Source organism: Lachnospira sp. CLA-JM-H23 (assembly GCF_040096425.1).
GTDB classification, from domain to species: domain Bacteria; phylum Bacillota; class Clostridia; order Lachnospirales; family Lachnospiraceae; genus Lachnospira; species Lachnospira rogosae.
The window spans coordinates 115344-165464 of the sequence record NZ_JBBMET010000009.1; the positions used below are offsets into that span (position 1 = coordinate 115344).

Below are 50121 nucleotides of genomic sequence, written 5' to 3' on the forward strand. Positions count from 1 at the left end.
CTGTTGGTCTGAAAGTAAACTGTATTATCCTGAAATTCTCATCCTGTAAAGCCTTCAGTGTTGTTTCCTTTAAACTGCCAGTTTCTATAATAAGGCAATGGTCTAAGTAATCTACGATTTCCTTTAAATCTTTCTTTAAATCTCCAAAGTCAACATACATTCCTCTGTTCTGTCCTGTTGTTTCAAGTTCATCACTTGATACCTCTGCTACAACTCTCCAGCGGTGTCCGTGTATGTTACTGCATTTGCCCTCATAGCCGTATAAGAAATGTGCGGCATCGAAGCTGTGTTCTGTTTTTAATGTGTACATATCTGCTCCTTAGATTTTCTATCAAAATTTCCTATTAAATAAAATGGCGTGCCAGTTACCTCACAACTGACACGCCATTTTAATGGTTCTATCTGATCACAACGCATATTATCATACATTGCATATTATACAGATTTTAAGTTTTGAAGCCCTGGTTTTATTTTAAGACAGGATGGTACAAACGAACTGTCTTTTATTATTCATACGAAAGAATAACAGAATTATTATCTGTTGTCAACATTTTATAAATCTCTTAACATATCTGTCTTCTTCATAACTGGTCTTAAGGCAATATAAAGTATTGAAGCTACAATTACTGCTATAATAGCATTAACTGTTGTTGTTATCGCACCAATCTTTGCAAGTGCCTTAGCTAAATCCTGAGGTACTCCAAGAAGATATGTCTTGTAGAAGTAACCAACTACAGGGTCTGCCACAATATTGAAAGCCATACCGCATATGCTTGAAACTATTGTTGCTACAGTAATATACTTAGCAGAATGCTCCTTTGATATCTTGAATAACTTATGTGCTACAAATCCTACAATAAGACCAATGCATAATTTTAATATAAATGTCTTAGGTGCACTTGTAACATAGGCTGTTGTAAGATCACTTATTGTCATACCCACAGCTCCTGCAAGACCGCCCCATGTACCGCCTATAAGTAATGCTGCAAGAACGCAGAATACATTACCAAAATGAAACATAGTTCTCTCTGTTCCTACCGGAATATCAATCTTAATAAATGTTGCACCAACATAACATAATGCTGCACAAAGTGCTGCCTGTGCTATAACTTTGGCATCAACCGGCTTTTTCTCTGACTTGCAGAATGTATTATATAAGCCCGAGATTAATACTACTGCACCAATTATTGTGACGAGTAATGAAAATGCATATGCTTTATTACCCTTTACAACATATGTATTAACACAAAGCACAATACCGATAATCATAATAACTGCACCGATAACAGCCTGAATAATACTTTTTGATTTTTCTTTCATAAAGTCCTCCAATCTGGTATGCAATATATATTAATCTGCATACGAGTCATTAGTAATAATTAACAGCTAAAACATACATATCTTGTATGTATTAATTGTTATTATGAAAGAATAATCTTTTATAGGCATTATTAAAAGTGTCAATCTAATATTAATTTATAAGGTCAGTTACTGATACTCCCTTACTAAGAACATTGGCTTTATAGCCATTATCTCATCATATTCTTCCTGTTCAACTGCAACACTTGAATTAAGTGCCTTTAAATCGCTCTTTAATACTTCGAGTGCTTCATCCGCTTTTACTGCTCTGCCTTCCTCAATAATATCAATCATTCTCTTAAGAACAACTGGATGAGCATACCACGCTGGAATTGGGAAGTCTGGATAATTGTGTATATATTCTTCCATATCCTCAACCGCACTCATAAGGTGGCTCTCTATGTATTTCTTATTATTCTTCGCTGTTGGAAGTACATTGGCACTTGAAAAAAGGAATATTGCCGCAAGTCCAAATAATAAGAAATATACAGCAAAACCGGCGTGTGTTATAAGAGCAAATATTCCATATATAAGAGCTGCTGCCCCAAGAAGTGTTATACTGAGTGCAACCCATTTGTAAGCAGGATTGCTTCTGTCATATACTCTCTTTCTCTTAGCTCCTGCACTTAACTGTATGCTTAACTCCTCATTACGGTTAAGATATTCCATACAGTTATTAAGCACTGCTACATTTGCCTTAGCTTCTTTACTGATTGCTACTGCTTTCTTCTGTTCTTTAAGTCTTTCTTTTTGTTTAAGACGTTTCTCAGCTTCTTCACTGTGAAGTCTTATATACGGGTGTGTCTGTTTAATATATGCAAGAAGAGAATCTACATTTTCTTCAAACTTGAAATTACACTGCTTCTCTTCTCCGTTATCATACTCAACAACAAGATAAGGAATTGTTGCAAATAATCCTTTGCCAGTAAATCCTCCTTTACTCATAGCAACTCTCTTAAATATTCTTTTAACATTGGACAGTGGAATATAATATCTCCTGTCAAAATAAAAGCTATTAAGATATATAGCCTTTTCGCCAACACCACAGGGACCAAACTTTCTACAATTCTTTCTGTCTTTTACAAGCTCTTCCTTGCTAAGTGTTGTTCTGGATAAACAATGCGGCTTAAAAAGCATAGCAATCAACTCCTTTTCAACAATATCATTATAATTATGATACAAATACATTATAATACAATTCATATTTAATAATAATTCACTTCATCTTCTGCACTCATATCATAATATATAAAAGGAGGGAATATATCCTGAGGACTTCCCTCCTTTTATTCTAATAAGCTAACCTGCTTCATATGGCTGCTTATCATTATATTCTATTACTACTGTTATGTATTAAGCAGCTTCCTTTGTATGCTTTCTTGTTGCATACATAAATATTCCAAAGAATACTGCGGCAATTATAATACCGGCTGGGTAAGCGACCTTTGTACCAAGGTTAAGACACTCTTTTGCATAGAAGAAATATGTCATTGAAACAGCACTCATAAATGTTGCAGGAACTGCTGTAATCCAGTAATTCTTCTTTTCCTTGAATAAGAACATACTAGCTGTCCAGAGAACTATCATAGCAAGTGTCTGGTTAGTCCAACTGAAGTATCTCCATATAATTGTGTAATCAAGGTGTCCAACAAATGCACCAACTGCAAGTAATGGAACACAAAGCATAAGTCTCTTAGAGTACTTACCCTGATCAATCTTGAACCAGTCTGCAAGTACAAGTCTTGCACTTCTGAAAGCTGTATCACCAGATGTGATAGGGCATACAATAACACCTATCATAGCAAGTGCAACACCAACACCACCCATTGTCTTTGAGCATACATCATATATAGCTGCTGACTGTCCATTGGCAAGTATTGCACTTAAGCCTGTGCTTAAACCATCTGTTACTTCATAGATTGAACAGCCTGCTGCTGCCCATATTAAAGCGATAATACCTTCGGCAACCATTGCACCATAGAATACGAAATGTCCCTGCTTCTCTGACTTCATACAACGAGCCATAAGAGGTGACTGTGTTGCGTGGAAACCTGATATAGCACCACAGGCAACTGTTATGAACATTACACTCCATATTGGAGTTGCCTTAGGATGCATATTAGTGAAGTGTGACCATATCTCTGGTATCTGGTACTGTGAGTGAGTAAATATACCAAGTGCAACACCAAGTGCCATAATGATAAGACATATACCAAATAATGGATAAATACGTCCGATAATCTTATCAATTGAAATAAATGTTGCAATGAAATAGTATGCAAGAATTATCCATAACCAGAATTCTGTACTGGTAACAATTCCTGATACGTTACCATTCTTGAAAAGAGTTACAATAAGTCCAGCAGGACCTACTGCGAATACTGTACCAACCATAACAAGAAGTACAACACTGAATACTCTCATTACATTCTTCATAAATCCGCCAAGGTATATACCACATACCTCTGAGATTGATGCACCATCATTACGTTCTGATAACATACCTGAGAAATAATCGTGTACACCACCAGCGAAGATAGTACCAAATGTAATCCATAAGAATACAACCGGGCCCCATAAAGCACCCTGCATAGCTCCGAATATTGGTCCTAAACCTGCAATATTCAAAAGCTGTACTAAAAACAGTTTCCATTGTGGCATTACTACATAGTCAACGCCATCATTAATCTTAACTGCTGGAGTTTCTCTGTCGTCTGGTGCAAATGTATTCTCTACAACTTTACCATACACAAAGTAACCGCCAATTAAAAGAAACAAGCAAATGAAAAAACTAATCATAACCTTGTCCTCCTTTACTTTAGAATAAAATATTTAACTTATCACAGTACTGTTCCGTTAGCTTTATTATAGTATAATTAATAAAAATTTCAACTTTGAAAATAAAAAAAATGTGCCAAAAAAGCCTGGCACATTTTAGTATTTATTAACAAATTTTATTTATTTTTTATATTTCTTTTTGAATAACATTGACAAATCATCGTTTGTGTATCTCAACATCAGCTATTCATAATCATCATCTGCATTCTGTTTTCAACGTTAGCATAGCTTGTATCAGGGTCAAGATCAAGAGGCAGAATTGTAACATTTGGGTAGTCTTCTTTTATTCTCTTTATTACCCCTCTTCCGCATATATGATTAGGCAGACAGCCAAAAGGCTGTAATATAATAAATGACTTTACGCCTTCCTTAGCATAATGTACAATCTCTGCTGCCATAAGCCAGCCCTCACCACAGCTTAGGGTTTCAGGAATTATATTTTTAACTCCCTGATACATATCCCTTGGTCTTAATGCCTTTTTGTACAAAGGATGAAGAACAGCCGTCTTCTCCAACGACTTCTGGACGTGGTCAAACAGCCAGTCAACAGCAAATGGATATGGGAATATATTTGCATTATAATCCTTTATCTCAGCCATAGATGCAAGAAAATCTTTTCTTAGCTGGTCTGTTATTCTTGGGAATATAGTTTCCATTCCATTTTCTTCCATATATCTTTCAATATTAAAGTTAGAGCCTGAATGATATGTAACAAGCAGTTCTCCTGTTATGAATACTTTAGGCTTTAAATGGCTTCTGTCATAAGGTATCGCCGCCATATCCTTCATTCCCTGTTCAAATGCTTTTCTTGCACTTCCAATTCCAGATTTAATAGCCTGTGAAAGATTATCAACACACTGCTGGTATACCCTGTCTGTTTCGCCTTTATTAATCTCATAAGGACGTGTCTTTCTGCATACATCAGTAAGCATATCAAGCATCATAAATGACCATACAGCCTCTAATACCGCACTAACTCCAAGTAAGAATACACCTGGGTGATTTCTTTTAGTATCATTAACATCAGTTGTAAGAATTGGCACATTACTAAAGCCTGCAGAATCAAGTCCTTTTCTAAGAAGTCCTGCGTAATGTGACATACGACAGTCACACTGGAATTTAACCATTCCAACGGCAACCTCGTCCTGATTATAACCGCCGCGTTTTAATTCACCTATAAGCTCTCCTATAACCATCTGGGCTGGGAAACATATATCATTATGTACATATTTCTTTCCAAGCTTAATCTGCTCTGTTGAACCTATTGGTATTCTCTTAACTTTGAAATTCTCTTTTTCCAATATACCCTCAAGAATTTTAGAAACCTCAACTGATATATTAGGCACAAGAATAGTTCTTATCTTCTTATCTTTCCTATAGAACTTGGCAGGACTTGGCTCTTTAAGCTCCTCATACATATGCTTCTTTATGAATTCTTCATCTTTAATCCCACGTCTTATCTGTACAGACTTTATAAACGACTGTATTCTTATTCCAAGTGCTCCTGTCGCATCACTTTCATCAACTTTTAGAATAAGGGGCGGCTTATGTCCGCTCTCATTCATTATTCTTATAATCTCATCTGAAAGTATTGCATCATGTCCACAGCCAAAACTTACAATCTGCACATATTCAAGCTCTGGTGTCTTAGCTGCTATCATCGCCGCTGACAACATTCTTGTATGGAAATTATTGGTTATCTCTGCCCTTGTATTAGAAAGCACCTGCTCATTAAGCTTGTCAAGACCATCAACAGGAATAACAGCAATTCCTTTCTTTGCAAGCATTTTCGATATATTCTTGCTTACAAATGGGTCTGTATGATATGGTCTTCCTGCAAGCACAACAGCAAATGTATTATTCTTCTTAGCATTATCAATAGCCATATTGCTAAGTCTTATAAGTTCACCCTTAAATCCATTTCTTGCATCTGCTGCCTGTCTATAAGCTTCCTCTGCCTCACTCTTTGATACTGAAAGTTCATTGACAGCATATTCTATTATCTGGTGTCTTCTGTCTTTCTTTGAGAACCAGTGGAATATAGGTGTATCAAACTTAACCCCGTACTGTTTCTCTGGGTTCTGTGAGTTTCTTACAACCATAGGATATCCCATAACAACAGAACACACATAAGGACTCAGCTTATCAGTTCCTTCTGGTGGCATATGCATAACATATGGCATAAATATTCTATCAACATTCTGGCTGGCAAGATCCTCTATATGTCCGTGGACAAGCTTTGCCGGAAAACATATTGTATCTGAAGCTACATATTTAAGCCCTTTCTCATACATTTTCCTGTTGCTTTTATGAGAAAGCTTGACATTATAACCCAATGCCTTAAAAAATGTTGTCCAGAACGGCATACTGTCAAAGAATTCAAGCACTCTTGGTATTCCGATTGTTATATCCTTGTGCTTTGAAACTTCTTTGTAATCATACGCCTTAAATAGCATTTTCTCACGCATTGCAAACACATCGAGCACGGCGTTCTCTTTGCTGTTTTCTTTAGTATCCTCAAGTACCGCCGCTGTTTCATCAAGTATAAGTCCATTTTCACACCTATTGCCTGTAACCCATCTGCCGCCGTCAGGGAATGTAAGAACATTTCTTAAGCAGTGATTGCCGCAATGCTCACAACGTACTCCCGATTGTGTTGTGTATTCAAATTTCTTCACAGCCTCAAAGCCTATAAATGATGAGCTTTCACCATTCGCATAGCCTTCTTCTTTTATATGTTTCTTGGCTGCAAGTGCCGCACCAAGTGCTCCCATCTCACCTGGGAATGGTGCGAGAGTAACATTCATATCAAGATATTCTTCTATGGCACGAAGAACAGCCCTGTTTCTAAAAGTTCCCCCCTGAACTACTACTTTTTCACCAAGCTCTTTTGTATTGGCAACTCGCACAACCTTAGTGAACACATTTTCAATAATCGAACGGCACAGACCTGCCATAATATCATCAGGGTTCTTGCCATCTCTCTGTTCATTAATTATTGTACTGTTCATAAATACTGTGCATCTGCTTCCTAAATGTGCTGGACTAACTGAGCTGAATGCCCTTTTAGCAATATCCTTAACATCTATGTTTAGATTGGATGCAAAGTTCTCAAGGAATGACCCACAGCCTGATGAACAGGCCTCATTGAGCATAATATTAGTTATTACGCCGTCATTAAGCCATATTGCTTTCATATCCTGACCGCCAATATCCAGCACAAATGTTGTATCAGGATAGAACTTCTGACAACCTGTCGTGTGTGCGACAGTTTCTACTGTATGGTAATCAGCCCTGAATGCCTTGGCAAGAAGATGTTCTCCATAACCTGTTGTTCCCATTCCCCTGCACACAAGCTTAATTCCTTTATCAGCATATTTATCATATATCTTTGTTATACCCTCTTTAACCACTTTTATAGGGTCACCGTGGTTATTAGCGTAAAATGTATCTATAACTTTTTCTTCTTCATCTATAAGCACGAATTTAGATGTTGTACTGCCTGAGTCAATTCCAAGATATACATTCAGTACACCATTCTTAATATGTGGCTCACTCAGCTTATAAAGCTCTTTATCGTGTCTTTGGGTAAACTCTTTATAATCTGCCTCATCTGCAAAGAATGGCTTGCTGACTGCTTTATGCTCTTTTATTAAAGACCTGTCAAAAGTATCAATTCTATTAATAAGCTCGTCAATAGTGACATATGTATCATCATCAAATAAATTATCTATCGCAACTGCTGTTCCATATGCAACTATTGTTTCTGCATGTTGTGGAACTATATAATCCTTATCTGATAGTCCAAGCCTTTCTGCAAATACCCTTATAAGTGTAGAATTAAATGTAAGAGGTCCTCCCTCGAATATTATAGGTGCTTTTAACTCAAGTCCCTGTGACAATCCACCTATTGTCTGCTTGGCTATGGCGTGAAATGTTGACAAAGCAATATCAGCCCTGTCAGCTCCCTGTATTAATAATGGCTGTATATCTGTCTTTGCAAATACACCACATCTTCCTGATATGTCATATACAGTTGTACCTTTTGCCGCAAGGCTCTCAAATTCTTCTGTCTTAACGCCAAGCAGTGTTGCTATCTCGTCTATAAATGCACCCGTTCCGCCTGCACAGCTTCCATTCATACGCATATCAGATGTCATAAGCCTGCCTGTATTATCATCAAAATAAAAGAAGATTACCTTAGCATCCTGTCCACCAAGTTCAATCGCTGTTCGTATATCCGGATACAGTCTTTGTACTGCCGCCGCATTAGCAACAACTTCCTGAATATAATGTATTCCCAATGCCCTGCTCACCGGCTTTCCACCTGAACCGCATACTGCTGCCTTAAAGTTTTTCCCACTAAGGAGCTCCTTTACCTCACTAAGAAGAGTTCTTGCTGTGTCAATCTGCCTTGCGTTATGTCTTACATATTTGGAATACACAACATCATTGGTATTAATATCTGTTATTACAAGCTTAACTGTTGTTGAACCTACATCTATTCCTACCCTTATATCACTATTATCTGATAATCTGTTCTTTACAAGTTCTTCCATCTTCATTGCCTTACCTTTATATATACTTATATATTTATATATATCATTTACATTTCATCAAGTGTAGTAATAATATCCTGCACATTCTCAACTATGTAATCTGCTCCTGCATTCTCAAGCTCATTTTCTTCAGCAAATCCATATCTGACACCGATAGACTCTATTCCGCAGTTCTTAGCTCCAAGAATATCATCTTTTCTGTCACCAATCATAATTGAATCAGCCTTGATATCATTTAAAATATCTGCTGTATCTGATACATTTGTTGTATCCGAAGCATTAGTAATATCCGCGTTATCAGCTTTATTTAGCTTTATAATCTGGTTAAATACCTCATTAATCACATCATCCTTATGTCTTCTTGCACCGCCCTCTAATTCACTTCCTACAGCTATATCAAAATATTGCTCTATATCAAAATACTTAAGTATCGTAGGAACATATATTTCAGGCTTACATGTTGCAAGTGCTGTTATGTAACCTTCTTTCTTTAAACTGCTTAACAGTTCTTTTATTCCATCAAATAATCTGTTCTCATATATTCCTGTATCTTTATATCTTTCCCTGTAATAATTAACCGCCTTTAACGCATCCTCTCTACTTAAGCCGTGAAATTTAGCAAAGCTTTCATCAAGCGGAGGTCCTATATATCTTTTAAGCACTGCCTCGTCATTCTCTGTTATCCCAAGCTTATCAAGTGCATACTGCACACTCTTTGTTATTCCCTCACTTGAATCTGTAAGTGTTCCGTCCAAATCAAATAAAATATATTTCTTTCTCATAGATTATCCTTTCAATTCTTTATATGTTATACAAATACAAAAGAGGTGCACCTTTTACGTCCACCTCTTTTGATAATCAATTATACTATTTTAAATTAATTTGACAACTCTGATTTGTCATTGTTTATAGTAATATTAGAAACTCCGTCTACACCATCAACAGATATATTTCTGTCTGTCTTTGCCTGTATTGTATTAGCTTTCATAACATCTGTTATATCAAAGCCTGTTGTTTCTTTAATAGATTCTATTGTCTTTGCAAGCACCGATGGAACATAACCGCCCATCTGTCCTACACCAGAGCCATTAGAACTATCTGTGCTGTCAATAATTGTAACCTTATCTATGCTCTGAAGCGGCTTAGCTACCTGTTCTGCCATCTGTGGAAGTACCTTTACAAGCATTTCCATCATAGCTGCCTGACCGTACTTCTCATAAGCTTCTGCCTTCTTCTCCATGGCTTCAGCTTCTGCTATACCTTTGGCTTTAGTTGCCTCAGCCTCTGCTATACCTGTCTTAGCAATAGCGTCTGCTTCTGCTTGTGCCTTAATTGCAATCGCTTCTGCTTCTGCCTGTGCTTCAACTTTCTTGGACTCAGCTCTCGCCTGTGCCTGTGCAATCTGACGGTACTTTTCTGCATCTGCATCTGCCATCTGTTTTGCCTTCTCAGCATTAGCTGGTTCAACTATAGTAACCCTTAAACTCTCTTTAGTTCTTTCAGCCTGCTTCTGTGCAAGTTCTATATTCTTCTGCTCTGATGCAATCTGAACCTGAATCTGTGCTTCTGCAATCTCTTTTTGTCTTTGCTGTTTAAGAAGCTCTGCATCCATCTGTGCCTGTATTACATCTTTCTGTGTAATATTAGACTGGATATCGTGTGCTAATTCTGCTTTAGCCTGTGCTGTCTGCTGTTCCTGCATATAATTGGCTTCAAGGACTGCCTTATCCTTAGCCGCCTGAGCTATATCTGCCTCTGCCTTTAACTTGGCTGACTCACCTTCCTGACGTGCCTGTGAAGTCTTAATCTGCATATCTCTTGCAGCTTCTGCCTTCTGGATTTCAGCATCTTTCTTTCTCTGGGCAATCATACCATCACCAAGTGCCTTGATATATCCGTTCTCATCAGATATATCTGTGATAGTGAAGTTCTTAACCTCAAGACCCATATTGCCAAGCTCTGTACCTACAACTTCCTGTACCCTTGAAGAGAATTCTTCTCTCTTCTGATAAAGCTCCTCAACTGTCATAGTTGCAATAATCTCTCGAAGCTTACCTTCAAGAACTGCTATTGCTGTACCCTGAATGTTATCAATAATCTCTTTCTCGTTACGTCCCGTAAACTGTTCAATTGCTGTAAGAATACTGTTCTTTTCATTTCTTACTTTGATAACCGCTGTTGTAATTACACTAATTGGTACACCCTGGCTTGAAAGACTGCTTCGTGTCGCAACACTGAGCGGTATATTTCCAAGCGAAATATAATCAATTCTTTCAAATACTGGAATTACAAGTCCACCACCACCGGTGATGACCCTTTTCTTCATACCAGTTACAACTCCTGCCTTGTCCTGTGGTACTTTTTTCCACATTCTAAGTACAACTGTGAGAATTAATACAATTCCCAGTACTGCAGCTACAATGCCAAATAGACTTGACTCTGTGCCATATCCCATATAAACCTCCATTCTGCCATTCCGGCTTCTGGCTTATCTGCCAGAATATTTATCTTCAAGACGTGATGTGCTCTCTACTATTATATAATCACCATCAAATCTTAAGATATTAACTTCTTTATCCTGCTTAATAGGCTCACCATCTTCTGCCTTGGCAGGATATGTGACATTTGAGCCTGTGCTTAATAATATGCTCACAGCCCCGACACCACCTTTGGGAATTGCATTACTCACTGTTCCCCTGCTTAACAATATTTCACTCTTCTCTGCGGCAAAATTCTCAACCTTTTTCAGTCTTTTAATAATTGACTGTAATATAACAGCACATATGTAGCCTGCCACAATGCCAATCACAATAAGAGCCGGTTCAGAAAGCTTTCCATTAAATATCATTCCTGTACAACCAAATACTAACGCCCATAAACACAGGCTGTTAATTGAAAATGGCAGAAAATCAAGAACCATATCAGAGCCGAATTCTAACTGAAATATATCTATTGATATAAAATCAACAAATCCATCAAACAAATTAAGCACTATACTACAAAATGGAATAAGAATTCCAATTATAATACACGCTATACATATCGTATTAAACATAGAACCTCCCCTCATATAAGGTCAATCCAATCATCTGATTACAACAGTATTTCTTAAATGCAAGGATATTACACCTTTTACATTGTCTTATATTTTATATTGTCTTACGCATATTCAATTTAATTAAAATCTAATATACTTAATCAAAATCTGATATACTTAACTAAAATCTGTTATATATATCCACCTGCATACTGTCAGTTATATTAGAAATATATTCTGAATATTTGTTGTTAAGTACATTTGACGCAATTGTTTCATCTGATGAACCATCATATGACTTATTAATAAAATACAGTACATAATAACAGCCTGATGATGAATTCTCTATAACTGTTACATCGCCAGCCTTTCTGTCATCTGAAAGAAGCCAGTCTGATGTTCCTGTGTCCATATTAGAACTTACTACCTTGCTAAAGAGCGAACCATTGATGTCATCATATTTAGTGTCACCATCATCTGCATATCTCTTACATAAATCATTAAATGCCTGCTCGCTCACAGCTCCTGCCGCAAACTCATCTGCCTTTGCCTTGGCTGCCTGCATCTCACCGTCAGTTGTATCTACAGCTTTTATTGTAAATTCACGATAATCAACCTGATCATATGTATCCTTATGTTCTTCATAATACTGCTTAACTTCATCATCTGTAGCCTTTAAGCTGTCTGTAAGTTCTGTTCTATAAGCATCTGCCTTAAGATATTCCATTAAATAGCTCTTTATATTCTTCTTGGTAGCATAATTACCAAAGTTCTGCTTATAATATGCCTTTTCATCTAATGATGCGGCGGCAGCGGCACTTTCTGCCTGTTCTACAAGCTTGTTGTAATCCTCATCTGCTGTTGTGTATTCGTAATTATTGTCAGCAGCATCCTTTAATAATGCCTTAGTTTCCTTAATTGTATTAACTGCATTATCCGCAAAATAAGCATACCAGGTTCCACCTGTCTGTGAATTAGTCTGTGACTTATCATTCTCAGAGCTTTTATATCCCATATAAGAGAAATAGTCTGCCATTGTCGTATTTCCGTAAAATGTCTGTGATAACAGTGCATTTTTAGAAATATTATAATACATATCAAATTCTATCTGGCTTATATTCTCTGAATCAACTTTTATAAACTTGTTATGTATTCTTGAATATCTTGTTCCCAATGTTATTACTAAAGCTAATACTATTCCAGCAAGAACGCCAATTCCTACAACCTTAAATATAAAGCTTTCTCTTTCCTGTTTTCTTTGTTCAGCCTTTCTTTTAGCCATCTTCTTATCGTATTTTGTAACTATCTTCTGTGTGCTGTCATTCTTTGTATTGTTATTGCCAGCCATTTTTAATCCTCCTGATTATTTGATTATTAATATTTATATATATTATTAAATATTATTCAAAGCCATTAGCTTCTTTAATTCTGTCAAGCTTTTCCATCCATGCAGCAGGACTTGCATCACTTGGCATTCTTAAATCTCCTCTTGGAGATACTGCAACCGAACCGACCTTTGGTCCGTCTGGCAGGCAGGAACGCTTGAACTGCTGTGCAAAAAATCTCCAGGTAAATGTTCTTAACCATTTGTATATTACAGCAGGGCTATAATCATTTGCAAATGCAATATTAGCTATTCTGAATAACTTTTCTGGTCCGACTCCAAACCTTAACATATGATACATAAAAAAATCGTGAAGTTCGTATGGACCTACAAGGTCTTCCGTCTTCTGATGTATTGTTCCATCTTCATTAGGTGGAAGAAGCTCTGGACTTACAGGTGTATCTAATACGTCAATAAGCACCTCTGATAATTCTTTATTAGCACAGGTATCAGCATAATATCTTACAAGATGTCTTACAAGTGTCTTTGGAACAGAAGCATTAACTCCATACATTGACATATGGTCGCCGTTGTAAGTTGCCCAGCCTAATGCAAGCTCTGACATATCACCTGTTCCTATTACCATTCCGTTAGTCTGGTTGGCAATATCCATAAGAATCTGTGTTCTCTCTCTTGCCTGTCCATTCTCATATGTTACATTATGAACATCTTCATTATGTCCGATATCTTCAAAATGCTGTCTTACAGACTTCTTTATATTAATCTCTCTTAATGTACAGCCAAGCTTTTCTGTCATCTTAACTGCATTATTATATGTTCTGTCAGTTGTTCCAAAGCAAGGCATCGTAATACAGTTAATGCCATTTCTGTCAAGATTAAGAATATCAAATGCCCTTACAGTTACAAGAAGTGCAAGTGTTGAATCAAGTCCCCCTGATATTCCTATAACTGCACTCTTACAGTTAGTATGCTCTAACCTTTTTTTTAGTCCATATGTCTGTATGTCAAGTATTTCCTCACATCTTGCATCTCTTTCCTTCTTATCATCTGGAACAAATGGTGCTTTATCAAAATATCTTTTTAATTCCAAAGTACGTTTTTTTAATTCAGGGCAGGTAACATATTTATATGCTTCCTTCATATTTTCATCTACATTCACATCAAATGTAGACATTCTTCTTCTTTCCGAACATATTCTGTCAACATCAATATCCGCATACACTGCTTCATTGGTGAACTTCTTAGCCTCTGCAAGCACTGTGCCATTCTCGCATATTAGATTATGTGCACCGAATACTATATCCTGTGTCGACTCTCCATCACCTGCTGTTGAATAAATGTATCCGCATACAAGTCTTGCCGACTGTCCTTTAACAAGCTCCCTTCTGTAAGCTGACTTTCCTATAGTCTCATTGCTTGCAGAAAGATTGACAATAATTGTCGCTCCGTTAAGTGCGTGTCTTATGCTTGGTGGTGCTGGTGTCCACAAATCTTCACATATCTCAATTGCAAGTTTAACTTTATTACTGCTTCCAAACTGACATATCAGGCTTCCACCAAAATCAACATCTTCTCCATCTATATTAACAGACACATTGCCCTTAAAGCCTTCTTTAAATTGTCTTCTCTCGTAGAATTCCGCATAATTAGGTATATTCATCTTAGGCACAAGTCCAATAATATGTCCATTCATAAGCACTGCCGCCACATTATAAAGCTTTCCCATATACATATATGGAAGTCCGACAACAACAGCCATTCCTTCATACTGTCCGGTATATTTCTTTAAATCAATCAATGAATTATATGCTTCATCTATCAATGTATCCTGTAAGAACAAATCATTGCAAGTATATCCTGTAATACACAATTCAGGAAAGCCTACAATTGCAGCTTTATTATCATATGCTTTAGTGATAAGTTCTTTAATCTGCTCTGTATTATAACGGCAATCTGCAACCTTTATCTTGGGTGTCATTGCCGCAGCTCTTATATATCCATCCTTCACTGGTATAATTCTCCCTTATACAATTTTTAATTAGTATATCAAAACTAACAACTATTTACAACGCAAAAAAGTCCAGAGACCGACATTTATAATGCTGATTACACGTCTGCTGGACTTTTTGACACCGTATTTATTATTCGTGGAATGCTGATGAAATCTCTGTTGCGATTTCCTTCATTCCATTTTCTGCTGTTGACATCATCTCTTTTGCACCAGTTGCCGCTTCTGTCATCATCTCTTTTGCTCCTGTGGCTGCTTCTGTCATAAGATTTTCTACTGTACTCTTGTTATTATTTCCTGAACCAGAATTACTCCCGCTTTCAGAGTCATTCTTTGCTCCACAGCCAACAAGAACTGCCATAACTGTAACCATCATAGCTCCGATAATGAACCATTTTAACTTAGACATAAATCCTCCATTCTTATGCCTGCCGCATAATATTATATTTATGAAATAAACCAATATAAGCGTATACAGCCATTGATAATGGTATCATTAATAATGGTATATACGCTTATATTCATATAATATTATGTCCCTGTTAAAATCTATTATTCATCATCAGGCTTTTAACTGATGACTTAAATACTTGTATAACACAACTGTTATAACGCCGTCAATAACAGCTTTAATCACATTAAATGGTGCAACCGCCAATGCGACAAATGAGAATACATCTTTAATTGAAGCATTAACCTTTGTTCCCATAGCAATCAATGTATCCATAGGAAGACCGTAAAGTTCTGAATACTTAGGAAGCAGATACCACGCATTAAGTGCCATACCAGCTATTACAAGTATTATTCCACCTATTGCAAGTGATACTACAGCCATCTTTCTTGTCTTTTTAATGTGATAAATTATAGAAGCCGGCACAACATACATACAGCCAAGTATGAAGTTAGCAAAATCGCCAACAAATGCTGTTGTAGTTCCTTTCATACAGAAATGAAGTATTACCTTAACTGCTTCTATAACGACTCCTGCACAAGGTCCAAGCATAAATGAACCTATAAGCACAGGCACTTCGCTGAAATCAATCTTATAAAAGCCCGGAGCTATAATTGGAATAGGAAAATCAAAGTACATAAGAATAACTGCTATTGCTGACAGCATAGCCATAATAACTGTTTTATTAACTTTCGTATTCTTTGAAGCGAATTTAACTCCGTTTCTTTTCTCAATAAGCACTTCACTTGCCCTTGCAATCACAAATACTATAATCATAAGAAGAAGTGATATACCTACAAATTCAATATTCTTACGAATGACATCTAGTAAGTTACTCATTATTGTTCTCCACTCTTAAATAATATTTATACATATACCAACAGTTATTTAAGATCCGAAATATTACCTACACTTACACGTAATACTCTGTGTCCTTCAAGAAGCTTATTCTCTATTCTTATGAATACAACAACTCTTATCTTCTTACCTGTCTTAGTCTGAAAATAATGCTCATAGCAGGCATATCTCTGATCAATAAATGTCTCTCGAAGCTCTGTTATTATGCCCTCATAGTCAATATCCGGCACAATATCCTTGAACACAAGACCATTTTTCATATCTTCTTCTGTGTAGCCAAGCATTTTAACAAAACCTTCATCAATCTCAATTATCTTGCCACTTCTCATCTCCATAGCAAAACGTGTAAATGGGAGTTTTCTCATTAAATTATCTGCCATAACTTTTGTCCTCCATAATTATATATTCTGGTCTATTGCTTTTATGTATTTCCAGCTGGGTATTGCATTAATCTTTCCCAGCAGAAAACACATATAACTTTAACTATCAGCTATTTAGAAAGTGTTGCAAGTCTTTCTTCAACCTGTGCAAGCATATTAGAATATTTCTCTAATTTAGCTTTTTCTTCATCTATCTTAGCCTGTGGTGCTTTAGATGTGAACTTCTCATTATTAAGCATACCATTGCAACGGCTGATTTCCTTATGAAGCTTATCTTCTTCTTTCTTTAATCTCTCGATTTCCTTATCAATATCAACAAGCTCTGCAAATGGAATATAGATAACTGCATCTGGAATAACTGTTGATACTGCATCTTCTGGAATACCAGACTTATCAGACTGGATTACAACTTCACTCGCATAACCTAATGTCGCAAAGAATACTTTACCATTAGCGAATATATTTCTAACATTCTCATTCTCTGAAACAATATATACAAGTGCTTTACGACTTGGTGCAACATTCATTTCAGCTCTTAAATTTCTTATATTGCGGACTGCTGTCTTAATTGTTTCGATGGCATTTTCATCTTGTGAATAGTTATTATCTTCTGTGTATACAGGCCATGAACTTATCATAATAGACTCTTCCTCATCCTGAATATTACAGAATATTTCTTCAGTAATAAATGGCATATATGGATGAAGAAGCTTAAGTGCATCTATAAGAACCTTCTTTAATGTCCATATAGCTGCTGTCTTAGTTGTATCCTCGTCATTGTAAAGACGTGGTTTAACCATCTCTATATACCAGTCACAGAATTCTTCCCAGATAAAGTCGTTAAGCTTGGCAACTGCTATACCAAGGTCGTACTTTTCCATATTATCTGTAACTTCTTTAATAAGTGAATTCATCTTTGATAATATCCACTTATCAGCCGCTGTAAGATTAGCCGGCTTCTCATCTGTAGCCTTTATCTTGTTATCCGGGTCATTCATCATTATGAATCTTGAAGCATTCCATACCTTATTAGCAAAGTTACGGCTTGCCTCAACTCTTTCCCAGTAGAAACGCATATCATTACCAGGTGCATTACCCGTGATAAGTGTATATCTTAAAGCATCTGCACCGTACTTATCAATAACTTCAAGTGGGTCTATACCATTTCCAAGTGACTTACTCATCTTACGTCCCTGTGAATCTCTTACAAGTCCGTGGAATAATACCTTGCCAAATGGCTTCTTACCCATCTGCTCATATCCTGAGAATATCATTCTGATAACCCAGAAGAATATAATGTCATATCCTGTTACAAGTACATCTGTAGGATAGAAGTAATCAAGCTCAGGTGTATTATCCGGCCAGCCAAGTGTTGAGAAAGGCCAGAGTGCTGATGAAAACCAAGTATCAAGTGTATCTGGATCCTGTTCCATATTAGAGCTTTTACACTTAGGACATGTACATACCTTATTCTTAGATACTACCATCTCACCACAATCCTTACAGTAGTAAGCAGGTATTCTGTGTCCCCACCATAACTGTCTTGATATACACCAGTCTCTTATGTTATCAGTCCAGTTAAAATATGTCTTATCCATAGAAGCTGGAACAAGTTCAATATCACCATTCTTAACGCCTTCAACTGCTGGCTTGATAAGCTCATCCATCTTAACGAACCACTGCTGTTTAATCATAGGCTCAACTGTTGTCTTACATCTATCGTGTGTACCAACATTATGAACGTGGTCTTCAACCTTAACCAAAAGTCCCTGTGCATCAAGGTCAGCTACCATAGCTTTTCTTGCTTCGTATCTGTCCATACCGGCATACTTTCCGCCAAGATTGTTAATTGTAGCATCATCATTAAGTATGTTAATCTCTGGAAGGTTATGTCTTTTACCAACCTCAAAATCGTTAGGATCGTGAGCCGGAGTAATCTTAACAACACCAGTTCCGAATTCCTTATCAACATAGCTGTCTGCGATAACAGGTATCTTTCTATCTGTAAGTGGAAGGTATACTTCCTTTCCAATAAGATCTGTATATCTTTCATCATCCGGATTAACAGCAAGTGCCGAATCACCAAGAAGTGTCTCTGGACGAGTAGTAGCTATCTCTACATATCTTCCTTCTTCACCAACTACAGGATAATTGATATGCCAGAAATGTCCTGCCTGCTCCTCGTGTTCAACCTCTGCATCTGATATAGATGTGTTACATACAGGACACCAGTTTACAATTCTTGAGCCCTTGTATATAAGACCTTTTTCATATAACTTGCAGAATACTTCAAGAACTGCCTTAGAACAGCCATCATCCATTGTAAATCTTTCTCTGTCCCAGTCACAAGACGAACCAATCTTCTTTAACTGGCTTGTGATGGTTCCGCCATATTCTTTCTTCCATTCCCATGTTCTTTTAAGAAAGCCTTCTCTTCCAAGCTCGTGCTTGTCAATCCCTTCTTCTTTTAAGGCATTGGTTACCTTTACTTCTGTCGAAATACTTGCGTGGTCAGTTCCTGGCACCCATAATGCTTCATATCCCTGCATTCTCTTAAAACGAATAATAATATCCTGCATTGTATTATCAAGTGCGTGACCCATATGCAGCTTTCCTGTAATATTAGGTGGTGGCATTACAATAGTAAATGGTTTCTTATCCCTGTTTACTTCTGCGTGAAAATATTTCTTATCGAGCCACTTCTGGTACAATCTGTCCTCTATCTCTGAGGGATTGTAGTTCTTTTCCAATTCCTTACTCATAGTAGTAATCCTTTCTATATCCTAAGAAAATAATCTATTTAACCGATATAAATTCCGCCATTAATCAGCATAACATATCTTATTATAGCATAATATATTATTTTCTTATAATCTCAATCTGTTTAATCATAATATTACCAGCTAAAAATGTCAACACGCCTCTATTTCTTTGATGTTAAATTCACTTCCCTGCAAAAGATATGTATGTGTACTTCCACATTCAGGACATATCTTTCCATATTTTACCGTTTCATATTCAGCCTTGCAGTCCTCACAGTAAGTAACTGCATTTATCTTCTCTATAACAAGCTCAGAATTCTTTAATAAATCTTCCTTCTTTACCGCCCATTTCCAGCAGTCTGTAAGGTATGAGTCTATTACGGTGGATACTTCGCCAAGTTCTAATACAACTTTAGTTATCTCGGATATTTCATTATTCGCGGCTACTTCTTTTAAATCGTCTATTATGTGAAATACTACGCCTAATTCGTGCATTGAGGTGATTGCTCCTTTCTCTGTGATTTTTCTATCTATACCATAATACACTATAGGATAGAAATAGAACAACCACAATACAATCGCTGCCAAAAGCCGCAAAGGCTGTACAGCCTGATTATATTGCAGTTGTTCTTATCTACATAGGAAATTATCCTTATGTCATTATTACTATAGCTTAATATAATTATTACTAATTATCATTATCTGTTATCCAGCTATAAGGTTGTTTATTTCTTCTTAAACTTAATCTTTATAGCCTGCTTAGCTCCATAAGGAAGTATATACTTAAGCTTGTCTTCACTCTTTCTCATTGTACTACATTCTGGTAAATCCCTGTTAAGGTGTATTGCATCGAATTCACACTTAGTTGTGCATATACCACAGCCAATACATTTGTTAGGGTCTACTACAGAAGCACCACAGCCTAAACATCTTGCTGTCTCTGCTTTAACCTGTTCTTCTGTAAATGTAAGCTTAGCATCTCTGAATGACTTCTTATGGTCAAATGAATTATCTGTTCCAGGTATCTGTCTTGAAGAATTATCATAGCTTTCTACCTTGATGTTATTCTTGTCAAGTTCTATGAAATCCCTTCTGTTACGTCCTATTGTAAGTGAGCTGTGTGGCTGTACATATCTGTGGATTGATATAGCAGCTTCTTTACCAGCCGCAATTGCATCAATAGCAAATCTTGGTCCTGTGTATACATCTCCACCGATAAATACATCTGGATCTGTTGTCTGGTATGTAAGCTTGTCAGCTTTAACTCTTACGCCATCTATCTCAACCTTTGTGCCTTTTAATAAATCGCCCCAGATTGTTGTCTGGCCTATACTTAAGAATACGTGACTGCACTTAACTGTCTTAGTATCATTCTCATCATACTGAGGGTTAAATCTTCCATCTGCATCCTTAACTGATGTACATCTCTTAAGGACAATTCCTGTAACCTTTCCATTTTCTGTAAGGATTTCCTTAGGACCCCAGCCACAGTCAAGCTTAACGCCTTCTTCTACAGCCTCTTCTATTTCTTCTTCTGAAGCTGGCATATTAGCTCTGTCCTCAAGACAGAACATAGATACATTGTAATCACCAACTCTTGTGCTTGTTCTTGCAACGTCAATAGCAACATTACCACCACCGATTACAACAACATCACCTTCAAGTGGGAATTCGTGTGTGCTTCCAGCCTCTTTTAAGAAGTCAACTGCTGACATAACGCCCTTGGCATCTTCGCCTGCAACTCCTGCTTTTCTTGAACCCTGACAGCCTATTGCTATATAAAATGCTTTATAACCCTGCTTCTTTAATTCATCAATAGTGATGTCCTTACCAACTTCAACACCTGTCTTAATGTCAACGCCCATCTGTCGCATAACATCTATCTCAGCCTCAACAACATCTTTTTCAAGCTTAAATGATGGAATACCATATACAAGCATACCACCAGCCTTCTTGTTCTTCTCAAATACAGTTGGCTTGTAACCCTTCTGTGCAAGGTAGAATGCACACGAAAGTCCAGCAGGTCCGCCACCAATAATAGCAATCTTTTCATCAAAATATCCCTTAGTTGCCGGAACTACAGGTTCTGGTATATAACGTGTATCTGCTTTTAAATCCTGCATTGCAATAAACTTCTTAACTTCATCTATTGCAATAGCTTCATCTATTGTTCCTCTTGTACAGGCATCCTCACACCTTCTGTTACATACATGTCCACATACTGCCGGGAATGGATTATCCTTCTTAATAAGTGCAAGTGCATCCTTGTATCTTCCCTGAGCTGCCATCTTAAGATAGCCCTGAACCGCTATATGTGCTGGACAGGCTGTCTTACAAGGTGCTGTACCTGTATCATAACAATTGATACGGTTCTTATCCCTGTAATCTTCTGTCCACATATGTGGTCCCCACTTCTGCTCTGATGGAAGTGGCATTTTAGGATACTTAATCTCGCTTCCGTCCTTAGTACATAACTTCTGTCCAAGCTTTACAGCTCCTGCCGGACAGTATTCAACACACTTGCCACAGGCTACACAGTTCTCTTTAGTTACCTTGGCAACATATGCCGAACGTGACATATTAGGTGTGTTAAATAACTGCGATGTTCTAAGTGCATAACAGACATTAACATTACAGTTACATATAGCAAATATCTTGTCCTGTCCGTCAATATTAGTAATCTGGTGAACAAAACCATTGTCTTCAGCCTTCTTGAATATCTCAAGTGCTTCTTCCTTAGTGATATAATGACCGCCCTTGCCTGTTTCAACAACATAATCAGCCATATCACCAACAGCTATACACCAATCCTCTGGATCATCTGCACAGCCTTCATCATAAGTCTTTCTTGACTTACGGCATGAACATGGGCTTGCTGCATATTTGCCATCATACTTATCAAGCCAGTATGATATCTTCTCTAAAGATATTGCCTCGTTATTCATATCAATAGCTTTCTCTACCGGAATAACGTGCATACCAATTCCTGCACCCCCTGGTGGCACCATAGGAGTAATCTTTTCCAATGGAAGACGGCTCATTCTCTCAAAAAAACGTCCCATCTCTGGATGTTCTTCAAGAACTGTGGAATTCATATTAGTAAATTCAGCACTTCCTGGTACGAACATTGGAAGAACATACTGCTTCTCGTGCTGTGGATTTTCCCAGTTATATTCCAAAAGACCATTAAAAGACATCTGCTCAAGCTGCTTTTCAAGTTCTTTCTCGTCCATTCCTGTAATCTGCACCATCTGCTTAAGTGTCTTAGGTTTACGGACACCCATTTTTAATGCTATATTGGCCTGTTCATCTGTACATATTGGTGCAAGTCCCCAGTATTCCGGACTATCTGCTGTTAATTTCTCAAAGCCAAGCTTAATTGGCACTCTGTCTGTTATCATCTTGCCAAGCTTAAGTATTGGCTCTCTTACCGGAAGTTCCGGATGAGGATTTTTAAATTCTTCTTTACCCATAAATTGTCCTTTCCACCTTATAAAGGCTTTTATCTTCGTTGCTCACGTTAAATAATTATGCTTACCGTGGTTACGCTTCTTTCCATTCCATAACCTGGTTCTTTAACCAGTCTGTCCATTCTAATATTCCTTCACCCGTCTTGGCACTAACAGGTATCACCTTAGCATCAGGATTTCTTCTTCTGATATATTCCCTGCACTGTTCAATATCAAAATCAAAATATTCCATAACATCAATCTTATTGATAAGCACAACATCACACACTGAAAACATAAGGGGATATTTAAGTGGTTTATCATCACCCTCTGGCACTGAAAGAATCATAACATTCTTTACTGCACCTGTATCAAACTCCGCCGGACAGACAAGATTTCCGACATTCTCAAGAACTACCAGATCAATATCACTATCGTCAAGCTCATCAATTCCCTGTCTTGTCATATCAGCATCAAGATGACACATTCCACCAGTATGAAGCTGTATTGCTTTAGCACCTGTCTCAGCAATTGTTATTGCATCAACATCTGAATCAATATCAGCCTCCATAACGCCTATTCTTAAGTCATCTTTCAACTGTTCAATCGTTCTTGTAAGAGTTGTTGTCTTTCCTGCCCCCGGTGATGACATAAGATTTAAAAGAAATACACCTTTATCTTTTAAATCTTTTCTTAAAAGAGCGGCACGTTCATCGTTGCTTTCAAACACGCTTTTTTTCACTTCAATAACCCTAACGTCCTTCACTGCTAACCTCCCTGATTTAATATGAGCTAATAAAGCTGTTCACATATGCCAAGCCATAACAATAGCTTATTACATACTATGTGAATATTTAATTGTCAATAAAAGTCTGACTAAATTATGCCGTAATCAGTCCCTGCTTTTATGCGTATTGCACTATGATAGCAATATGTTAAAAAAATGTCAATTATCAATTCACGAAATCAAGCTTTATCATAATAATATTATTATATATGTTTTAAAATAAAAAAAACAGTGTTATTGATAAAATGCAATCATTGAATGTTACCATTAATTACATTTATCTAAAACACTGGATAAAATATATTATTTAATCAAACAGGATTTCTCTGATTAAAATCAAAGCACTGACAGATAATTGTCCATCTGCTCTGACATTGCAGTGTAGTCCTCATTCATAGCCGCTGCTATCTCTCCGTAAAGAAGCTTTCTTGCTGTTGCAAGCATACGGTTATCTGCCGACTTCATTCTCCTTAACTCCTTTGCTCTGTCATTCTTTATGTTAAACAAAGCTCTTACAAGGTGCATAAGCTGTATAACGTCCTGTGATTTAACCATCTCGTCATACCTGGATGGGTGAATCTTTTCATTGAGTGCCTCATCCTTCTTACAATTCTTAGCACGGTCAATAAGCTTGATACAGGTATCCTTGCCAATTATGCTCCTAATCATAACTTTGTTATTCTCAACTGGCGAATATATAATACCTTTAGTGTCATATACAGGCTGAAGAAAATAATAATCTTTGTCAATTCCCTTTATAGGTGGTCTGCCTATCTGTTCAATCTCACATACACCTACAACTCCATAAACAACTTTTTCATTAACTTCAAACATATAACTCCTCATTTCTGTGTACTTTACTTTACCAACTTGGGTATTATTATACATCAATTCGACAATTTTTTCAAAATGTTTTCTTTTAAAATTCTTTATAAAGAACAAAAAAGAACTGTGGCATCATACATACACCACAGTCCTTTAACATTATGTATCAATTGGAATTAATAGAGATTAACACGTCCTGCAACATTGCCGTTAGCAACATAGTAACATGCATTATCTTCTGGCTTTAAGTACATTTTCAGTTCCTTAATCTCTACATTCTGTTCCTTAGCATCTTCAACTATTCTTGCAACAAGAGTTTCCTCATCAACCTGTTTATTAGCATACTGGAAGAATAACTCCTTATCAAAAGTATTCTTAGCTGCCTTAGTTGTCTTTCTAGTGGCTGGCTTCTTTGCCTTTACTTCCTTAACAGCCTTAGCTGCTGTCTTAGTTGTCTTAGCTGCTGCTTTAGAAGCTGCCTTTTTAACTGCTGCCTTCTTAGCTGTGACTGCTGTCTTAACTTCTGCCTCTACACTCTTAGCTGTTGCCTTTACATCAGCTTCAACCTTCTTGGCTGCTTCCTTAGTTTCCCCGGCTGCCTTCTTTACTGTCTCAACAGTCTTAGCTGCTTCTTTCTTAGTTTCCTTAACAGTTTCTTTTGCTGCTGCCTTTGCAGGTGTCTTTCTTGTAGTGGTCTTCTTAACATCTGCACTCTTTGCTGTCTTAACTTCTGTCTTAGCCTCGTTACCAAAAATGTCCTTAGTTTCCATGATCAAATCCTCCATAAATTAATCATTACAAGTTAAAAAGTTCCTAATTGCATCGGTGGCATTACTCTCATCACTGCCAGTAGCTGTAACTTTAACCTCGATGCCTTCCTTTAATCCAAATGCCATAATCCCCATAAGACTTTTTGCATTAATGTTTTTTCCTTCGCCCTCAATCTCAATATGACTGTCAAACTTACATGCTATCTGAACTAATTCAGCTATTGGATTCTTATGTGCTTTGTTAATGTCTGCAACCTTAACCAATTCTGTCATCGTTAACATCCACCTATCCTTCATAAATTAATTACATTTGTAGAATATACCTCATATACCCTAATAAGTCAAGACCTGCTTAAATATTCTTATCGTTGTATCCCATATGATATAGTTCATTCATCTGCTCATCAAACTTATCTGTAACCTCATAATCAGACGTTATTGCAATTAACTGCTGTATCTTCTTATCATCCGTCTGGATAGCTGAAATACCGCTTATAACCTTATCATACACGCTTTTTAATTCAGTTATTGTGCCTTCTGGTTCAACACCCTCCTGACTTGTTAAAATACCAAGTGCATACGCACATTCATAATTTCCTGTCATTCTGGCATTATCATATCTGCATTTTGTCTGTATCGCTGTTCTTACAAGACTAACAACCATATTTACTCATTCATCTCCTTCTTGAAAGAGCTTATATATTCTTTGATAACATTTTCATCATAATTATTCTCTTTCATAAGAGTTATAAAATGTGAACCAACAATTGCACCATCAATAATATCCTCAAGCGGCTCTACGTCCCCGGCTGTTCTTATTCCAAATCCCATCATAACCGGAACTGGGCTGTTCTTCTTAACTTCCAAAAGATACTCTCTTATCTGCTTATGGAAATTAGCACCATTACCTGTAACACCCATCTGTGATACACAGTATACAAAGCCTCTTGCATTATTAACAATCATAGGTATACGCTGCTTAGATACCGGTGATACGAGCTGTATAAGAATTGGTGCAGCCTCATTTTCTGCAAGCACTGCATTAATCTCTTTCTGCTCCTCATATGGAAGGTCTGGTATAATAAGACCATCCACTCCGCACTCTGCACACATTTTGACAAATTCTTCAAGTCCGTAATGGTAAACTGTATTATAGTACATCATAAACACTACAGGTGTAGTAAGTCCTTCTTTTCTTACCTCTTTCATAAGTGTAAATATCTTTGTTAAGGTTGCACCCTTCTGTATTGCTTCATAAGATGCTGCCTGAATAACCGGTCCGTCTGCTACAGGGTCAGAAAATGGTATTCCAAGCTCCATAACATCTATGCCTGCCTCCTGCTGTGCGAACATAATCTTCTTAGTTGTTTCCATATCTGGAAGCCCTGCTGTTGTATATGTGATAAATGCCTTTCTTCCTTCATTCTTTAAGGCTGTCATTTTTTCTTCTATTCTATTCATTATTTGTTAGTCTCCTCTCCATTAAGATATTTCTTTACTGTGTGAACGTCCTTATCACCACGTCCTGAAAGACACATTACTATAAGCTTTCCCTTGTACTCTCCCTGTGCCATTTTAAATACGTGAGCAAGTGCATGGGCACTCTCGATTGCTGGAATAATACCTTCCATCCGGCAGAGTTCCATTAACGCATCCATACACTCAGCATCTGTAATTGATACATATTCTGCTCTTCCTGAGTCTCTTAAATATGCATGTTCCGGACCTACACCCGGATAATCAAGACCTGCTGATATACTGTGGGCAAGCTTGATATTACCAGCCTCATCCTGTAATAAATATGACTTCATTCCATGAAGAACGCCCGGTTCTCCAAGTGCCATAGCAGAAGCGTGCTTTCCTGTATCTATTCCAAGTCCACCTGCCTCAACACCGATAAGCTTTACATCTTTATCATCTATAAAATCAGCAAACATTCCTATTGAATTAGAACCGCCACCAACACAGGCAACTACTGCATCAGGAAGTCGTCCTTCCTTTTCTAATATCTGTCTTCTTGCCTCTGTTGATATTATTCTTTGGAACTCTTTAACCATTTTAGGATATGGATGAGGACCTACTGCTGAACCGATTATATAAAATGTATCCTCCGCTCTCTCAGCCCACGTTCTTATAGCTTCGTTAGTTGCATCCTTAAGTGTTGCACTTCCTGTCGTTACTGCCTGAACCTTTGCACCAAGCATTTCCATTCTGAATACATTAAGTGACTGCCTTTCTATATCTTCAGCACCCATATATACTGTACATTCCATTCCAAAAAGTGCTGCTCCTGTAGCTGTTGCAACGCCGTGCTGTCCAGCACCTGTCTCAGCTATAACCTTAGTCTTTCCCATTCTCTTAGCAAGAAGTATCTGACCTATAACATTGTTAATCTTATGTGCTCCTGTATGGTTTAAATCTTCTCTTTTAAGATATATCTTAGCACCATACTTCTCGCTTATTCTCTCTGCATAATATAAAGGTGTTTCTCTTCCTACATACTCTTTAAGATAGTACATATATTCTTTTATGAACTGAGGATCTTTAATAGCCTCATCAAATGCCTTCTCTAACTCATTAAGTGTATTCATTAATGATTCAGACACATACTGTCCGCCAAACTCTCCATAATATCTGTTATCCTGCATAATTATTCCTCTTTTCCTTTAATTAAATATTACACCCAGCAAGCTTTGATAAGCTTTTCTGGCTTTATACCATAAATCTGCACCGTTAATTATTAACAGCATTTATAAATGCCTTGACTTTACTTTCATCTTTGCCTTTAATAAGCACATCTTCATATTCAACACCAGAGCTTATATCAACAACATCAGGCTGTACGCATTTAACTGCCGCCGCAACATTGCCACTATTAAGGCCTCCTGCAAGAAATAACTTCTTTTCTGTTATCTCAAGCTCTTTAATACTGTTCCAGTCAAACGTCTTACCCGAACCCGGAACACCTGCATCAAGCAGTATTCCTGCAACTTTATCAAGCTTCTGACATTTCTCAACCTGTTCTTTAACTGTATTAATTATGTCGTCAGTTTTATCTGCATTATTGTTATCTGCTATATTAACTGCCCTTATAATCGGAATTGTGTCTGCCTCATATACAGCCTTTTCAAGTGTGCCGTGAATTTGAATATAATCAAAACCTGCTTCCTGTATTTTATACAACTGTTCCACTGTTGGTGACACTGTAACAGCTACAGCTTTTATGTCTGATTTTTTCAATATATCAACTATTATCTTAGCTTCTTTTATCGTTACATCTCTTTTGCTCTTTGGATAAAATACAACAACACCGCCATAATCAGCACCATATTTTATGAGAAGTCCCGCGTCTGCTTCACTTGTAAGCCCGCATATCTTCACTTCAACAGGAGAAGCTATTTTTTTGCCTTTAAAAGCTCCTTATCGTATGTATCTTTAAATTCTCTTATAAGCTCTTTAGGATTAAGTGCTTCCATAAGCACTGTTCCGCAAAGCAACGCATCTGCCCTGCTGTCAGCAAGCGGCTTAACATCTTCACTGCCTTCCACCCCGCTCTCAGATACAAGAATCTTTCCTTCTTCTCTCATCTTAGGTGTCACCATATCTGAAAGCTTTTTAGTTGTATTAAGATTAACTTCAAATGTCTTTAAATTACGATTATTAATTCCAATAATCTTAACGTCAAGATTTATCATACGCTGCATTTCTTCCTCATCGTGAACTTCACACAGCACATCAAGTCCAAGACTGTATGCCAGATCATATAACTTCTTGAATGTCTTATCATCAAGTATTGCAGCTATCAAAAGAATTGCATCTGCACCTATAACTTTAGCTTCATATACCTGGTATTCATCAATTATAAAATCTTTTCTTATAATCGGAAGATTAGTCAGGCTTCTGATCTGCTTAAGATATTCTGTGCTTCCATTAAAATGATCTTCCTCTGTAAGACACGATATAGCATCTGCACTCTCACTATATTGTCTTATTCTTTCAGTCATGTCTATCTTATTATCCATCTTTCCGTGGCTTGGAGAAGCCTTTTTAAACTCTCCTATTATTGATAAACCCTGCTTTCTTAAGGCATCATAAAAACTTATGCTCTGTCTTTTTAAATTAAGTGCTTCCTGCTTCATATCCTCTTCACTTATAGTATTTTTATGTTCTACAAGTCTTTTCTTCTTATCTTCTACAATAACGTCAAGAATCATATTATCTCCATTTCTACACATTTATCAGTCAGATATTGCCATTAACAAAATTCTCTATAATTCTTTTTCCGTGTTCAGTATATATTGATTCAGGGTGGAACTGTAAACCGACAACCGGATATTTCCTATGCTTAACTGCCATAATCTCTCCGTCATCAGTTCTTGCAATTACCTCAAGCTCATCTGGAAGTGTACCCTCTATAATCGCAAGTGAATGATATCTTGCAACCTTTACAGGCGATGGAATTCCTTCAAATATACTGCTTCCATTATGAATAACCTCTGACTGCTTGCCGTGCATTAACTGCCTGGCATATGAAACTGTTGCACCAAATGCAACACCTATGCTCTGATGTCCAAGGCATATGCCAAGTATAGGTTTCTTACCTGTAAAATGCTTTATCACCTCAACACTTATGCCTGCCTCTAAAGGGCTCTTAGGTCCGGGAGATATAACTATTGACTCTGGATCTAACGCTTCAATCTCCTCTATTGTTATCTTGTCATTTCTTACTACCTTTATATCATTGTTAAATATACCTATAAACTGATAAAGATTATATGTAAATGAATCGTAATTATCAATTAAAAGAATCATAACTGTTCCTCCTTAACAAGTGTCTTGGCAAGTGCCATAACTTTATTACAGCACTCCATATATTCAAGCTCTGGCTTAGAGTCTGCTACAATTCCAGCTCCTGCCTGAAGATATACATAGTCACCTTTCTTTATCATAGTTCTTATTGTAATACAGAAATTCATATTACCGCCAAAATCAAGGTAACCTGTTGCTCCTCCATAAAGACCTCGTCTTACAGTTTCCAATTCATCTATAATCTCCATAGCCCTTATCTTAGGTGCTCCGCTTAATGTACCTGCTGGAAGGAATGATGATACAAGGTCAAGAGGATGATATTCTCCATTTCTTCTTCCCTCTACCAACGATACTATATGCATTACGTGTGAGTATCTCTGCACATTCATAAACTTTGAAACTCTCACTGAACCTAACTCACTTATCTTACCACAGTCATTTCTTGCAAGATCAACAAGCATTACATGTTCTGCTCTTTCCTTCTCATCACTAAGAAGCTCTTCTTCTAATGCTATATCTTCCTCCTTAGTCTTTCCTCGTCTTCTTGTTCCGGCTATAGGACAGGTATATACTTTAGAATCTGTCTGCTTTACTATCATCTCTGGTGAGCTTCCAATTATTTCAAAATCTCCAAAGTTATAATAATAAAGATATGGTGATGGGTTAAGCTTTCTTAACTTCTCGTAAAGATTAAAACCTGTCTGCTTTGTCTTAACTGTCCATCTCTGTGATAATACTGTCTGGAATATGTGTCCTTCTTTTATATAATTCTTAATCTTCTCAACCTTCTGGCTGTATTCATCTATCGTGTCCGATTTTTTCACAATCTGGCCATCAAGTTCCATATCAATCTCTTCGTTATGATATTTACCAACGCCTTCTCTTGCTGTCTTTATAAGTTCCTCAGCTTCCTTTAATGCTCTTGCTCTGCCTTCTTTACTATCTTCATCAAGAACTACTGCTGTAAACGTTTCAGCCTCGTGGTCGATCGCTATGAACTTTGAAGCTAACATAAGCTGTATTGTTTCTATGCCTATCTCATCTTCATTATCATCTGGGAGATTCTCTGTATATCTTATATAATCATATCCAAGACTTCCAACAAGTCCTCCCATAAATTCAAGTTCTTCTGCATCTTTTATTATTTCAAATTCATCGAAGTATTCTTTTAATCTTATAAGTGGATTACCTTTCCTTACTTCCCTGCTGCCATCTGATTTAGTAATTACAAGACTGTCCTTATCTGACTGGATAATCTCCTGTGGGTCAACTCCCATAAATGTGTATCTGCCATTTTCCTTATCATTACTCTCCATAAGAAAGCCCTTCTTTTCTCTTCCAAGCCCCTTATAAAGCTCAATAGCTGATTCATTAACAATACTTACTGTCTTTTTGTATGCTTTTAATCTTCTCATACACCAATCCTCACTTCTTATTAATCTTCCTGTCAGATATCAGACTTTTTCTTATCTCTTATAACTTATTATGTAAACAGATATTCCTATCACACAAAAAAGTCCCCGACAGGACATTCCTGTCAGGGACGATAAATCTCGTGGTGCCACCCTTATTCACAAGTACATTCAACTACATATCATAATATATTATATCACTTATGCTGTGCATATTATATACACATCAAATGCTTTACAAGCCTTTAAGTGAAACCGAATAATTCATATTACTATTATATGTATATACAGCATATATGGCAATCATATACAGTGTTATAATTATAATATAACTATAAGCTGTTATACATATAATGTTATTAAAATATACTTATCTCATTATCGGATACTATTATATCCTCCCTCTATAACGTGAGGACACGTCACAGACTACTAGGCTGTTACGCTGTTAATCCATGCATCTCCCAAGCCCATTCCTTTATGACTCCCATACCAGCTTTCCATCACCGCCGACTCTCTGTAATGTTCCTTCATAAAGTACTATCTTGTTCGCAGACTTTAGTGTATTAAAATGTTGAAGTTATGATAGCACTAACTAACCAATACGTCAACCCCAAAAATTAAATTTTCCACTACATTAATTTCTCAACTACATCAAATTTTTCCACTACATCAATTTCTCAACTACATCAATTTCTCCAACTGACATTTCTGTATCATCATCTTCTTTTTCTTCCCAGCCCTGTGCATTTTTATTTTTATTATTAGCTGCCTTTTCCTTTGCCTCTTTCTCTGTATTAGGAAGTGCTTTATACTCGTCAGACTTTCTGAACTCCTTATATACATCATCATATGCTGCCATAATTTCTTTCCTGGCTGGGTCATCCTCACTTATTCTTGACATAGCCTGTGTATATATGTCTGCCGCTTTTTCCTTTGACGTAGCACTTTTAAGTTGTTTCTTTAACGACTCTCTTAATACCTGAACCTTTGCCGCCTTGGCATAAGTCACAGGGTCGTTCTTTCTTAAATACTGCATTTCGTCTGCACTAAGCTTCTTACCCGACTCTAACTTACGGTACAGCTTCTGTACAAATTTCTTTTTTTCTTCTTCACTCATTCCGGTTGTCGGGTCAAATATAGAATCAACCGCTTCCTTTAACTGCAAACCTATTGATAATGTATCAAGCTTTGTGTTCTCATCCTCATTTTCATTTTCGGTGTCATCTTTTCTGTACTTTTTAAAAAGATTATTGATAAGCCTTGTAGTTTTATTAGTGCTTTTGGCTTTATTATTGTTGTACAATGCCATACGGCAGCTATTTACTGCTGAGTTAATCTGTTTATCTTGTGTATTCATACTTACCTCCCTGGACATTCCAAAAAAAGATGGCACTTATAAAAAGTGCCATCCGTAGCGTATATTTAACATCCGTGTTATTATATATTTCATTGGTCAGCCGTATAAGCTTACGGCTTATTATTTACGAATAATATATCGTACAAAATATATAATACCTTAATATTAATACATAAAATAATTATAGCAGAATTTTTTTAAATATAGTCTTTAGCCACTCAAGATTACTTTCCAGGTAATATAATTACAAAAGAATATCTTTAAGCTCTTTAAAGCTGTCTATTACTCCAACATATAAAGAAGGTTCAACTTCACCAAAACCATACTCGGCATATATAAAGTCTATTTCAGCTTCCCTTGCCGCACTGGCATCACCTGCTGTATCACCGACATATACCGGATTGCTAAGATTATTTCTTTCTATAAGTGTTCTGTTGCTTACTGCCTTTGGTGCTCTTGTTCTGCCCCAGCACTCTGTATCACTAAAATATTTTTCAAGCTTATGTGCCTTTATAAATGCTTCAATATATCCGTCCTGACAGTTGCTTACTATATACAATGGATATTTTGTCTTAAGCTCTTTAAGTGTTGCCTCAAGCCCTGGAAATAACACTCCACCCATCTTTTCAAGATATCCATTTTCAAATTCGCACAGCTCGTCCATAAGTGCATTTCTTACTTCTTCCTTCTCATCAGGAAACAGCTTTGCCGCAATATCATACATAGGAAGTCCCATACACTGTCCCAGTTCTTCTATTGTTATAGGCTCTCTTACTATCTCTTTATGTCTGTCTAATATAATATTCCACGCTTCACATATAGGCTTTGATGAGTTCCATAATGTTCCGTCAAGGTCAAATATTATGCTGTCATACTTGTTTTTTAAATCCATATTCTTCTCCATTTTAATCATCATTTCTGTTCCTGCTTTGTGCACATAACGATTTTAATTCATAAGCTTAATTCATAAATTACGCATTTTCAAGACATCTGTCTAACTCTGCAAGTACTCCTTCAAGCTGTTGTTCATTAGTTATATCATATACAATAGAAAAACAATCCTTTGCAAGTGCATATTCCTTATCCTGAAGCATTAACTCTCCAACCCTGTATACAATACCGATCGTCTTGGAGTCCGGGCCCGGCTCAACATTTTCTTTATCAAACATTGCCTGCATTGTGCGGATATCATATTCTTTATCATCCTTAGTTACGCCCTTATCTTTGGCTTCCTTAAGTGCATTTTCTATATAATTAAGCTCTGAATCTGCATTATCTGTGTGGTAATAGATATTACTGTATGTGTAGCACGCCTTTGCCATATCTGTGTTGTATGATGAAAGATAATAAAAGCCCATATTTCTGTAATACCTTGCCATAGTTGCCCTTGTACAGCAAAATCTATATGCCTGCTTAGTGACATCAAGGTATCTTGACATCATATTAAGGTATTTGTAACATTCTGCAAGCCCAAGATATGAATCCAAATCCACCGGATTCCAGCACAGTGCTTTCTTGTAGGCGTCTTCTGCCCTCTTGTACTTTTGAAGCTTCACGCATAAATCAGCATAAGTCCTGTAATATTCTGCAATTGGAAGCTCTGGCATAAGTATTTTTTGCTGTGGCTCAAAATAGCACGCATATATATAATATTCCATAATATGATTAGTACACAGCCATATTGTATCCGTACCTTCTGACTTTCTTACATTAAGATCATTATCCAGCATACCAGCTTTTCTTTTATCTTCGTATTCAAGCTCTATGACATCTAACACCTTCATAAGTATATCTGCCGCTTTATCATAATCTCCTGAATTAAATACTTCCTCATAATCTCCATACTGGCTCTTTAATTCATTAAGCTTTGTGTAATCCATTTTAACTTTTTCCTTTCCGGATATTATAACTTTTAGTATCTTTTCTTAATAATTCTGGCTTTTTTCTTTTCTTGATATTCTGCCACAAGGATTGCTATGCTTCTTTCCGGTACACAGACGCTTCTTGCTTCTTTATCAATAAATGCTTTATCCTGCACATCATTCGTGGCTGCTATTATCTTAAAGCTGCTTCCCTCAACCTTTGGCAGGGCAAGATTGTGCTTTTCCCAATGCATATTATAGGCTATGTATATAAGGCTTCTTGACTTATCATCTGCGTAGGAATTGCAATACATAATTCCTATCTGCCTGCAATAATTCTCCATATCAGCATACCACGCATTGCTTCCGTGATATGACATATCCGGATAGCCTAATGATTTGGAGTCACTTAATGAAAGATTTTCCCTGCTGTGAAGAATACCATATTTCTTTCTTAAGCCAATAAGCTTCTTAGTCCATTCCAATATCTGCATTGAATCATTGCTTGTTCTCCAGTTCACCCACGAAAGCTCACTATCTATGCAATAAGGGTTATTATTTCCCTGCTGGGTGTTCATAAATTCATCTCCCGCAAGAATAAGCGGCGTACCCTGCGATAATATAACCATAACAAGAGCATTTTTAATCTGCTTAATTCTTAACTGTCTTACCTTAAGCTTTCTCGTACTGCCTTCTTCGCCGCAATTCCAGCTGAAATTATAATTCTCACCATCTCTATTATTCTCGCCATTAAGCTCGTTATGCTTGCGGTCGTAGCTCACCAGATCATACAGTGTAAAGCCATTATTACTTGCCACATAATTGATAACCGCAGCATTATATGGATTAGCACCTGCCATATTAATAAATGGCCTTAACATATCCTCATCACCTTTTAAATAACGCCTTATCGTATTCTGTGCATCATTATTACAGCTTGCCATATGCTTATATGTACCCCTGTCTGAATTCCAGCCGACAGTAATTATCTTTGTATCTGCAAGCTGTGGATCTGCTGCCAGCACATTTAGGGAATGTTCATCACAGTACAGGTGCACTCCGTCTATATGGTATTCCCTTACCCAGTACCTCACGCAGTCAAGAATATATGCCGTTTTAACACCGTCAAAGAAGAATTCCATCACAACTTCAATTCCGTTATTATGCAGGCATTTTACCATATTCTTGAATTCTGTCGTGTAATCATTATATTTACCTGCCTTTTCACTAATATTATCCTCTGCTGGTATACTGTAAGATGCCTTAGGTGCATAATAAAATGCCTTGGTATAGCCCCAGCAGTTAAGCTTTTCTGCCTTTTTAGTAACAGTATTATTATAAATGCTTCCTTTTATCACACCATATCTTAAATATTCACTGCTGTCTATGAATTGAGGAAATCTGTATGCCTCATCAAATTCGTATGCCGGCATAAATTCAAGCGTAGTAATACCAAGTTCTTTAAGATATGGTATTTTCTCTACAATCCCCCTGAATGTCCCCTTTGCCTTTACCTTTGATGACCTGCTTTTTGTAAATCCACGCACATTAAGCTTATAAAAAACACAGTCATTATATGGCAGATGCAGTGGCACATCACCTTCCCAATTAAAGCTTTCAAGCTTTACCGGACTTAAATGTAATGTATTTTCTTGCTCAACTCCAAATACTTCACAGCCTGTAACCGCCTTGGCATAAGGATCAACAATATATTCATCATCAGCCTTGTAACAATACAGCATTCTCTCTATATTATCATCACACACACATACAGAATGTACTGTCCCCATTCTTTTTTTTAACGGAATTTCCTCTTTTAATTCAAGAGTATCCCTATCAAAGAAGCATAGTTTTATATCCGTATCCGTACTACAATCATAAGCAAAATTATATCCATTTTCTATCCTGTTACACCCCATAATACAAGGGTTACCACTCTCACATCGCATAATATGCCTCCATTTCAACTGTCTTATACTTTATCATAATAATCCAGTATAATCAAATTCTGGAATAAAGCTTTCATCTGCTGTACCGCCCTCTTGTATAAAGCCGTTGACAACACCTAATTCAATGGCATAATCTACAACCTCATCATATTCTTTCTTAGTGACCCTCCTGTTAAGATTATCGTATTCCTTAATTCTGTTTATCGGTGTGTACTGGTTCATAATGCTTATGTATATGTCATCTTTATATGTATCATACAGGTACTTGATTACAGCCTTAGAGTCTTTCACACACGCAGGCAGAAGAAGATGTCTTACTATGACACCTCTCTTCATAATCTGCTCTTCAACATACCCCTCTTTTACGAGTTCATCTTCTGCTGTAAAGAATACCGGCTTACCTGTCTGTCTTATCATTTCTTCTAATGCTTTCTTCGCAGTTTCTGTATAATCAGCAGCATATGAATACTGCTGTGAAAGCCTGCTGTCCATATATTTAAAATCCGGCAGATATACATCCACTATGCCGTCTAACATTCTTAATGTTTCAACATTTTCATATGCACTTGTATTGTATACAACCGGTATTCTAAGTCCTTTATTTCTTGCCTTTTCTATTGCCTTTATTATTGGAATTGTAAAATGTGTTGGCGTTACAAGATTAATATTATCAGCCTTATTATCCTGCAGACGAAGCATAACATCGCTCAGCTCATCTACAGATAATTCCTTTCCAACCTTTGCAGAAGCTATATCGTGATTCTGACAGAATACACATCTTAATGTACAGCCCGAAAAGAATATAGCACCACTTCCACGCTCTCCTGATATGCAGGGTTCTTCCCACATATGAAGTGCAGCCCTTGCCGCCATAATTTTATCATTCATAAGACAATAACCTTTATTATGTGTTCTGTCAATATTACAACGCCTTGGGCATATATTACATTTGTTATCTGGCTGTGTGCTTTGTGTCATCATAATCCTCATTTCTGCATATGTTTACTATTCTGCATATCTTTATTGTTCTTCTATTTATTCTTCTGTATATGTTCATTGTCTTCTATTATTGTTCCGCATATGTTGATTGCCTTTTATTTACTCTTCTTTGTTCATAAGCTCTTTTATCTTATTGAATGCGTGGCTTATTCCGCCTACTTCATTAATAAGCCCGGCTTTCACTGCATCTTCTCCTACAAGAATTGTTCCCAGATCCTTTGTAAGCATTTCTGTATTCATCATCATATTCTCTACTTCTTTTTCTTTTGTGTCGCTTTTTCTTGCAATAAATGAGACAATCCTTTTCTGTATGCGTTCAAAATAATCATAAGTCTGTCTTGCACCTATTATATTTCCATTCATTCTCACCGGATGTACTATCATTGTAGCTGTTGGAACAATAAATGAATAATCTGTGCTTACAGCAAGAGGAACACCTATACTGTGGGAATCTCCTATAACAAGAGATACCGTTGGCTTGTGCATTGACGCAATCATTTCGGACAATGCAAGCCCTGCACTTACATCTCCTCCGACCGTATTCATTAAAAATAATACTCCACCTATTGTATCATCATTTTCTACCGCAGCAAGCTGTGGAAGCAGATGTTCATACTTGGTTGTCTTGCTTGCAGCTGGAAGATTATCGTGTCCCTCTATTTCACCTATTATTGTAATTAGCTTAATCTTCTTTCCATTTTTATCCTCAAGCACAACCTGTCCATCTTTATTATCACTATCTTCACTCATATATGTGCTGACTCCTTTACAATATTCCTGACCTTTCATAAAAATCCTGGCCTATACAATACTATGTCAGCACACCCCAGAACACTTCTTATAAAGAATGTACTGACTTATCATCTTATAATATTGCCAATATTGTAAATATTATGCCAAATATTCTGTATCCATAAATATTTATTTTATAATTATCTGGAACCGGTCTATCTTCCTGCCTATAATGCCTGCATAACCGTCCTGTCCATTGTCTGTTTCATTGTCTGTCTGATAAGAATAATAATCCATATTCTTTCTGCTTACCCTGTAATACGCATAATGATATCTTCCGTCTTTTAATGTTGCATATGGTGTCGCTTCATTTATAAGCAATGATGCCGGTGTATAATAATACACTTCAACCGCCTCAATCTCAGCTCCATTTCCTGCATAACCATTATAATAATCATTAATATCTGAATTTCTGCTGTCAACATATGAAAGCCACCTGCCACCGGCATATACTCTGTATACAGCATAACCTTTATCAGTTAATAAGGTTATTCCAGTTATTCCAGTCCCCTGTATTCCTGCATAATCTTCATCATTAACTACCTCAGGAAGCCAGTAACTGCCTCTAATCTGTGCCCTGTAGATTACATTTACATTGGTATCAACATTTACTGCTTCAATTGCAGAACTTCCAGCAGCTTTATCTATACGTTCTATATTCTCTCCGTTATCGTCTGTATCTGGTCTATCTTTAAATGGTGAGCTGTAATCTGCATAAAATATATTGCCATCAAATTCGTGCCCATCTATTAAGTATGCTCCAAACTGCCACATCATACAATCCATACCAGGTTCTTCTATACCCCAGTGTGCAAGCCACATATTAAAACCTCTGGTATTCGCAAGCCGCTCCAAATTCAGTACATTTTTATAATAATTATAGTTAGCATATACGCCTGTCTTATAGCCTTCTTTATCCATAGCTTCAATAAATTGTATACAAAAATCCGTTAAAAGCTCACCATCTTTGTATACATCAAGTCCATTACTCTCCTTGTATCCGTCTGCATCTTCCATATCAAACCATACGCCACGGACAGGACTTCGCCCCTGCAACATTCTTAGTGTATGATTAATCTCAGATGTCACTTCATCACTTGTAAGTGCATAACTGTATATATATACACCATAAGGTATTCCAAGCCGCTCACATTCATTCATATTACGGATTGCCTGCTTATCATCTTGTCCTTCAATATCATTACCATAACCAATTCTTATTATGACACCTTCTACATGCTCCTCTATCCTGTTCCAGTCTATCAGACCATCGTGACTGCTTACATCTATCACAACTGCACTTACATTAAACACGCTTATGGTAATCATTATTATACTAAGAACAAGCGATACAACAATAGCTGTTAAATGTGTACTTCTGCCCTGTGCTTTATTATTGTCCTTCTTGCTATGTGTAAATTTCGGACTTTTTATCATAAGACATACCACCTCCTTTATATACATATAAAGGATATACCTTGTGTAAGAATACATCTTTAAGCAAGATATATCCTTAATATATGTTATTCTAAAAGGAAGGCTTCGTGCCTGTTAATCAGTCTATATATTCTCTGTTAATTCCACTCTTCATCTCAAGCAGCTTCTCAAATACTTCTTTATTATCAAGTACAATTATACACAGCTTATCTCTTGCTCTTGTAACCCCCTGATACAGAAGCTTTTCTAATATATCATCATTATTGTCTTCTACATCAGCAACTAATTCCCCGTACTCGTTATAACGGAATTTGCCATCTATAACTGTAAGCACCTTATCGAATTCTTTTCCTATATAACGGTAGGCATTGAACTGCCTTGTCTTATATCTTTCATTCATATCTTTATATGACTTCTCATAATCTATGTAAATGTACTGCTTTGCCCTGTAATATGCTTTAAGTTTTTTAAATTCATTAATACTGTTGGCATAGGCAATTGTTACACAATCATACTCATAGCCCCTGCCGTGCTTGGTAAGATCGAATAAATTACGCACAAATTCCGCAAGTTCTGGATTGGTTCTTATCTTATCTGAAAGAAAATATTTCTCTTCTGATAATTCTTCTATCCTTTTGTCCATTGCCCTTAACTGTTCGTGCCTTGATAATACCTGGTCACAGTCATAGAACATAATAATCCTGCCGGCATTACATTCCTTAAGCCACTCAAACTGGTCATCGTGCATTCGCTGTGTTTCATCTACAAGCACATAATCATAATCTTTGATATTATCTTCGTTGACAAATTCTTTAGAGGTTATTATTGTAGTGTTACTAATGGTATTCTGCAATATATCTATATTAGGTGTCCTTCTGCCAAAATGTATTATACATTTTGATAGTTCTTTGGGAAGCTTGCGCACTGTATCATACAGAAGAAGTGTCTTTCCTGTTCCAGCTTCACCCTTTATTGAATAATATCTGACTTCACTATTACTAATAAGGCTGTTAAGAAACTTCCTGCTCATAGCCTCCTGCTGGTTCGTAAGAAAATACTGGTGTCTTGCAAACCTTTCTGGTGAATTAACTGGCGATATAAGATAGTCTTTAGCTTTGAACAGACTTTCAATATTGTATTTCATACACTTCTTTATCATTCTTATATCAGTCACAAGCTCTGTAAAATCAGCCATGACAAGTGTATATGTATCATTACATAGTTCTAATCTGTATAATGTATTGGTATCTAGAATAAATGTATACGAATATATATTAGTAGTTACTGGACTTAAGTAATATCTGTTTCTTACAAGCTGCTGCTTTATTCTGTTCTCTCCTACATCTTCACTTTTAAGCTCTATATTAAGAATACATTTTCTGTTAGATGAAATCCTTAATAAATCAAATTCCTTGCTTATATGTGCAATCGTATATGAATAGAAATAGTTATCCAGATCCTCTAACCCTGCACCAGCTTTAATCAATTCCCTTACAAGAATAATAAGTGACTCTTTCTCTCTTATCCTTGTCCTCTGAAAATCTTTTCTCCCCGACAAAATATATTCATACTCAGCAAAATCCTCATTATCACTAACTCTTGTGAGATTATAAATATTAATCGAGTTCATACACTCACCTGCCTTTATAGTAAAATAGAGCATACTATACTTTATAATATGTATGCTCTATCAACTCCGGCACTATAGTATATATTAACACTCTCCAATATCCAATAATTATATAACTATCGCGATATTGTAATAGCAATATTAATATTAACACTATATTACGCCGCTATATATTCTACTGTCTGTATCCGTTAGGATTATGGCTCTGCCAGTTCCAACTGTCTTTACACATATCTTCAAGTGTCTTCTTAGCTTCCCAGCCTAGAACCTTAGCCGCTTTAGAGGCATCAGCCCACGAATCAGGTAAATCTCCCGGTCTTCTGTCACCAATCACATAATTAATCTTAACACCTGTTGAACTTTCAAACGCATTAACTATCTCAAGTACACTGTAAGGAGTTCCCGTTCCTAAGTTAAATATCTCAACACCCTTATGTGACTGTGCATATTCAACAGCCTTAAGATGTCCGCAGGCAAGGTCCACAACGTGTATATAATCTCTTCTACAAGTACCATCTGGTGTATCGTAATCTCCGCCAAATATTGTAAGCTGCTCTCTTCTTCCTGCCGCAACCTGTGATACATAAGGCATAAGATTATTAGGAATTCCCTGTGGGTCTTCTCCAATCTTACCTGATGGATGTGCTCCAATTGGATTGAAATAACGAAGAAGTATAACTGTAAGCTCTGAATCTGCATTAGCACAATCTGTAAGAATCTGCTCCATCATAGCCTTAGTCCATCCATATGGATTAGAGCATGCACCTCTTGGCATAGTTTCAACATATGGAGGCTTCTGTTCTCCATATACTGTCGCTGAAGATGAGAATACAATCTTCTTAACTCCTGCTTCTTTCATACACTCAAGAAGTGTAAGTGTTGTATCAATATTGTTACGGTAATACTTGGATGGAAGTCTTGTTGACTCACCAACTGCCTTAAGTCCAGCAAAATGTATTACACAATCAATCTTATTATCAGCAAATATCTTAGTCATAGCTTCTTTGTCTTTAACATCAGCCTCATAAGATACAATACTCTTTCCAGTTATCTCTTCCACTCTCTTTATAGATTCAGGACAACTGTTACTGTAATCATCAACTATAACAACATCATGTCCTGCATTAAGTAATTCAACTGCTGTATGTGAACCTATATATCCAGCTCCACCTGCTAATAAAACAACCATATGTACCTCCTGATTTTAATATATTATATAATAACCAAGCCCCTATCCAATGTCAAGAAACAGCCATATATGTATTCTTAACTGTTTCAAGTGCTTCTTTAAATATTTTTCTGTTAAGTGTCTGTGCCTTAACCTCATACTGTTCTTTAAGCCTATCTGCCTTAGCAGTATCTCCAAGCTTTATATACATATAATAATCAACAGCAAAGTCATAACATTCAGCAAATGTATAATAATCCTGTTCATCATCTGATATGCTTTTACCTATACCTTTATTATAATTAATTTTTTTGACAAGTCCTGAATAATCTTTTTCCATAAAATCATTAAACAGACTCTCTTCTTCATAACCAGAATACCTTCCCTTGGTACTGTATATATCACGTGCCGTATCGGCTATTGGAGCTATTGATATTATAAGCAATATTCCTGAAATAACATACAACAGCACAAATGGATTAAATTTCTTCTTTGCCATTATCCGTACAACCTCCTTGTAAGAAGTGTAATCACCTCTGTCTGATTCATATCCGGCAATCCAGCAATGTCTTCATCTGTAAAATCACAATAGGCTTTAATAAACAAATGTGCCTTGTTATATACATTTTCTATATAAGAAATACTCTCCTTGCTTTTACCTGTATCATAAGATACCACCCTGTTCATAGTGTCCTCTAAATCTACAACTGCTCTTGCTGCCCTGTTAAGATTATCGTCCCACGAATAAGATGAAGAAGAATCATCTGCCTCTTTCACACCGCATATTGCCTTTCTTATTTCAAGATAGTCATATACAACCGTGTAAAAGCTGCTCCAGCCATATTTATTATCATCAGTCATAATCAGGCGGTCTGCTGAATTATACAATTCATAAAGTGTTCCATAATCTTCATTATCCAATAATTCTTTAAGCTGTACCTGTATCTCATCATTGTGGGTTTTATTATATCTCTTATTATCTCTTTCAGTAACACGATAGCCAAACATTGAGTTATTCGCAATAAGAGCTGCCGCAAGAACTATTGCCGATAACATCACTACCGCAATCGGTGTTATATTCTTTACAAACCACTTGCTGTTACTTATTACCTTGCTTCTTGTCCTGTTGAACTTTTTATTATAGTTCTCCATATCATTGGCGTGCTTTAACCCCTGTTCATTAGGAGATCCGCAATTAGGACAGAACTTCTGGTCTAACTGAAGTGGTGCTCCGCAATTATTACATTTCATCTTGTACTCCAATCCTCATAATATTTGTCTTCATATTTCTGTCCAAGTGTATAGTCATAGTAACCATCAACATATATGTCATCTAACTGCTGTTTAATGTCATCTTCTGACATACCGACATAATTAATAAGGTAATCTCTGGCATTATCTACCCACATATCTATTATCTGTCTGTCATCCTTAGAACACGTCATATAACTTCTGTTAGAATATGCCCCTTTACATTCTTTCATATATACAAGGTCAAGTGCATACCTGTAACCTCTTTTAAACTCATATTCCTTTATTGTATCTTTATCCTGCTGTGTTACCCTTATATATATATCTGAAAACGAATCATAATACCAATCATATATCTCTATAAAATTATAATGTTCCCAGTTTCTTAACAGGCTTGAATTACCCTCATAATTGCTGATTATATCTTTGGCTTCTGAATATCTGTGAAGAGTATACAACTCATCCAGCCTGGCTGAATTCTCATCATACCACTCCATAGCTTTATGTATGTCTTCACGCTCTTTCTTGGAATTATTGTAGCGCATATAATCATTACGTCCTATTAATATTCCAAGCATAAGTGCAATAGCCGTTCCTATTAATACATATCCAATACTTTTGGCTATACTATGCCATACATATCTTCTCACATTCTTATCAAGATTATCCATATCACTGTTAATCTTATATAAGTCATTCATATATTTCTTCTCTGCGGCTTCATACTGCATAGCACCACAATACGGACACTTAATATCCTTACTGCTTATATCAGCTCCGCAATTACTACATATCATATATATCTCCCCTTATATTAGAATAATGTCAGCTGGGTATAGGTTAATATTAATAAATGAGACCTCCCTATTATACGGAAGCCTCATTTATTATATGTACAGATAGAAACCTTTTAAAATTCTATTCCATTAACCTTTAGTAATTCTCTTGCGCTTTCAAGTGAATCCTTACCTGTCTTATTCTTAATAGGTGCGAATTCATAATTACGCTCAACTTCATATGGAACACAATTATCCATCATCTCAACCATATCAAGAACAAGCTTTTCAAACTTATAGCCATTAGGTGTTTCTGGCTTAACAAGGTTATCATTCTCATCTATATAAGGTATCTTCTTCTCTACTATATGTAATGGAAGCTTTCTGTTCGCTATCTCAACAAGCTTGTTAAAGCTGAATAAATAATTAAGAATAACTCCAAATCCATATGTAAGCTCACCATCTTCTCTTCTCATATTGGCAAGTTCTTCTGACATCTCATAATACTCAATAATTGAAGGGTGTCCGTTTACCTTACACATTACACCTACCTTCTCGTCTGGTGCACATTTTCTAACAACCTTTGAACCACAATCTGCACCTGAAAGTATTGTTGCACCTACAAATGATGGGTCTGCAATTCTCTGTAAAATATTATCTACTGCAAATACATTTACCAATTCAATGCCCTTGCTTTCCATATCCTTATCAAGTCCTGCATCAATAAGTGATGTAAACCAGCCGCCATTGCCATTAGGTGACATTGCAAGACTGTCAGTGCTTTCCATATAAAGCTTACCATTATAATCAACAGATGGTGCCATACTCTGAATAAAGAACTTAACATAGTCTTTATCATATCCAAAGAAGTTGTGTTCTTCAAAAAATGCTACTGTATCATTATTGTTCTTATCACTTGTCATAATATAAAGTGGCACATATGCACCTGACTGGTTAACTACATCTAATAAGTTATTAATCAACTGCTCGAAAAGGAATAAATCCTTATTAATACCTACATTAAGGGTTCCCTTTGGCTTATCAAGTCCAAGTCTTGTACCCTGTCCACCTGCAAGTAATACTGCGGCAACCTTGCCAGCCTTGATAGCCTCTATACCTTTAGCAGTATATTTATCCTTATTAGCTTTAATATCCTTTATCTCAACAGCTTCCAAAGGCTCTACTTTTCTATCAGATGAATTGTCCTCTGCCTTGTGATTAATGCTTTCAACAACACTCCAGTCTATGCTTGCAACCTGTGCAATAAGCTTCTTAGCTGAAACTTCATCAAGAGCCTCAAGTCTTTTAATTACATGCTCCTGATTGTGTTCTTTTAACGCATTAATTGCTTCCTGCTTATTCATTGTAATTCTCCTCATACAGTATATAATGTTATTCTTTTTAATTATACAACTTTTTAATAATCTATTCAAATTTGTCTAATGTTAATTATTACTTATCACCTAATTGCTTGATGAAAATTAACTACATGTTTCTTGATTTTCCATCAGATGAATGAACTTATTTTCAAATTGTTCCTTCGAGTATGTATGAGTTTCTTTAAAAAGATACCCCTCTAAGTTACCAATCCCCATAATTTTCGCTTCCTGCTGTGCATTTTTTTGAATACTAGCATAAATCTTTCCTAAACTCTCTGTCTTTTGTGCTTTATTATTCTTTTCATCATTGTATACAAATATATAACAAAAATTATTTCTTATATCTTCAAATGTGTTTATTATTTTCATATCAATAAGCATAATTAAACTATCATATATTTTTCTATACATATCATTCTGTTTAAAACTGCCATTCTTAAACTCAATGAAATACCATTTGCCATTTATATCCTTATATAACGCATCGTTAGACTTTGGTACTGCTTTCCAACCTCTCCCTTTTGCATAAATATTAGGAATTTTATCAAAATTAATAACTTTAATAAGACTTTCTGTCATAGTTTCTTTGTTCGTAGAATCTGTCGAAGCTTTTTTCATTGTACATATATTATCAATAAAAATATCTGGCAACTCTTTTATCACTTTATCTGTCATAAACTTTCTTCCTTAACCATTATTCAGCTCATATCTTAATGTATCTAGAGCCTCTATTGGTGAAACCATCTTTTTGTATATCTCTTCGATATTATCTGTCACATTCTTCATATTCACTCTATTATTATCAACTGAAGATATATAATAATTAACACTACTATCTGTAGCATATTTACAAGAAAATAAATTAATTGCATCAACAAAATATGGACTATGTGTTGTAACTACCACTGACAAATCAAATTGCTTTTGAAGTAAAACTAATAACTCGGCATATGCTATCTGCCATTGCGGATGAAGATGAATTTCTGGTTCATCTAATATAACCACATCTTTCTCACTCAAACTTCCTTTTTCCAGCAACATTTTTAAAATAACAAATGATTTCATTCCTGTCGACAAATTCGACAACGCAACTGGTTCATTATATCCATTAAGCTGCAAATAAAATTCACCGGTCATTTGATCGTTTGTAATATCGCCGTCAACAACCTTACGCAAAAGTATCATTATATCATTTATCTTTTCTTTTGCCATAACTGCACCTATAACTCCATCGAATATATCGTTCTTTTTATTAAGCAAAAGTGCCTTTAATGTTTCATTAATAATATTAAGATCCTGATATTTCGACAATTCATCAATTATAAACGGGTTATCTATATATACCGCCTTATGCAGTATATTTATTTCTCCTAAAAAATCATTACATTCATTATTAGAAAATGATAATTTATTATGCTTATCCTTTATCTGCAAATCAATATCTGCTAAATTAATATCTCTATCTGAAGATAATGAATTAATCTGTCTATTAAAAACACTATTGAAATAACGTGATATTATTTCTTTTCTTATTACGTCATTAGATATATTCATAACACGAATTATATTATCAGCAATTTCTTCTAACATTATATCATAATCGTCAAAAATGCTATTATTCTTTTCTTTAAACTGTTCATTTAATTCAGCTGCTATTTCATCTTTATTAAATGTTTCATTATTAAAAATTATATTGTTAACATACCTTTCAACGTATAATGTATACTGTCTATATGTTTTAAAATCCATTTGTACATTGATATGATTTTGAATTATTTTTCTATTATTGGCGTTTATTTCCGATATTCTTTGTCCTTGAATTTGCTCGTTAATATCATACAATGAATTGAAAATTGAAAATAATATTTTACCTATTGTACTTTTTCCTGTATTATTCTCTCCTGCAATAACAGTTATTCCATCTATAATAATATCCGCATTATCTATTTTAGCAAAATTACTAATGTTAAGTTTCATTAAATATATCCTCTCAAAAATATAATATATTATTTATTATAACATATGTTTTATATATTCAAACAACTTTTATCCAAAAACACTCTCACATTTATTAAGTACAGAGGCAATTGTAACATCCATATCATAGTACTTATATTCGCCAAGTCTTCCACCGAATATAACCTTATTCTCTGCATCAGCAAGCTTCTTATATTCCTCGTATAACTTTCCGTTCTTCTCATCATTTACTGGATAATAAGGTTCATCACCTGGCTTCCATTCTGATGAATATTCCCGGCTGATTATTGTCTTTGGAAGGTCATTGCCAGCTTCATCCTTGCCGAATTCAAACCACTTATGCTCAATAATACGTGTCCAAGGTGTCTGCCTGTCTGTATAATTAACAGCTGCATTTCCCTGGAAGTTAGGCTTATCAAGTGTCTCATTCTCAAATCTTACTGAACGGTACTCAAGTGTTCCAAGCTTATAATCAAAATAAGCATCAATAGGACCTGTGTATACAACCTTATCTGCAAGTGCATCAAGTTCTTCCTTATGCTCAAGATAATCTGTATTTAATCTTACTTCAATGCCATCAAGTATATTCTCAACCATCTTTGTATATCCACCCATTGGAATTCCCTGATATAAAGCATTAAAATAATTGTTATCAAATGTAAGTCTTACCGGAAGTCTTTTAATAATAAACGCTGGTAAATCCTTGCAGTCCCTTCCCCACTGCTTCTCTGTATAACCCTTTACAAGCTTTTCATATATATCACGGCCAACAAGTGATATAGCCTGTTCTTCAAGATTCTTAGGCTCGCCTGTTATCTCTTTCTTCTGCTCTTCAATCTTTGCAGCAGCTTCCTCTGGAGTAACAACGCCCCACATTTTATTAAATGTATACATATTAAAAGGCATTGAATATAATTCACCCTTATAATTAGCTACAGGGCTGTTAGTAAATCTGTTAAATTCAGCAAACTGTGTGATATACTCCCATACTTTCTTATTATTAGTATGGAATATATGTGCACCATACTTATGTACATTAATGCCTTCCTGCTTCTCTGTATAGATATTACCTGCTATATTAGGTCTTTTATCTACTACAAGCACTGACTTTCCTGCCTTCTTTGCCTCGTGTGCAAAAATAGCCCCATATAAACCTGAACCTACTACTAAATAATCGTACATATAATTATCTCCTTATAATTAAATAACCCAATTGACATTTATTTATCAGTTATTTCCTAACTTATTACATTGAAGAATACCTTTATAATACCGTAACTGATACAAACTCTATCATCCCCGCATCTTTCCATCTTTTAAAATTCTTAATTCTTAATTTTCTTAGCATACCTAAATTAATCTCCATTATATGCACAGCTTTATACATTTTATGTTATAATAGCATATTTTTTATTCAATCGTAAATAATAACTCTTATGTTTTACATCCTATCAAATGTACAAATTAAAATATAATATACAAAAAACTCTTATTACAGTTCCAATAAACATATGCCTATTAGATTCACTTGATTTGAATTGAATATTATTCTGCTAAAAAATATTAAAAATTTATCGGGCATTATAAACATATATAATACCCGATAAATTTCGCCTTATATCTTTAGATTATATTATTTGAGCAATTTATTTTTATAAATATCAAATGCAAATCCACATCTCAATTAATTTGAAGAACTGTTGTTTCATTGTCATATTGGCATAATTTAATCCACTCTGACTTAATATTTACATATTATAAAAATACAGAACTTAAATATATATATTATTATACTCTGTATGCCCGTCCATTTACAATATTATATCTTACACCATTGTATACATATGAGCCATTTTTTGAGAAATCTACTTTTCCATTCTCAATATAGAATT

Annotated in this window: 43 protein-coding genes (1 of these 43 cut by a window edge); all 43 read right to left on the minus strand. The window is 36.0% G+C overall.

Annotated features, from left to right (window positions below; all coding sequences use genetic code 11):
* Window positions 1-310: the 5' portion of a 6-carboxytetrahydropterin synthase QueD gene (queD, locus tag WMO42_RS11970; RefSeq protein WP_090139777.1), read on the minus strand. The gene continues 113 nt to the left of window position 1, outside the view; only the first 310 of its 423 coding nucleotides appear in the window; the start codon lies at window positions 308-310; its stop codon lies off the left edge, out of view.
* Between the two features lie 242 nt (window positions 311-552).
* Complete coding sequence (locus WMO42_RS11975) at window positions 553-1320, minus strand: ECF transporter S component (protein ID WP_022502121.1); 768 nt, start codon at window positions 1318-1320, stop codon at window positions 553-555.
* A gap of 168 nt (window positions 1321-1488) precedes the next feature.
* A complete protein-coding gene (locus WMO42_RS11980) occupies window positions 1489-2496 on the minus strand; it encodes a hypothetical protein (protein ID WP_055174337.1) in 1008 nt (335 codons plus the stop codon).
* 216 nt (window positions 2497-2712) lie between these two features.
* The gene (locus tag WMO42_RS11985) at window positions 2713-4158 is read right to left on the minus strand and encodes a carbon starvation CstA family protein (protein WP_055306080.1); all 1446 of its coding nucleotides are present in this window, start codon (window positions 4156-4158) and stop codon (window positions 2713-2715) included.
* A 218-nt stretch (window positions 4159-4376) separates the two neighbouring features.
* Window positions 4377-8762: an acyl-CoA dehydratase activase gene (locus WMO42_RS11990; protein ID WP_090139778.1), complete on the minus strand. Its 4386-nt coding sequence runs from the start codon at window positions 8760-8762 to the stop codon at window positions 4377-4379.
* 41 nt (window positions 8763-8803) lie between these two features.
* Window positions 8804-9538 carry an HAD hydrolase-like protein gene (locus WMO42_RS11995; RefSeq protein ID WP_055174202.1) on the minus strand — a complete coding sequence of 245 codons (735 nt, stop codon included), beginning with the start codon at window positions 9536-9538 and terminating at the stop codon, window positions 8804-8806.
* 95 nt (window positions 9539-9633) lie between these two features.
* Entirely contained in the window at window positions 9634-11211 is a 1578-nt protein-coding gene (locus WMO42_RS12000; RefSeq protein ID WP_022502126.1) for an SPFH domain-containing protein, read from the minus strand.
* Window positions 11212-11244: 33 nt separating this feature from the next.
* Complete coding sequence (locus WMO42_RS12005; protein ID WP_022502127.1) at window positions 11245-11811, minus strand: hypothetical protein; 567 nt, start codon at window positions 11809-11811, stop codon at window positions 11245-11247.
* Between the two features lie 163 nt (window positions 11812-11974).
* Entirely contained in the window at window positions 11975-13141 is a 1167-nt protein-coding gene (locus WMO42_RS12010; RefSeq protein ID WP_055306082.1) for a peptidylprolyl isomerase, read from the minus strand.
* Between the two features lie 52 nt (window positions 13142-13193).
* Window positions 13194-15146: an NAD(+) synthase gene (locus tag WMO42_RS12015; protein ID WP_116443815.1), complete on the minus strand. Its 1953-nt coding sequence runs from the start codon at window positions 15144-15146 to the stop codon at window positions 13194-13196.
* Between the two features lie 133 nt (window positions 15147-15279).
* The gene (locus WMO42_RS12020) at window positions 15280-15555 is read right to left on the minus strand and encodes a hypothetical protein (RefSeq protein ID WP_022502130.1); all 276 of its coding nucleotides are present in this window, start codon (window positions 15553-15555) and stop codon (window positions 15280-15282) included.
* 153 nt (window positions 15556-15708) lie between these two features.
* Window positions 15709-16437 carry an ECF transporter S component gene (locus WMO42_RS12025; RefSeq protein WP_022502131.1) on the minus strand — a complete coding sequence of 243 codons (729 nt, stop codon included), beginning with the start codon at window positions 16435-16437 and terminating at the stop codon, window positions 15709-15711.
* Window positions 16438-16481: 44 nt separating this feature from the next.
* On the minus strand, window positions 16482-16835 hold the full coding sequence (locus tag WMO42_RS12030) for a PAS domain-containing protein (RefSeq protein WP_022502132.1): 354 nt from the start codon (window positions 16833-16835) through the stop codon (window positions 16482-16484).
* A gap of 110 nt (window positions 16836-16945) precedes the next feature.
* Complete coding sequence (locus WMO42_RS12035; RefSeq protein ID WP_349192367.1) at window positions 16946-19597, minus strand: valine--tRNA ligase; 2652 nt, start codon at window positions 19595-19597, stop codon at window positions 16946-16948.
* Window positions 19598-19747: 150 nt separating this feature from the next.
* Window positions 19748-20092, minus strand: coding sequence for a hydrogenase maturation nickel metallochaperone HypA (locus tag WMO42_RS12040; protein ID WP_055306085.1), 345 nt, complete (start codon window positions 20090-20092; stop codon window positions 19748-19750).
* Between the two features lie 230 nt (window positions 20093-20322).
* A complete protein-coding gene (locus WMO42_RS12045; RefSeq protein ID WP_022502135.1) occupies window positions 20323-23070 on the minus strand; it encodes an FAD-dependent oxidoreductase in 2748 nt (915 codons plus the stop codon).
* A 70-nt stretch (window positions 23071-23140) separates the two neighbouring features.
* Entirely contained in the window at window positions 23141-23812 is a 672-nt protein-coding gene (gene hypB / locus WMO42_RS12050) for a hydrogenase nickel incorporation protein HypB (RefSeq protein WP_022502136.1), read from the minus strand.
* Window positions 23813-24169: 357 nt separating this feature from the next.
* Window positions 24170-24667, minus strand: a complete 498-nt coding sequence (locus WMO42_RS12055) for a CarD family transcriptional regulator (protein WP_022502137.1) — start codon at window positions 24665-24667, stop codon at window positions 24170-24172.
* A gap of 167 nt (window positions 24668-24834) precedes the next feature.
* Window positions 24835-25428, minus strand: a complete 594-nt coding sequence (locus WMO42_RS12060) for a DUF6465 family protein (protein WP_055174194.1) — start codon at window positions 25426-25428, stop codon at window positions 24835-24837.
* 18 nt (window positions 25429-25446) lie between these two features.
* Window positions 25447-25701 carry an HPr family phosphocarrier protein gene (locus WMO42_RS12065; RefSeq protein WP_090139820.1) on the minus strand — a complete coding sequence of 85 codons (255 nt, stop codon included), beginning with the start codon at window positions 25699-25701 and terminating at the stop codon, window positions 25447-25449.
* Between the two features lie 79 nt (window positions 25702-25780).
* A complete protein-coding gene (locus tag WMO42_RS12070) occupies window positions 25781-26092 on the minus strand; it encodes a DUF3837 family protein (RefSeq protein WP_055174192.1) in 312 nt (103 codons plus the stop codon).
* A 2-nt stretch (window positions 26093-26094) separates the two neighbouring features.
* Window positions 26095-26889 carry a tryptophan synthase subunit alpha gene (trpA, locus tag WMO42_RS12075; RefSeq protein WP_349192369.1) on the minus strand — a complete coding sequence of 265 codons (795 nt, stop codon included), beginning with the start codon at window positions 26887-26889 and terminating at the stop codon, window positions 26095-26097.
* Window positions 26889-28076 (minus strand): tryptophan synthase subunit beta, encoded by a 1188-nt coding sequence (gene trpB / locus WMO42_RS12080; RefSeq protein ID WP_349192371.1) that lies wholly within the window; start codon window positions 28074-28076, stop codon window positions 26889-26891. The genes trpA and trpB overlap by 1 nt, the downstream gene beginning before the upstream one ends.
* A gap of 85 nt (window positions 28077-28161) precedes the next feature.
* Window positions 28162-28809 carry a phosphoribosylanthranilate isomerase gene (locus tag WMO42_RS12085; RefSeq protein ID WP_055174190.1) on the minus strand — a complete coding sequence of 216 codons (648 nt, stop codon included), beginning with the start codon at window positions 28807-28809 and terminating at the stop codon, window positions 28162-28164.
* Window positions 28810-28823: 14 nt separating this feature from the next.
* Window positions 28824-29642, minus strand: a complete 819-nt coding sequence (gene trpC, locus WMO42_RS12090; protein ID WP_349192372.1) for an indole-3-glycerol phosphate synthase TrpC — start codon at window positions 29640-29642, stop codon at window positions 28824-28826.
* A 28-nt stretch (window positions 29643-29670) separates the two neighbouring features.
* Window positions 29671-30240 carry an aminodeoxychorismate/anthranilate synthase component II gene (locus tag WMO42_RS12095; RefSeq protein WP_349192373.1) on the minus strand — a complete coding sequence of 190 codons (570 nt, stop codon included), beginning with the start codon at window positions 30238-30240 and terminating at the stop codon, window positions 29671-29673.
* On the minus strand, window positions 30237-31652 hold the full coding sequence (trpE, locus tag WMO42_RS12100) for an anthranilate synthase component I (protein ID WP_349192375.1): 1416 nt from the start codon (window positions 31650-31652) through the stop codon (window positions 30237-30239). Before trpE ends, WMO42_RS12095 begins: the two co-directional genes overlap by 4 nt.
* Before the next feature lie 664 nt (window positions 31653-32316).
* Window positions 32317-33009, minus strand: a complete 693-nt coding sequence (locus WMO42_RS12105; protein ID WP_055174187.1) for a hypothetical protein — start codon at window positions 33007-33009, stop codon at window positions 32317-32319.
* Between the two features lie 244 nt (window positions 33010-33253).
* Window positions 33254-33925 carry an HAD family hydrolase gene (locus WMO42_RS12110; protein ID WP_242854093.1) on the minus strand — a complete coding sequence of 224 codons (672 nt, stop codon included), beginning with the start codon at window positions 33923-33925 and terminating at the stop codon, window positions 33254-33256.
* Between the two features lie 55 nt (window positions 33926-33980).
* A complete protein-coding gene (locus WMO42_RS12115) occupies window positions 33981-34889 on the minus strand; it encodes a hypothetical protein (protein WP_349192377.1) in 909 nt (302 codons plus the stop codon).
* Window positions 34890-34921: 32 nt separating this feature from the next.
* On the minus strand, window positions 34922-36820 hold the full coding sequence (locus tag WMO42_RS12120) for an alpha-amylase (protein ID WP_349192379.1): 1899 nt from the start codon (window positions 36818-36820) through the stop codon (window positions 34922-34924).
* Between the two features lie 33 nt (window positions 36821-36853).
* A complete protein-coding gene (locus WMO42_RS12125) occupies window positions 36854-37801 on the minus strand; it encodes a radical SAM protein (protein WP_242854092.1) in 948 nt (315 codons plus the stop codon).
* Window positions 37802-37918: 117 nt separating this feature from the next.
* Window positions 37919-38569: an ATP-dependent Clp protease proteolytic subunit gene (locus WMO42_RS12130; RefSeq protein ID WP_055174335.1), complete on the minus strand. Its 651-nt coding sequence runs from the start codon at window positions 38567-38569 to the stop codon at window positions 37919-37921.
* A 171-nt stretch (window positions 38570-38740) separates the two neighbouring features.
* Window positions 38741-40048 (minus strand): GH25 family lysozyme, encoded by a 1308-nt coding sequence (locus WMO42_RS12135; RefSeq protein WP_055174183.1) that lies wholly within the window; start codon window positions 40046-40048, stop codon window positions 38741-38743.
* 118 nt (window positions 40049-40166) lie between these two features.
* Window positions 40167-41678, minus strand: a complete 1512-nt coding sequence (locus tag WMO42_RS12140) for a DNA/RNA helicase domain-containing protein (protein ID WP_349192382.1) — start codon at window positions 41676-41678, stop codon at window positions 40167-40169.
* A gap of 175 nt (window positions 41679-41853) precedes the next feature.
* Window positions 41854-42867, minus strand: a complete 1014-nt coding sequence (gene galE, locus WMO42_RS12145; RefSeq protein ID WP_349192384.1) for a UDP-glucose 4-epimerase GalE — start codon at window positions 42865-42867, stop codon at window positions 41854-41856.
* 52 nt (window positions 42868-42919) lie between these two features.
* Entirely contained in the window at window positions 42920-43345 is a 426-nt protein-coding gene (locus tag WMO42_RS12150; protein WP_055174181.1) for a hypothetical protein, read from the minus strand.
* Complete coding sequence (locus WMO42_RS12155; protein ID WP_349192385.1) at window positions 43345-44097, minus strand: zinc ribbon domain-containing protein; 753 nt, start codon at window positions 44095-44097, stop codon at window positions 43345-43347. Before WMO42_RS12155 ends, WMO42_RS12150 begins: the two co-directional genes overlap by 1 nt.
* Window positions 44094-44894, minus strand: a complete 801-nt coding sequence (locus WMO42_RS12160; protein WP_055174179.1) for a zinc ribbon domain-containing protein — start codon at window positions 44892-44894, stop codon at window positions 44094-44096. Before WMO42_RS12160 ends, WMO42_RS12155 begins: the two co-directional genes overlap by 4 nt.
* Before the next feature lie 113 nt (window positions 44895-45007).
* Window positions 45008-46237 carry a UDPGP type 1 family protein gene (locus tag WMO42_RS12165; RefSeq protein ID WP_055306098.1) on the minus strand — a complete coding sequence of 410 codons (1230 nt, stop codon included), beginning with the start codon at window positions 46235-46237 and terminating at the stop codon, window positions 45008-45010.
* A gap of 117 nt (window positions 46238-46354) precedes the next feature.
* Entirely contained in the window at window positions 46355-46927 is a 573-nt protein-coding gene (locus WMO42_RS12170) for a hypothetical protein (protein WP_349192387.1), read from the minus strand.
* Between the two features lie 12 nt (window positions 46928-46939).
* A complete protein-coding gene (locus WMO42_RS12175) occupies window positions 46940-48229 on the minus strand; it encodes an ATP-binding protein (protein ID WP_349192389.1) in 1290 nt (429 codons plus the stop codon).
* A 69-nt stretch (window positions 48230-48298) separates the two neighbouring features.
* A complete protein-coding gene (gene glf, locus WMO42_RS12180; protein ID WP_349172703.1) occupies window positions 48299-49411 on the minus strand; it encodes a UDP-galactopyranose mutase in 1113 nt (370 codons plus the stop codon).
* Between the last annotated feature and the right edge of the window lie 710 nt (window positions 49412-50121).

Excerpts from the sequence above, each read along its gene's own strand:
- WMO42_RS11975 (WP_022502121.1), bottom strand. The coding sequence starts at position 1,320 with ATGAAAGAAAAATCAAAAAGTATTATTCAGGCTGTTATCGGTGCAGTT.
- WMO42_RS11980 (WP_055174337.1), bottom strand. The coding sequence starts at position 2,496 with ATGCTTTTTAAGCCGCATTGTTTATCCAGAACAACACTTAGCAAGGAA.
- WMO42_RS11985 (WP_055306080.1), bottom strand. The coding sequence starts at position 4,158 with ATGATTAGTTTTTTCATTTGCTTGTTTCTTTTAATTGGCGGTTACTTT.
- WMO42_RS11990 (WP_090139778.1), bottom strand. The coding sequence starts at position 8,762 with ATGAAGATGGAAGAACTTGTAAAGAACAGATTATCAGATAATAGTGAT.
- WMO42_RS11995 (WP_055174202.1), bottom strand. The coding sequence starts at position 9,538 with ATGAGAAAGAAATATATTTTATTTGATTTGGACGGAACACTTACAGAT.
- WMO42_RS12000 (WP_022502126.1), bottom strand. The coding sequence starts at position 11,211 with ATGGGATATGGCACAGAGTCAAGTCTATTTGGCATTGTAGCTGCAGTA.
- WMO42_RS12005 (WP_022502127.1), bottom strand. The coding sequence starts at position 11,811 with ATGTTTAATACGATATGTATAGCGTGTATTATAATTGGAATTCTTATT.
- WMO42_RS12010 (WP_055306082.1), bottom strand. The coding sequence starts at position 13,141 with ATGGCTGGCAATAACAATACAAAGAATGACAGCACACAGAAGATAGTT.
- WMO42_RS12020 (WP_022502130.1), bottom strand. The coding sequence starts at position 15,555 with ATGTCTAAGTTAAAATGGTTCATTATCGGAGCTATGATGGTTACAGTT.
- WMO42_RS12025 (WP_022502131.1), bottom strand. The coding sequence starts at position 16,437 with ATGAGTAACTTACTAGATGTCATTCGTAAGAATATTGAATTTGTAGGT.
- WMO42_RS12030 (WP_022502132.1), bottom strand. The coding sequence starts at position 16,835 with ATGGCAGATAATTTAATGAGAAAACTCCCATTTACACGTTTTGCTATG.
- WMO42_RS12035 (WP_349192367.1), bottom strand. The coding sequence starts at position 19,597 with ATGAGTAAGGAATTGGAAAAGAACTACAATCCCTCAGAGATAGAGGAC.
- WMO42_RS12040 (WP_055306085.1), bottom strand. The coding sequence starts at position 20,092 with ATGCACGAATTAGGCGTAGTATTTCACATAATAGACGATTTAAAAGAA.
- WMO42_RS12045 (WP_022502135.1), bottom strand. The coding sequence starts at position 23,070 with ATGGGTAAAGAAGAATTTAAAAATCCTCATCCGGAACTTCCGGTAAGA.
- WMO42_RS12055 (WP_022502137.1), bottom strand. The coding sequence starts at position 24,667 with ATGTTTGAAGTTAATGAAAAAGTTGTTTATGGAGTTGTAGGTGTATGT.
- WMO42_RS12060 (WP_055174194.1), bottom strand. The coding sequence starts at position 25,428 with ATGGAAACTAAGGACATTTTTGGTAACGAGGCTAAGACAGAAGTTAAG.
- WMO42_RS12065 (WP_090139820.1), bottom strand. The coding sequence starts at position 25,701 with ATGACAGAATTGGTTAAGGTTGCAGACATTAACAAAGCACATAAGAAT.
- WMO42_RS12070 (WP_055174192.1), bottom strand. The coding sequence starts at position 26,092 with ATGGTTGTTAGTCTTGTAAGAACAGCGATACAGACAAAATGCAGATAT.
- trpA (WP_349192369.1), bottom strand. The coding sequence starts at position 26,889 with ATGAATAGAATAGAAGAAAAAATGACAGCCTTAAAGAATGAAGGAAGA.
- trpB (WP_349192371.1), bottom strand. The coding sequence starts at position 28,076 with ATGCAGGATAACAGATATTATGGAGAGTTTGGCGGACAGTATGTGTCT.
- trpC (WP_349192372.1), bottom strand. The coding sequence starts at position 29,642 with ATGATTCTTGACGTTATTGTAGAAGATAAGAAGAAAAGACTTGTAGAA.
- WMO42_RS12095 (WP_349192373.1), bottom strand. The coding sequence starts at position 30,240 with ATGATTCTTTTAATTGATAATTACGATTCATTTACATATAATCTTTAT.
- trpE (WP_349192375.1), bottom strand. The coding sequence starts at position 31,652 with ATGAGAAGATTAAAAGCATACAAAAAGACAGTAAGTATTGTTAATGAA.
- WMO42_RS12105 (WP_055174187.1), bottom strand. The coding sequence starts at position 33,009 with ATGAATACACAAGATAAACAGATTAACTCAGCAGTAAATAGCTGCCGT.
- WMO42_RS12110 (WP_242854093.1), bottom strand. The coding sequence starts at position 33,925 with ATGATGATTAAAATGGAGAAGAATATGGATTTAAAAAACAAGTATGAC.
- WMO42_RS12115 (WP_349192377.1), bottom strand. The coding sequence starts at position 34,889 with ATGGATTACACAAAGCTTAATGAATTAAAGAGCCAGTATGGAGATTAT.
- WMO42_RS12120 (WP_349192379.1), bottom strand. The coding sequence starts at position 36,820 with ATGCGATGTGAGAGTGGTAACCCTTGTATTATGGGGTGTAACAGGATA.
- WMO42_RS12125 (WP_242854092.1), bottom strand. The coding sequence starts at position 37,801 with ATGATGACACAAAGCACACAGCCAGATAACAAATGTAATATATGCCCA.
- WMO42_RS12130 (WP_055174335.1), bottom strand. The coding sequence starts at position 38,569 with ATGAGTGAAGATAGTGATAATAAAGATGGACAGGTTGTGCTTGAGGAT.
- WMO42_RS12135 (WP_055174183.1), bottom strand. The coding sequence starts at position 40,048 with ATGATAAAAAGTCCGAAATTTACACATAGCAAGAAGGACAATAATAAA.
- WMO42_RS12140 (WP_349192382.1), bottom strand. The coding sequence starts at position 41,678 with ATGAACTCGATTAATATTTATAATCTCACAAGAGTTAGTGATAATGAG.
- galE (WP_349192384.1), bottom strand. The coding sequence starts at position 42,867 with ATGGTTGTTTTATTAGCAGGTGGAGCTGGATATATAGGTTCACATACA.
- WMO42_RS12150 (WP_055174181.1), bottom strand. The coding sequence starts at position 43,345 with ATGGCAAAGAAGAAATTTAATCCATTTGTGCTGTTGTATGTTATTTCA.
- WMO42_RS12155 (WP_349192385.1), bottom strand. The coding sequence starts at position 44,097 with ATGAAATGTAATAATTGCGGAGCACCACTTCAGTTAGACCAGAAGTTC.
- WMO42_RS12160 (WP_055174179.1), bottom strand. The coding sequence starts at position 44,894 with ATGATATGTAGTAATTGCGGAGCTGATATAAGCAGTAAGGATATTAAG.
- WMO42_RS12165 (WP_055306098.1), bottom strand. The coding sequence starts at position 46,237 with ATGAATAAGCAGGAAGCAATTAATGCGTTAAAAGAACACAATCAGGAG.
- WMO42_RS12170 (WP_349192387.1), bottom strand. The coding sequence starts at position 46,927 with ATGACAGATAAAGTGATAAAAGAGTTGCCAGATATTTTTATTGATAAT.
- WMO42_RS12175 (WP_349192389.1), bottom strand. The coding sequence starts at position 48,229 with ATGAAACTTAACATTAGTAATTTTGCTAAAATAGATAATGCGGATATT.
- glf (WP_349172703.1), bottom strand. The coding sequence starts at position 49,411 with ATGTACGATTATTTAGTAGTAGGTTCAGGTTTATATGGGGCTATTTTT.